Origin of the sequence: Pseudomonas sp. WS 5532 (assembly GCF_012985445.1) — a bacterium.
GTDB lineage: Bacteria > Pseudomonadota > Gammaproteobacteria > Pseudomonadales > Pseudomonadaceae > Aquipseudomonas > Aquipseudomonas edaphica.
This window is the reverse complement of sequence record NZ_JAAQWK010000034.1, coordinates 1-47,222: the sequence shown is the minus strand read 5'-3', so window position 1 is coordinate 47,222 and position 47,222 is coordinate 1. Positions and strand designations below refer to the sequence as shown.

45 protein-coding genes and 1 pseudogene are annotated in these 47,222 nt (G+C 51.5%); 37 read left to right on the top strand and 9 right to left on the bottom strand.

Annotated elements, in window-relative coordinates; translation table 11 throughout:
- Positions 1–84: 84 nt before the first annotated feature.
- Together HBO23_RS32130 and HBO23_RS32125 are read right to left on the bottom strand one after the other, a co-directional pair.
- Positions 85–402, bottom strand: coding sequence for a hypothetical protein (locus HBO23_RS32130; protein WP_170040852.1), 318 nt, complete (start codon positions 400–402; stop codon positions 85–87).
- Positions 389–898, bottom strand: coding sequence for a DotD/TraH family lipoprotein (locus HBO23_RS32125; protein ID WP_170040851.1), 510 nt, complete (start codon positions 896–898; stop codon positions 389–391). Before HBO23_RS32125 ends, HBO23_RS32130 begins: the two co-directional genes overlap by 14 nt.
- Before the next feature lie 549 nt (positions 899–1,447).
- On the opposite strand from HBO23_RS32125, the gene HBO23_RS32120 reads away from it, so the two are divergent.
- Positions 1,448–2,422 (top strand): site-specific integrase, encoded by a 975-nt coding sequence (locus HBO23_RS32120; RefSeq protein WP_170040850.1) that lies wholly within the window; start codon positions 1,448–1,450, stop codon positions 2,420–2,422.
- 199 nt (positions 2,423–2,621) lie between these two features.
- Here HBO23_RS32120 and HBO23_RS32115 read toward each other — a convergent pair whose 3' ends face one another.
- The 4 genes from HBO23_RS32115 to HBO23_RS32100 form a co-directional block, all read right to left on the bottom strand.
- Positions 2,622–3,641 carry a hypothetical protein gene (locus tag HBO23_RS32115; protein ID WP_170040849.1) on the bottom strand — a complete coding sequence of 340 codons (1,020 nt, stop codon included), beginning with the start codon at positions 3,639–3,641 and terminating at the stop codon, positions 2,622–2,624.
- A 30-nt stretch (positions 3,642–3,671) separates the two neighbouring features.
- On the bottom strand, positions 3,672–4,160 hold the full coding sequence (locus HBO23_RS32110) for a hypothetical protein (protein WP_170040848.1): 489 nt from the start codon (positions 4,158–4,160) through the stop codon (positions 3,672–3,674).
- Positions 4,161–4,259: 99 nt separating this feature from the next.
- Positions 4,260–5,207 carry a hypothetical protein gene (locus tag HBO23_RS32105; protein WP_178131766.1) on the bottom strand — a complete coding sequence of 316 codons (948 nt, stop codon included), beginning with the start codon at positions 5,205–5,207 and terminating at the stop codon, positions 4,260–4,262.
- A gap of 23 nt (positions 5,208–5,230) precedes the next feature.
- Positions 5,231–5,485, bottom strand: a complete 255-nt coding sequence (locus HBO23_RS32100) for a hypothetical protein (RefSeq protein WP_170040847.1) — start codon at positions 5,483–5,485, stop codon at positions 5,231–5,233.
- A 304-nt stretch (positions 5,486–5,789) separates the two neighbouring features.
- Between HBO23_RS32100 and HBO23_RS32095 the strand changes: the two genes are divergently transcribed.
- Both HBO23_RS32095 and HBO23_RS32090 read left to right on the top strand, forming a co-directional pair.
- Positions 5,790–6,914: a ParA family protein gene (locus HBO23_RS32095; protein WP_170040846.1), complete on the top strand. Its 1,125-nt coding sequence runs from the start codon at positions 5,790–5,792 to the stop codon at positions 6,912–6,914.
- A complete protein-coding gene (locus HBO23_RS32090; RefSeq protein ID WP_170040845.1) occupies positions 6,911–7,984 on the top strand; it encodes a ParB/RepB/Spo0J family partition protein in 1,074 nt (357 codons plus the stop codon). The genes HBO23_RS32095 and HBO23_RS32090 overlap by 4 nt, the downstream gene beginning before the upstream one ends.
- A gap of 369 nt (positions 7,985–8,353) precedes the next feature.
- On the opposite strand, the gene HBO23_RS32085 is transcribed toward HBO23_RS32090, so the two are convergent.
- Positions 8,354–9,679 carry a replication initiation protein gene (locus HBO23_RS32085; RefSeq protein ID WP_170040844.1) on the bottom strand — a complete coding sequence of 442 codons (1,326 nt, stop codon included), beginning with the start codon at positions 9,677–9,679 and terminating at the stop codon, positions 8,354–8,356.
- Between the two features lie 1,312 nt (positions 9,680–10,991).
- Here HBO23_RS32085 and HBO23_RS32080 point away from each other — a divergent pair.
- The 11 genes from HBO23_RS32080 to HBO23_RS32030 all read left to right on the top strand — a co-directional run bounded on the left by HBO23_RS32080 (position 10,992) and on the right by HBO23_RS32030 (position 21,634).
- The gene (locus tag HBO23_RS32080) at positions 10,992–11,513 is read left to right on the top strand and encodes a hypothetical protein (protein WP_170040843.1); all 522 of its coding nucleotides are present in this window, start codon (positions 10,992–10,994) and stop codon (positions 11,511–11,513) included.
- Positions 11,514–11,629: 116 nt separating this feature from the next.
- Complete coding sequence (locus tag HBO23_RS32075) at positions 11,630–12,280, top strand: DotI/IcmL/TraM family protein (RefSeq protein ID WP_170040842.1); 651 nt, start codon at positions 11,630–11,632, stop codon at positions 12,278–12,280.
- Positions 12,280–13,218 carry a DotH/IcmK family type IV secretion protein gene (locus HBO23_RS32070; RefSeq protein WP_262378260.1) on the top strand — a complete coding sequence of 313 codons (939 nt, stop codon included), beginning with the start codon at positions 12,280–12,282 and terminating at the stop codon, positions 13,216–13,218. The genes HBO23_RS32075 and HBO23_RS32070 overlap by 1 nt, the downstream gene beginning before the upstream one ends.
- 2 nt (positions 13,219–13,220) lie before the next feature.
- Positions 13,221–14,462 (top strand): DotG/IcmE/VirB10 family protein, encoded by a 1,242-nt coding sequence (locus HBO23_RS32065; RefSeq protein WP_170040840.1) that lies wholly within the window; start codon positions 13,221–13,223, stop codon positions 14,460–14,462.
- A complete protein-coding gene (locus HBO23_RS32060) occupies positions 14,459–15,397 on the top strand; it encodes a hypothetical protein (RefSeq protein ID WP_170040839.1) in 939 nt (312 codons plus the stop codon). Before HBO23_RS32065 ends, HBO23_RS32060 begins: the two co-directional genes overlap by 4 nt.
- A 39-nt stretch (positions 15,398–15,436) precedes the next feature.
- Positions 15,437–15,958 carry a hypothetical protein gene (locus HBO23_RS32055; protein WP_170040838.1) on the top strand — a complete coding sequence of 174 codons (522 nt, stop codon included), beginning with the start codon at positions 15,437–15,439 and terminating at the stop codon, positions 15,956–15,958.
- Between the two features lie 15 nt (positions 15,959–15,973).
- Positions 15,974–16,381 carry a hypothetical protein gene (locus HBO23_RS32050; RefSeq protein ID WP_170040837.1) on the top strand — a complete coding sequence of 136 codons (408 nt, stop codon included), beginning with the start codon at positions 15,974–15,976 and terminating at the stop codon, positions 16,379–16,381.
- A 22-nt stretch (positions 16,382–16,403) separates the two neighbouring features.
- Positions 16,404–17,111 (top strand): HNH endonuclease signature motif containing protein, encoded by a 708-nt coding sequence (locus HBO23_RS32045; protein WP_170040836.1) that lies wholly within the window; start codon positions 16,404–16,406, stop codon positions 17,109–17,111.
- Positions 17,084–18,346, top strand: coding sequence for a hypothetical protein (locus HBO23_RS32040; RefSeq protein WP_262378258.1), 1,263 nt, complete (start codon positions 17,084–17,086; stop codon positions 18,344–18,346). The genes HBO23_RS32045 and HBO23_RS32040 overlap by 28 nt, the downstream gene beginning before the upstream one ends.
- Positions 18,339–18,605, top strand: coding sequence for a hypothetical protein (locus tag HBO23_RS32035; RefSeq protein ID WP_170040835.1), 267 nt, complete (start codon positions 18,339–18,341; stop codon positions 18,603–18,605). The genes HBO23_RS32040 and HBO23_RS32035 overlap by 8 nt, the downstream gene beginning before the upstream one ends.
- A gap of 2 nt (positions 18,606–18,607) precedes the next feature.
- Positions 18,608–21,634: a type IV secretion protein IcmB gene (locus HBO23_RS32030; RefSeq protein ID WP_170040834.1), complete on the top strand. Its 3,027-nt coding sequence runs from the start codon at positions 18,608–18,610 to the stop codon at positions 21,632–21,634.
- Between the two features lie 425 nt (positions 21,635–22,059).
- On the opposite strand, the gene HBO23_RS34030 is transcribed toward HBO23_RS32030, so the two are convergent.
- On the bottom strand, positions 22,060–22,542 hold the full coding sequence (locus tag HBO23_RS34030; protein ID WP_178131765.1) for an HNH endonuclease: 483 nt from the start codon (positions 22,540–22,542) through the stop codon (positions 22,060–22,062).
- An 87-nt stretch (positions 22,543–22,629) separates the two neighbouring features.
- Between HBO23_RS34030 and HBO23_RS32020 the strand changes: the two genes are divergently transcribed.
- The 10 genes and pseudogenes from HBO23_RS32020 to HBO23_RS31975 all read left to right on the top strand — a co-directional run bounded on the left by HBO23_RS32020 (position 22,630) and on the right by HBO23_RS31975 (position 35,020).
- Positions 22,630–23,196: a hypothetical protein gene (locus HBO23_RS32020; protein WP_170040833.1), complete on the top strand. Its 567-nt coding sequence runs from the start codon at positions 22,630–22,632 to the stop codon at positions 23,194–23,196.
- 235 nt (positions 23,197–23,431) lie between these two features.
- Positions 23,432–24,202: a hypothetical protein gene (locus HBO23_RS32015; RefSeq protein ID WP_262378257.1), complete on the top strand. Its 771-nt coding sequence runs from the start codon at positions 23,432–23,434 to the stop codon at positions 24,200–24,202.
- A gap of 66 nt (positions 24,203–24,268) precedes the next feature.
- Positions 24,269–24,493, top strand: coding sequence for a hypothetical protein (locus HBO23_RS32010; protein ID WP_170040832.1), 225 nt, complete (start codon positions 24,269–24,271; stop codon positions 24,491–24,493).
- Between the two features lie 50 nt (positions 24,494–24,543).
- A pseudogene (locus HBO23_RS32005) lies at positions 24,544–24,711 on the top strand (Arc family DNA-binding protein); the annotation flags it as partial.
- Positions 24,712–24,996: 285 nt separating this feature from the next.
- On the top strand, positions 24,997–26,007 hold the full coding sequence (yejK, locus tag HBO23_RS32000) for a nucleoid-associated protein YejK (protein ID WP_170040831.1): 1,011 nt from the start codon (positions 24,997–24,999) through the stop codon (positions 26,005–26,007).
- 86 nt (positions 26,008–26,093) lie between these two features.
- Positions 26,094–26,405 (top strand): hypothetical protein, encoded by a 312-nt coding sequence (locus HBO23_RS31995; RefSeq protein WP_170040830.1) that lies wholly within the window; start codon positions 26,094–26,096, stop codon positions 26,403–26,405.
- A 78-nt stretch (positions 26,406–26,483) separates the two neighbouring features.
- The gene (locus HBO23_RS31990) at positions 26,484–28,043 is read left to right on the top strand and encodes a UvrD-helicase domain-containing protein (RefSeq protein ID WP_262378259.1); all 1,560 of its coding nucleotides are present in this window, start codon (positions 26,484–26,486) and stop codon (positions 28,041–28,043) included.
- A 34-nt stretch (positions 28,044–28,077) separates the two neighbouring features.
- Positions 28,078–29,382: a hypothetical protein gene (locus tag HBO23_RS31985; protein ID WP_170040828.1), complete on the top strand. Its 1,305-nt coding sequence runs from the start codon at positions 28,078–28,080 to the stop codon at positions 29,380–29,382.
- A gap of 84 nt (positions 29,383–29,466) precedes the next feature.
- Entirely contained in the window at positions 29,467–34,659 is a 5,193-nt protein-coding gene (locus tag HBO23_RS31980) for a strawberry notch C-terminal domain-containing protein (RefSeq protein ID WP_170040827.1), read from the top strand.
- Between the two features lie 10 nt (positions 34,660–34,669).
- Complete coding sequence (locus HBO23_RS31975) at positions 34,670–35,020, top strand: hypothetical protein (RefSeq protein ID WP_170040826.1); 351 nt, start codon at positions 34,670–34,672, stop codon at positions 35,018–35,020.
- A 20-nt stretch (positions 35,021–35,040) separates the two neighbouring features.
- On the opposite strand, the gene HBO23_RS31970 is transcribed toward HBO23_RS31975, so the two are convergent.
- Entirely contained in the window at positions 35,041–35,319 is a 279-nt protein-coding gene (locus tag HBO23_RS31970) for a hypothetical protein (protein ID WP_170040825.1), read from the bottom strand.
- Between the two features lie 98 nt (positions 35,320–35,417).
- Between HBO23_RS31970 and HBO23_RS31965 the strand changes: the two genes are divergently transcribed.
- The 13 genes from HBO23_RS31965 (at position 35,418) to HBO23_RS31905 (ending at position 47,111) form a co-directional block, all read left to right on the top strand.
- Positions 35,418–37,550, top strand: a complete 2,133-nt coding sequence (locus HBO23_RS31965; RefSeq protein WP_170040824.1) for a DNA topoisomerase — start codon at positions 35,418–35,420, stop codon at positions 37,548–37,550.
- A gap of 11 nt (positions 37,551–37,561) precedes the next feature.
- The gene (locus tag HBO23_RS31960) at positions 37,562–38,245 is read left to right on the top strand and encodes a hypothetical protein (RefSeq protein WP_170040823.1); all 684 of its coding nucleotides are present in this window, start codon (positions 37,562–37,564) and stop codon (positions 38,243–38,245) included.
- 43 nt (positions 38,246–38,288) lie between these two features.
- Positions 38,289–38,804, top strand: coding sequence for a hypothetical protein (locus HBO23_RS31955; protein WP_186354822.1), 516 nt, complete (start codon positions 38,289–38,291; stop codon positions 38,802–38,804).
- Between the two features lie 43 nt (positions 38,805–38,847).
- On the top strand, positions 38,848–39,561 hold the full coding sequence (locus HBO23_RS31950; RefSeq protein ID WP_170040822.1) for an EAL domain-containing protein: 714 nt from the start codon (positions 38,848–38,850) through the stop codon (positions 39,559–39,561).
- 290 nt (positions 39,562–39,851) lie between these two features.
- Positions 39,852–40,373, top strand: a complete 522-nt coding sequence (locus tag HBO23_RS31945; RefSeq protein WP_170040821.1) for a hypothetical protein — start codon at positions 39,852–39,854, stop codon at positions 40,371–40,373.
- A 76-nt stretch (positions 40,374–40,449) separates the two neighbouring features.
- Entirely contained in the window at positions 40,450–41,037 is a 588-nt protein-coding gene (locus HBO23_RS31940) for a hypothetical protein (protein WP_170040820.1), read from the top strand.
- Between the two features lie 251 nt (positions 41,038–41,288).
- Positions 41,289–41,642 (top strand): hypothetical protein, encoded by a 354-nt coding sequence (locus HBO23_RS31935; protein WP_170040819.1) that lies wholly within the window; start codon positions 41,289–41,291, stop codon positions 41,640–41,642.
- A gap of 441 nt (positions 41,643–42,083) precedes the next feature.
- Positions 42,084–44,066: a DEAD/DEAH box helicase gene (locus tag HBO23_RS31930; protein ID WP_170040818.1), complete on the top strand. Its 1,983-nt coding sequence runs from the start codon at positions 42,084–42,086 to the stop codon at positions 44,064–44,066.
- Positions 44,067–44,089: 23 nt separating this feature from the next.
- The gene (locus HBO23_RS31925; RefSeq protein ID WP_262378256.1) at positions 44,090–44,812 is read left to right on the top strand and encodes a hypothetical protein; all 723 of its coding nucleotides are present in this window, start codon (positions 44,090–44,092) and stop codon (positions 44,810–44,812) included.
- A 105-nt stretch (positions 44,813–44,917) separates the two neighbouring features.
- Positions 44,918–45,241 (top strand): hypothetical protein, encoded by a 324-nt coding sequence (locus HBO23_RS31920; RefSeq protein ID WP_170040817.1) that lies wholly within the window; start codon positions 44,918–44,920, stop codon positions 45,239–45,241.
- Positions 45,242–45,396: 155 nt separating this feature from the next.
- A complete protein-coding gene (locus tag HBO23_RS31915; protein ID WP_170040814.1) occupies positions 45,397–45,897 on the top strand; it encodes a hypothetical protein in 501 nt (166 codons plus the stop codon).
- A gap of 3 nt (positions 45,898–45,900) precedes the next feature.
- Positions 45,901–46,332 carry a hypothetical protein gene (locus tag HBO23_RS31910; RefSeq protein WP_170040816.1) on the top strand — a complete coding sequence of 144 codons (432 nt, stop codon included), beginning with the start codon at positions 45,901–45,903 and terminating at the stop codon, positions 46,330–46,332.
- Positions 46,329–47,111, top strand: coding sequence for an SNF2-related protein (locus tag HBO23_RS31905; RefSeq protein WP_170040815.1), 783 nt, complete (start codon positions 46,329–46,331; stop codon positions 47,109–47,111). The genes HBO23_RS31910 and HBO23_RS31905 overlap by 4 nt, the downstream gene beginning before the upstream one ends.
- Positions 47,112–47,222: the final 111 nt, after the last annotated feature.

Here is a 47,222-nt window from a genome sequence, read left to right as displayed (position 1 = left end):
ACCACCTGTTTCGGAACAGGCGGAGAATCGGTCACGTTGCTACCGAAATGAGCGGTCACGCGTTAGCGAAATGAGCGGTCACGATCAACCGAAACGGCCGGTCACGGTGTTCCGAAATCCGCAGTCAAGCAAGTCAGCACTACCATTCAACATCATGCTTATTTCATAAGAGCGATGCGCAAGGCCGCTACGAACTCCATAGCCGAGTGCAGATTCCTTAAGTGACGCCAGCCGAATCGGCGCGATTTCACTTTCGGCGCTGGAATCGTTTGCCGCCCGACTACTGCCATCCAGCACCCCACTCAAGTCTGGGGGGGCAACTGGCTCGGCGAAAGCTGACACTGTGCCAACAGAACTGAGCAGCACCAGAGCGAGCGAAAATGAGGCTTTAAATTGCTCCATCGGTGTACCTCACTTCTACAATCCGCAGAGTCGGGTTAACCACGATGTCGGCCCTGGTACCGGCTTGAATGCCCAGATTTCGCAGGTGGTCGGAGATGCTCGCAGGCGACTCTGTAATTTGAACCACGATTGGAACAACGGGTGGCTTGCCCATGAATTTGGGTTCAAACCCTGAGAATGAAGCCAGCTTCACAACGGCCTGCTCCATCGTTCCATGCCATGGCATCGTCACGACCTGCTCCATACCCCGGATCTGTGCATAGATACGCGGTTGTGACGGCCTGTTTTTCATCTTGTCGTACTGCTCAGCCTCCGCGAGCTGAGCAAGGGATTTCTGAATGCGCTGAGCGGTTTCCTGCAGCTTTTGGTAGGCCGGATCATCGGAGTAGCTTTTCGGCGCCCCGCTGCGTTGACCGGCGCATCCAGAAAGAATGAATGCGAGCAACACAGATCCACATATCAAATTTTTCTTCATCGTTTTCGCTCGATAAGTCATGTCATTTCTTTGCGCCTAGGTAGCGTTGGTAAAGCATACGGCACGTTTCACCACTAAGCATAAACAAACGAAAGTCGGGCGAATTTACAAACAAAAGCCGCGTCTGTAAAGCAACGATGGTCATAGGTGACCTACCTTTCATCCCCTCACATCACCAGCACGGCCATAAAAGGGCAGATGTGACCTAAAAAAGTGTCTTCGGCACTCAATAGGTCACTGACGGCGTATTTTTTAAATGAACCCACATGACACCTAATCACTGTCGCCTAATCCAAAACAGGTTTTAGGTCACTCATCGCTTTTTGCCTGCCCCACCCCTGGCATGCGCGAACAGCTGCTCATTTGAGGTCCCGAAATTAGGTCACTCATCGCAGCGTTGAAAAATGCTGAAGGGAGCAGATGTGTAAATCGATGACGATCGAGGAGTTCAGTTTTCGGATAGGTCACTACGGGTATCGGAGATAGGAATGTGGCGACAATAGTCTGCATCTGATACGTTACTTGGAGACGGTTACGGTTCCGAGTAACGGGGGGAGCCAAAGAAAAGTTATGATTCCGAGTAGACTTGAGAAAACGAATGAACAGTACGTCATCAAAGCCTTGTCCGTATGCTCCCGGGCAGCCCAATCCTATGGGATCGACTCCCCACATTCGGTACCACCACTCACGGTTATCGAGCACCTCATAGCCCGTAAGCCCTCGATTGCCCGTAACACCTGGAAGCAGTACAAGAATGCCCTCCGGCATCACTTCACCCTCCTCCTGGCGGCAAGTACCGAGAAAGTCCTCCAGGAAGAGCTTCAGGCAGCCTTGACATTGCTTGATACGGTCACCTCAGAGGGGACTCTGCGATTCGGCACCCAAACGTCCTCTTTGAAACAGAAAGGCTTTAAGCGACCAGACTTTATCCGCTTGTTGGCATACCTCGATCAGAACGAGGGCAAACATCGATATGCGCGCCCTTTAAAGACTTGGCTTAAGGCAACCTATTTAGTCGGCCTTCGGCCCGGTGAATGGCATTCTGCCGGCGTCACAGAAATTCAGGGACGCCTGGTACTGATCGTTGAGAACGCAAAGGCCACTAACGGCCGCGGGAATGGTGAGCACAGATCCCTCGATCTGGGAGATTTGACCCCAGACGAGATGAGTGACATCCACGAGATGATCGCCATGCTTGAGGGCTATGCCGGCGAGATTGATTTCGACGTCCTGCAAACCAGGATTGGCGACTATATGAAGTATGCGACCAGGCACTGTTTCGGTAAGCGTGCCAAGTACCCCACTCTCTATTCAATGCGACATCAGTTCTCAGCTAACGCGAAACTTGCTGGCAATAGCAAGGCTGAAGTTGCGGCATTGATGGGACATGGCAGTGATGAGACTGCCGGAGAACATTACGCGAGAAAGGTATCTGGTGATTCTGCTGGCAAAGTTAAGCCGCTTTTGTCAGATGTCAAAAATGTTAGGGCGAAGGCAAAACAGTTTAAGCCGAAGTCTAAATTGAGCAGGGGACGCGGGGACTAATCTGTCAAATGAATTTCTGCAAACGCATAAGTAATTGGTCATTTGACACCAATTCAAAGAACATTTAGCGTCATGTTCACGTTGTGAGGACAAATATCCTTTGCAGCTAATTAGTAAAAAAGCCGCCCTATGAATTTCGCAGCTATGCTACCTAGCGCGGTACAAATTCATTTTGGAGCAGCTTTGTGTTAGCAAAAAATCATGCCTCAGATGCCGCCCTTATAACTCTTGCAAGCTCATCATCGGAAATTGTTTCAAGCTGATTAATAACGTTAGCGTACTCAGTTTTGAACCGCCCCATGAAATGACCCAGTTCTTTACCCGACAAGCCGGTGATGGCGGTTACCACCCTTCCGTTGAAGCGCTCTTTCAAAGCCTGACTCTTTGTCAACTCGTGAACACTCGCTTCGTAGGCGCCTTTGGATGCTGGAAATGACCTGAATACATCACTCAGATAAAACGACTTATCACTGCGCCACTCGAAAACCTTAAGATCTTGACGCTCCCCTAGCCATGACAGAAAGCCCATGTAAACCGGCCGTTTTCGGTCACGAACTCTAGCTATATGGTTTCGATTTTCAAGCGGATACAGTTCAGGACTGAAACGACTGCCGTTGGCCACAAAGGAATAAATTTGTTCAAGAGAATCAAAGCCAGATTCCCAGATGTTTGCATCGAAACCTAAAAAATGCAGCGCTGCCTTAAAGTCTCTGGTGATCAGGATTTCATCGAAGAGATGTGTTCCGTCCCGCATGGGTAGCCAGAGCCCATCATGACCAAACTTAAGCCCCATTTTGTGTGCCACTCTACCGACCAGGTTGCCAAGGTCATTCCAAGAAAAATACCCGGCCGAAAAATCAAATGACTCACATGGTGTGCTGATCAAGTCAGCTTGCAGGCACCCACCACCTTCAAGGGGCAGTCCTATGCTTAAAACAGGGCCGCTTTTCACCCACGGCATACTGCCTTGGTAGGTAGACGCCAATTTAGCGACGAGCTGCTCTGACGTCAGCTCCTTGAAGAGTTTGTTTTCTACCAGTAGATCCAGATCGCCGAAATCAGGCTTCATCCTGTAGGACTGGATAGGCTGCAAACGGAAAACCAAGCCAATCTCTGCTGACAGTGACGCCAGGCGCTCCAGCAGACCTTGAAGCATTAAACCTGCCACCTCCTTTGATACACGCTTGGCGCCATACGAGGCCAGTGCATTACCTCCCATGGGTGCCCTCCTTGACCTTTTGATGATATTTCATAGCTGTTCCTTCTCGGCAGTAATTATCACAGTGCTTCCATCAGAGAGCTTGAATTCAGATGGTACCCCCCAGCGGTAAGTATCAATTGAACTTGCCCCAATAGTACTCGTGCCTCCAATCGGAAGCTGACAGCCTTTGTTGATCTCTGCCATTTTTTGTACGTCCGAGGATTGTTTGTTAACCGTAACATAGGCCTTCAAGCCGCTCACAGTTCGTTCAAGAGGCAGGACCATTGCAGTTGTACCGTAACTACCATCAACGCTATACGTCGTCTGAACCGGCGTCCCTGCGAGATCACGAGTAAACCGGCATGTCGTCGAGATCTCTTGGCGATTTAGCTGTAATGGGGTTGGGGACCCCATAACCACAGTGAAGGTGGTATTTGCACCCTCGACTTTGAAATTTAGCTTGGCAGTGGTGGCTTCAGCCTGGGCAGTACCTACAAACAGTGCGCAGCTAAGGGCAATGAGCATTTTATGTTGCATGTTTACGCCTTCGTTCACGGACACGGAAATGATGCGACAGTCTCTCTGCACTCTGTTTTCACCGTGAAAACAGATGGCAGGAAATGACCCTCGTCACTATCAAGCTACGAGCTCCGCTTGGTCGTTTTGGTTACTTTGGTTACGTTCAGCCGGTGCTGGTTGAGAGGCTAAATCTTTTTCTGCTTTATCCAACTCCTTAAGGACCTCATCCAAAAGCATCCGTGTCTTGACGTTCAAGGAGACAAACCCCGGATCTTGGCGGATGGTTTTAGCGGCCTGGTACAAAGTTTCAGAATGCTTTTTCACCGCCTTTTTGATGCCTGCACCAGGCGCGTGAATAGCGGTAGCCCTCCCCTTCCCTTCCTGCTGGGCGCGCTCAAGCATTTTTTCCAGGACAGCTACTGCTTTATTGCCGTGCTTTTTGAGTAGCTTCACCGCTTCGGTAGCAGAAATCTTTTCTGCGATAACCGTGTCCCGTATAAATTTCGGACCTCCCACCAATGTCAGCAGACCTTCAACATACCCAACCCCCAAATCCAACCGGGTCGCCACGTTCTCAGGTTCCCAACCATTGCGGACCAATCGCTTGCACACTAGCCCTGTTTCGTATGGCGTTAAATTGAGCCCAGTATTACTTTGGAAGAGCTTGACCGTGAGGTCCTCGATCGAAACCCCACGCTCTTCGAGCACGACCGGCACAGTCAGGATCTCAGCACCTTCCTGTATAGCCAGTTGAACCGCTTCCGTTCGGCAGTGACCGTCGGTCACATAGAGGACCTCAACATCTCCCTCCTGAGCGACGAAGACAGCGATGGGCTTGTCCATGTAGTAGCCCTCTTCCTTCATGGAGTTGGCCAACTTCCGGATGTGTGCAGTCAAACCTGGACGCGGTACCCGCCGATTGAAACTAGGCATGAATTTCAGGCGATCCGGCGCGACCTGCCAAAGGTCGCGGCTCTTAACCCCGGACATCGCAGATTTTACTCGGCCGTGTACCAGGTCCTGATCAAAGGTATCGAGAGCAAGGTCTTGTTGGGTATCAGTCATCATTTTCACCTCTAAATTTGGGCTCATTCGAGAGAACCACTGTCGGCTTGTTGATGGTTACTGCCACGGGTAAGCCGGGCAACGGCATGCCTCAAAATTGAATCTGGGCAGGTACGGCGTCGCTTGCTATCAGCTGCTGACAAATAAGCCTTCCAGGTGCTTACAGCGATCGGCTTAACCAGTCCTTGATTCAATTCGTTCAGCGCCTGCAACTGCGTGACTCCTGCGGCATCAATGAGCGCCCGGAGGGTATCTGCTGGTGTTTTTCCTGAGGTCATTCAGGGTCTCCGTGGTGCACTTGTGCACCTATATTACACAATAATGCTCCATCATCAACAAACGAAAGTCGCTTGTGACCTATTTTCTTCACGCGAACCGTCTTAGGTCACCTGCGGCCAAATTACGCCGAATAGAACCCAGCTCGGCGCCCGTCCTCCAGCCGGCAAAGGCAGGTTAGAACAACTGATTTTGGGTAATTGATCATTTTTTTTGTAAAAACCCTATAACGTTCTACTATTTCTGTTGAATCCTTATAGGGTTAAGCCTAGTATTTCGACACCAAACATCAAAAACGGGTGCCAAATGGAAAACGCTGAATTCGGATTGGAGCAATACCCTTACACGAACTTCGACGAATTGCGGCTTGCGCCTAAATTTGCCGCAGAGTGTCTTGGGGTGAGCCAACAGACCCTGGTGCTATTAGAAAAAGAACACGATCTTCAAATTGACCGAGTCCTGCGTGGCACGGTGCCAGTTCGAGGCTACTCGCTGGATGACATTTTCCGGATAGCTGCCATTCGACGTGATAGCGGTCACATCAAAGGGTTCCCCCGGCCTATCACCATTTCTACCTATGTACAGAAAGGTGGCACGGCCAAGACAACCTCCTCTTGCAATCTCGGGATCATGTTCAGCCTTGCAGGCTTCAAAACTTTAATTATCGACAACGATCAGCAAGCAGACGTATCAAGCATGATGGGCTACGACCCAGACCTTACTGCTGAGGAACTCGTTGATTTGGGAATTCCTGGCGATCGTGCTGTCACCGGCCATATCGGCAACCTTATGCGCGTAGGGAACATGTACCAGCCGATGGAGTTGTCCGAAGTCATCCGCAAGCCCTTTGGTGAGTTTGGTCCTCATCTGATCCCTGCAGAGGACTCACTGGACGACATGGATATCGTGCTGCGCAACGCAAATGGATCAGACTTCAGGTACTCGATTTTCTTCGAGCAAGCTCGCAGCGGAAAGCTCCCCCACTGTGATTTCTCGAAGTACGACGTAATCATCATGGACAACGCGCCGTCTGGCTCAATGTTGTCACGCAATTCGATGGTTGCAGCTGACTTCCTGATTTGCCCTATTCGCATGGACAAGTTTTCTTTCCGTGCCCTCTCCCGCCTTGCTTACAAGCTCGGCGAGTTCGCCAAAGACTTTGATCGCTCACCGGAGATCATCGCAGTGCCTACGATGTATATCCGTAATCGGCCCCGAATTCAGGCCAACCTCGATCGTTTGAAAAACCTTTTCCCTGGTAAGGTCACAGAAAGCCCTCTTTACCTGTCCGAGGATTACTCCAAAAGCTTGGAGGACGGACTACCATTGGCACTTTGGCGAGCGGGCGGTGAAAACTCCCTCGGCGCTATGCGTAATGTCTTTGGCGAGGTTGTTACTCGCATCCGTGAATTGTTGGAGCCTTCCAAATGAAAGCATCTCGACCACTCGGTAGCGCACCGCCAGTTGAAACGGTTAAGACGACTCATATCCAAGGAATAAGCGTGAATGCCGCTCCGCCGGCTAAATTAGATGTTTCAATGGAAGAGGTTTTGCGGCGGCAAGGGTTGCTGGATGAACCCGTACAACCAGCAATTTTTCACGGTGAAAAGTCATCTGAAGCTGGTTTTCACGGTGAAAACGTCGGTGACGTGGCTAACGATCGTGTGCCTGTAACCAGCCAGGTCAAGGAAGGGGAGTACCTTCCAGCCAAAGAAGGCGTTGAATCTATACCGGTCACGTTTATTGATCCAAGTCCTTTCCAACCGCGAAGGATTTTTGATCAGGCCAAGCTACTCCTGCTGGCTGACTCTATTCAAGACAATGGAGGTCTCAACAATCCAATTGTTGTCCGTAGGGTCGGCGATCGCTTTGAACTCGTTGCAGGTGAAAGGCGGTGGCGATCCATTGGGGAGATTCTTCGTTGGAACTCGATTGAAGCGTATGTACGCGATCTCAGTGATGAAGACGCAGCGGTCCTGGCAGTTACCGACAACGATGCTCATGAGTCATTAACTGATTTCGAGAGGGGGTTGAGCTACAAACGCTTACTCGATGAAAAACGAGTAAAAAACCAGATGATCCTATCTCGACGTGTTGGACGAAGCATGGCCACGATCAGTCGATGCCTTGCGTATTTCAAGCTACCCAGTGAGGTGCTCAAGATGCTTGAAGAAGAGCCAGCGCTGATTGGTACGAAGTACGTTGCCGAGCTCGCCGCATTTGTCGATGCCGGGCACAAAGACCTGGTCGTAGAGGCTGCTCAGCTTGTCTTCGATACAAAGCTCTCACAGGAAGGGGCCGTCAATTGGATAAAACAATCAATCAAAAAGGGCGCGCATGCCCCACAAAAGCCGCAGATCGTGACACTCAGATCGAGAGGGCAAGCTGTAGCGGATGTAAAGATACAGGGGCAGAAGGTCGTTTTTGCGTGCCCTAAAGGCACTGATCCAGCAGATTTACTTGCTCAGATCCAGAAGCTTTTTGAAGAGCCGGCCGATTAAAGTCGAACCTGTGGGCTCAGGGGCATCAACAGATGCCCCTTTTTTTTGGCTCATTTTTTGTGTTACGAGCTGCCTTCGCTGAGTAGCAGTGTAGTTCGGGGGTATTAAATTTTCACGGTGAAAACCAATTGACCGTGTCTACTGAGGATTATATGTCCAAAAATCTATAGGGCTCGCGGTAGAAACAAACGTGGTTTTCACGGTGAAAACCTTTGACGTGATCGATCTTGAGAGCGGATATGGAAGAGTATGGAAGAGGGGAGGGGGAGAAAATTACGCGGAGCTCAGAAGTCCAAGTTTTCACGGTGAAAACTTGGAGGTCATGAGTGCGTTAGAGAGTGACCAGGTAAGGGTTAATCAACCCTAATTTCAATCGGACGCGTCTGTAGGGGGGACAGAGATGAAAAGCTGAAGGCCATCTTCATAAGGCGGTAGATACTTGTCAGCGACGAAGGTATAAAAATTATTGACTACCATTGCGCTGCCGGTGCCATCAACCAGGTACTCACTCCACTTTTTCATCAGTAAGCGATTGCTTCTGATAGTCTGCGCGAAGTTGTGATGAAGCTCATCACGATCGTTTTCACTTAGGCCGCTCAGAATTTCGTCTACTTGAGAGCGCCGGAAGATATTGAACTCTCGGCGAGCAGTCGCATCATCCTGTAGCAGATCGCCCTGCATCTGAGGTTCACGCTTTTTCTTCTCAGGTGCGACAAGCTTGTCCAGGGCAGTCTTGGCAACCTTGATGTCACCATCTCTCAACACTTTCAGGAAATAAGGCGCGAGACCTTTGACGCCATTTTTGATTTTCCCTTCAAGGTAGCGGGTCTGGACATAGTCCATGACGGCATCGATTCGGTCTTCAGAGTGAAGCGCTAACGCTTCCTTAGCCTGCGCTTCAGTCAGGCTAAAGTTAGCCTGGAGCTTGGTTAACAATTCGTGGTTGAAGCTAGAAGGGGAGTCGATCGCGAGCGCACCTTGGGTGTTTTCGTGAATGAGGAACTTTACCCCTACGACTTTTCGCTTCTCGCGATGCAGTTCAACCTCAACGTGTAGATCTGAAATTGAATTAATCTCTTTCATCGCAGGTTGAATTACAGCGCGGTTTAGAATTTTGAACTCGTCATAGCTGGCTGTCGACTCGACACCCAGTAACTCACGGAACAAGGACAACGGTAGAACAGGAGACTGCCGGATTGCTCGGTACCGGGCACAATTTTCATAAAGTGCTAGGGCATGCCCAGAGCTAAAACGACTTATGATAAGAAGGTCAATACGCGCATATAATTCGGGGTTGTACAGTTTGCTTTTGAGTTGTGGGCTGTATGCGTAACTGCAGACACCGTCTTTGATCGAAGCACCGGCAAGCGCCGTGGTAACACCCCAGTCACTCTTGCCCTTGTGATCAATGATGTCCCATTTGATGGGGGTTGTTACCATATCCTCAAGTGCATCCTTGAGGTATTTAACATTCTTGCTGTCAAAGCCTGCGAGATCCATTAGATCTCGCACAGTGATTGTATGCAGCTGAACGTTCGAATCAGGGAACTCATCGTAGGCATTATGCAGAAGTACATTCCACGCCTTTCGTTGAAGGCATGAAATGTCGTTTTTGATGTGAATGGCACCAGCGTGTTTTCGCACTGTGGGTGCAAGTACACCTTGGCTGGTCCCACTGACCTGCAGATTGCCCATGGATTCCCCCTGATTCCTCCGATGCACAGGATAGTATGACCAAAGTCAAGAATGATCAAGAAAATAGCAAAAAAAAACAAACAAACAAATCGCTTTTCCGGGCCTTACAGCCGGACCGTTTCAAACTTCTGTAACTGGTGGTCTTTTTCAACGATGACCCATGGTATTTCAGTCGTAAGTTGTTTGTCTGTTTTTTTTCTAGAGCAACACAGCACAAGCATTTAGGAGACTGCAAAGCCTTGATTTACAAGGGCTGCAGGGGTGGTCAGGTGAACGTTTATGGGGTGAGGGTGAACGTTTATGGGGCCCGGGGTGAATAGTTATGGGGAGGCAATTTTTTACAGGTGAAAGGCTATGGGGAGCATGGGTGAAAGCCTATGGGGTCAGAGGTGAAAAGCTATGGGGATCGTAAAGTGAACGTTTATGGGGGCCTTCGAAGCAGCACGGTGACTTATTTTTTGTCGATCTGCTTTCAAAGGTGAACAGATATGGGGCCGTACAGAGCTGAGATGGAGGCTTCCTAACCCTGAGATCTGTTTTTCGGACTGAAATCTTCGTTTTGAAGCCTGGTGATGTACGCAATAGCTGCCTTCTTTTCCTTAGGTGAAAGGATATGGGGCCGCAAAAAAGTCCCGTAATCCCTAGAAAACAGGACCGTTAACCCGATAGCCGGGCCAAAGGTGAAAGGATATGGGTCACATTTGACCTAGGATTCAAACAAGCCAATGCGGGTCAAAAAACGCTAACAAATTACCCAAAGGTGAAAGGTTATGGGGAAATGGTTTCAGCATAGGTTTAACCCAATGAATCCGGGGGGTTAACGAAGGAATTTCACCTGAAAGGTGAAGTTTTATGGGCAGTATCCTTTGGGCCGCACAATCGTGCCCAACCCACACCGTCAAAGTCAGGCGGTTGCTGAAAAATGGTTAGGTGTGACCTAAACAAAAGAGGGTGACCCGGTGTGTAAGGTGAACATATATGGGCAAGGTGTAGGGGAGACAAGATCGCGCTGCATGGGCCGATTGATTGAAAGGTGAACGTTTATGGGGCTCCCTAGAAGCGCTATTATTTTTACTTTCGTTGATTTATCCTTGCGGCTCATCGGAAGTAAATGCTTCCGCACCGTCTGTCCCGTGAGGTACATATGCAATCTCAACTCCCCACCTACGACGTTCCTAAAGACTCCAGTTCAGTAAGCCGCGGAGTTTTCGCGGTGGCAGCAGCTGCCCGCGTCTCTAACCGTCTCGATCTGGCAGATCTGCCAAACCCGCCGAAGAATGATGCGTTTCGTCCGCGATAGGGGAGGGCGGTAATGTCTTCTTTCGTCTACCCCGAGAACCAGGTATTCAGTTTCTGCGGGCATATCGAAGATCGACCGTCGTCAGAAGTGAAGAGCGGTTATGTGGTAGCTGACACCGCTGAATTGGCGATTGCCTCGATGCGCGATTATGGCTTTGTCGTTTCTGCTATCACCTCGCTGTCGGAGGTGAAGCAAACAGTGAGCATCTTGGAACTCATTGCTCAGCAGCATCCTGCTGTTGAGCCTTCTGAGTTTGTAGATGTTTACCCGGCACAGATCCGCCCCTACCCGGAAGAAAGCGTTTTCTGCTTCACAGGGCATGTCGTCGATAAATATGGCGCACTGAAAGCTGGTTTTATAGTGGCCAGCGATGTCGAGTTCGTAATCAATTATCTGCAGGGGCTCGGCTTCATCGTCGAATCGGCTACCTCGCTGGGCGATTTACGCCAGGTGATGGCAGACATGCTGAAAATCGCGGCAGACGATCATTCGTTCGACCATTCCTGCGTCGTTAACGTCAAAGCGGCCGCTTAATCGCGGCCGACACCATTTAGCTCATCCCCCCCCACACGACATTCGTTGACACTAAAGGTATTTTTGCGTATTTTCCGCCTGTATCGTATAACGAAAGTCAGCGGAGATATCTGGCTATGCCAGCTTCAAATCAACGTGATGAAGAGTATGTGCTCGATCTGAGCAAGCTCAGCTTCTACAAAAAATATTTCGGGAAGCTGCTAAACGCACTGCTCGTGTCATGCGTGTTGAATATTGGTTTCCTTGCCGCATTCGTGGTCACGAAAAATCAAAAGGTCGAGCGCGAATATTTTGGCATGGACTTTAAGACCGGTCGGCAGATGCCAATGGTTCCGCTGGGAAATCCATACGTATCACAGCAAAAACTCCTCGACTTCACAGTCGAGTGTGTGGGCCAAGCCAACACGTTCGATTTTGCGAATACGACAACCCAGCTGCAGCGGAATTCTCGCTGCTTTACACCAGACGGCTGGTCAACATTCATGGAGGCGCTGGACAAATCTGGGAACGTCGAGCTCGTCAAGAAGCAAAAGTTGGTTACAACCGCGGTGCCAATCGCAGCGCCGGTCATCACACGTCAAGGCAACAAGAAGGGTATCTACACTTGGGAGATTGAAGTTCCCTTTTTGGTCAGCTACCAGGGTGGCCAGTCGGGGCGTACTGTCGCGACCCAGAAAATGTTGGTGACCTTGCTTATCAGCCGGGTAAGCAATTACGAAAGTGAAGACGGTCTCGGGATTGCTCAATACATCGGGAGCGACCTGTGATGGTAAGACTCCCAAGCTGGCACGCCGGTATCGTCTGCGGATTGTCTCTGTCCATATCACTTGCATGCTCAGCTGCAGAAGTTCCAGCAGCGGCATCGCAACCCGCCGGATCTGCAACGGCCGGCAGCCCTGGTCAACCGATTCCGGAATTACCGCCGTTACCAGATATCAATCAGACGGCGTACAAGGAAGTTGTGCAAGAAGCTGCACCTTTGTCACCTGAGCAAATCAAGGGGCTTCGTAAAATTGTTGATGACGCCGAAAGAGCGGCATCGGCACAGCCGCGGTTTTTTCCGAAAATTGTAACCAACTCTGTTCAGGTTTCATTATCACCAGGCCAAACTCCACAAGTAGTTCGTTTGTACAGCGGTTTTGTAACAACTCTGCTTATTGTTGATCAGGTAGGGAATCCGCTGATCGTAAAAGACGTGACAGTAGGAAATGAAGACAAAAACTTTACCGTGACTTGGAGTAAGGAGGCCGAGACCGTTGGCTCAAATTATGTGAAGTTGTCTCCCAAAACAACTTATGCCTACGGCAACGTATCAATTAATCTCGCTGGGATAAACGTTCCGGTTTCTTTGACGCTCGTAAGTGGTCAACGAGAAGTTGATGATCGAGTAGATGTAAGGGTCCAGGGTGTAGGAAACATTGTCCAAAACACATTACCTAAAGGTGTGGAGCCAGTCGTATTGGATATGCTCGCAGGTTTTGGGCCGAAGGATTCGACCACGCTAAAAACTTCAAATCCGGATGTTAAGGCATGGGAGTACAACGATAAATTTTATGTTCGTACAAACTTCGCTTTGTTGTCTCCAGCCTACCTCTCAATGCAAAAGTCGGCCGATGGTGCTGCAGTTTATGAGATTCCGCGCACCCCAGTGTTGATTGCACTCAGCAATGGCGCTGCAGTAACCATCAATTTGAGCGGGTATTAATGATGTCGGAAAGTATTAAAGCTAGTCGCATACAAAATTTGAAGGACGCATTCAGCGATGGTCCTACCAGATTGATATACATTGGTTCGATCGTCCTGATCCTAGTTTGTGTGGGGGTTGGGTACTGGGTGTTTGTGCACAATAAAGGTAAAGCTTCGGATCCAAGTAGAGTTACTTCATTCAATGGAGTTGCAGGGGCACCCTCACCGGTAGGCCAGAACGGTTTACCTAAGGCTACTCCCCAATACGACGGTTTTGTTGCGGACGAAAATGCCGCTAATGCAAACCGGGCGCTTGAAACTGGCACAAGCGCAATACCAACGGTCAGAACCGGTGTGCAGGAATCAGTTGTTGAGCCTGAAAAAAAATCAGTTGAAGTTGCACAACCGACACCTACGCCCGAAGAGATGCGACGAGATGCAGAACGGTACGCGGCAGAACAGATTGCCGCACAAACACGTTATGACGCCGAGCGGACAAAAAATGACGAGGCAATTAAGGCTCGCAAAGATGCAATGAAGAGTCAGGTCAACTTGTTGGTTACAAGCTGGCAACCAGGTGCTGCGAAGACCTACGAAATATATGCCAGCAAAGAAGGTGTGGGTAGTGCACCTGGCGCGGGTTCACAAAACCCCGATAGTGGGCAGAATGGTCCGGCATCTCCTCCATTGGCAAAGGCCGGCGATCTGCAATGCGGCCAAGTAGATACCGCTGTCAATACCGATGAGCCCGGGCCAGTGCTGGCGACAATTTGGCAGGAAGGGAAACTGAAAAAGACCAAGCTGCTTGGTAAAGCGGAAAATGGTCAAAACGGCGGCAAACCAACACTGCATTTTACAACGGCCAACATTCCGGGTGTATCTGGTGCACAAACCGTAGACGCTTACGCGGTAGACCCTTTTACATCGAGAACTGCACTGGCTACAGCTGTTGACAATCATTATATCGAGCGCTACGGAACTTTCCTGGCTTCAGCCTTTGTTGAAGGTTATGGGAGCGCTGTTATCCAAGGTGGCCAAAATCAACAATTGGTAGCAAGCCCGAGTGGCACCGTTGTTCAAACGGATGCGCTAAACAATAAACAGATCATTTCCGCTGCATTTGGCAATGTGGGCAAGAAGGTTGGGGACAACATGGCTAACTCAATCAATAGGCCTGCAACTTACACAGTGGATTCCGGCACAGCGGTCTGTATTCTTTTTATGAACGACGTGCAAGTTAAGAATAATGGGGGTCGAGGATGAGTGAGTTAGATCAAGAGGACGTATTGGGCGCAAATGAATTTGACGATGAGCCCTCGGTCGTTACTAAGCCTAAGAAAAAAAGTCCTATTGCACTTATCGGGGGTGTGGCCGCAGTTGTAGCTATCGTAGGGCTGGGTCTTTTCAAAATTTACGGCCCCTTGATCATGGGACAGAGTGACGCGAGCGCTGGTTATATTCCCGTTGAAGGCGCATATGGTCAGACCGCACCTGCAGGTGGTGGATACGCGGACCCCTATGCTGGACAAGCGCAGCAACCAACTCCTCAGGCAACTGGGTTTGGCCAGCAGCAGAGTGTTGGTCAACCACAGGGAAATCAGTTTTCGCAACCCGGTATGTCCCAACCTGTTACGCAGCAGGTTCATGACTATCAGCAACAAGCGATCGAGTCGCCTCCAGCACCGGCTCAGGTCCAATCTGCACAGGCCTCATTACAAAATTTGTCACCAGAACCGCATCGTTCTGAGGCGCAAGCACCTCAAGATGTTGGTGTCGGACTCAGCGCACCTCAACTGCAGCAGGTATTGAGCTACGACATCCAGTTAAAGATGATCCAGGAGCAAATGCAGGTGATGAGCCTGCAGTTAAACGAGATCAACAAGAAACTTGATTCCGGAAAGGCAAATCCACCGGTTGCTAAAACAGTTCCAGCGTCGGCTCCCGCAAAACAAGTCAGTCACGCTGCAAAGCAACCCCCCAAGGCCACATCACCGTCTAAGGAGCCTGCCGCTGCAAAAGAAAGCCCGGCAAGTATTACTTTAAAAGCGGTGTTAGACGGTCGCGCTTGGTTTCTCACTAAGAGCGGCGAAAGCCTAAGTGTGTCTGAAGGCGACAATATCGCTGGTGTCGGAAAAGTCAGCAAAATCGACGTCGACCGCGGCGAAGTTTATATGTCCAATGGCCTGGTCTACCGTTAAGAGGCAAACACTGTGGGTGGAATGATAGATGCGTCAACAATGCTCTCGACTTTTGCCCAATCAATTCCCGGGTTTGAAGCGTTATTAAACTCGTTTGTGGCACTTGCCGGTGTTGTACTCACCGGCATGGCAATCTTTAAAGCCATTGAGGTCGATAAAGCAGGAGGTGCCTCCCAAGGAATGAGTTGGTCGACTCCCGTTCTGTATCTGCTCTGCGGGGCTGCGTTGTTCAACTTTGCCTCAAGTGTTGATATGGCTCTTGAGACACTGTGGGGAGGCTCGACTTCTGTTAAGAACTTAATGAGTTACAAAGGTTCGGGCGCCATGCCCGCACAGACATCTGAAATGATTGGTGTACTTGTTCTCGTGCTAAGGCTCTACGGCTACATAACTTATGCCAGAGGTTGGCTGAGTCTTCGAAAATTAGGGCACGGGCAGAACGGGAATGATGAAAATTTTAAAAAGTCGATGATTAGACTTGTAGCAGGCGTTGGACTAATCAACCTGGTAGGAACTGCGAATTTGATTTCCTCAACCTTCGGGTTTGGGGATGTACTTTAAATAGGAGATGCAATGATGGCTATTAAAATCCGGCAAGTTAAGACTAACGTAGCGAAGGGTGAGCGTAAGCTCAAAAGCTTTGTTACCTTTTTGGGCGGCGTTGTTTGCTTTGCTATCTCGCATGCAGCTTTCGCTATTAGCGCAGGGGATGCTGCAAAGAATGTTAACGGAAGCTTTGACGGTATTTCATTGGCCGTCCAAGGCTTCTTTGCACTTGCCGGCTTGTGCATGTGCGGGCTATCGATCTTCACGTTTTACAAACACAACAAGACCGACGGGCAGCAAGGTAAGCTGTCGACGGCAGCAATTCTCCTTATCGGCGGTGGGGCACTGTTTTACATTGCCAGCGTAATTACTACCTCGGGTGATACCGTCTGGGGAACTGGTGGTGGTGACAAAACTCGCGTAACTATCCAGCGTTAATAAGGCAGATCAGAGAATGTCAATGATTGAGCTGTCTGTTTGTCGTGATCTTAGAAAAGTGCCTTTGATCAATCACGGATCAAAACATGATAAGAGCGCGCAAGAGCAACGAGCCGCTGTTATTGCCCAAGGTCGATTCGGGCGTCGGTGTGTTTGTTGTGATTTCGCATTTGGCACAACAGACAGTTTCGATCTTCATCATATCGACGGTGATCATACAAACAATTCCAATGAGAATGTTGCGCCTGTATGTGAGTTGTGCCACTCAGCGTTTCATATTGATCTTGTCTCAAAAAAGTGGCCTTCCAACACCGGAAAAATAATTTTCTTGCCTGAGTTGTCTCAGGCTCAGTTGAACAATTTGCTTCAAGCGGTTTTTTTCGCCATGGCCATGCAGGTGAGCTCGACAGAAAAAACACCGGTCGCCGATGTGCATCAATTTCACCCGCACACCGTTTACCGAAGGTTGATGGAGCGTGCTCACCAGGTGGAAATGAACGAACAAGGCGAAACAGTGCGTAAGGGCTTCTCGGATCCGGTGGTATTTAGCCGCGTTCTCCTTGATATGTCCGATGAAGAATACGCCAACCGGAATATGTTGATTGCTGGATGCCGCTTCGTGCCCGGCGCGGATTATTTCATCCAGCAAGCTGGTAACTGGGCCGCCAATGGTGCGTCGTTCAGTCGCTTGGATCTGGCTGCTTGGCCGGGCGTAGCGGGGCTTATCTAATGGGTGTTATGCGATTTGGTTGTGTCCGGTTTGATGCTGATGATCCCAACATGGGTGGGTGGGCTTCTGTTGACGGCCAAGAAAGCTACCGGATTTCTTCGGTGGGGAATCTCGACAACGAAACCTTGTGGTGGACCAACTTATCCTTCTCTGCCATCTATGGAGCCAATCTGCATAAGACACCTTACATTAAGCGGACTACATATCTGAACTCATGGTTGCAAGAGGGCCAAAATGACATTTGTAATGGTTGGGGTTTTTTAAGGCGGTCTTATACTGAGGATACAATCACGCAAGCTTTGTCGGGTATATTCCATCGCGTAATGGTATTTGCTACGAAAACCTATGGTCTTAAACCACAAAGTTCAGTACCTATGCACGACAACCTTGCAGATGAACTTCGGTGCAAGATTCTACCAGATAAAGACCAGCATATTGGCCCGGAAGTAGACGGTGCTTTGTCCGCTGCTCATCAATATTATACGTACTGTTTGACACCTCATTACAATCGTGAAGAAATGGTTGTAGTGCGATTCTCCGTCCCGGCGGTGAAGTATTCGCAGGAAATGCTAGGGCTCATTATCCCTAGTGAGCAAGTCGAGTTTGTTGCTGCTGAACAAATTGCTTCGCTGTCTGACCGCATTGGGTGGGTGGTTAATAACCCAAGCCCTGTTCTTGCGCGTGTTACAGTTTCAAACATTAACCCTGATTATGTGAATGTCATTGCCTTCGCAAATGGCGCAAAATCAGGCAGCAATCGTTCATGGGTTTCGCAGCCAGAATTGCTTCTTCTTTCTCAATACGCAAAGGTCGAAGTCATATCTGCTTTTGTTTTCAGTGGATACGAGTCCCTGGACAAGGCCTGTTCGTTGCCGCCCTTCTCACAATTGCAGTCCATGGCTCCTACAGCCGAACTTATCTCTATGAATCACTGGATTGGATTGACCAGAGAAAATTGCTATCGGTTGGAGCCAAAAAGCACTGAGTATCGTGCCATATCTCCGCGAGCTGCGTGGATGACCGCTATCGATCGATTCATGATGTTCACTTACGCTCTGCAATTGCATCGTGCAGGGATTATTATTCGAAAATATGGCGCAGGCGGCGTTACTTGTTTGATTCCTAAGCATAATTTCAAAGACGCATATGAGATTGCAGCGTCAATTGGTTTGATTTCGCCTCCTAATATTTCCTCAGATATTGAGGTTCAAGAAGAGCTTCAAGGCCATGTCTAACGCTGAAGATGCGCTGCTTATTGAAGTAGCCTTACGTGATTCCAGGCACGTAGGAGTAATCATGGCTTTAGACCGGATGATGCTATTGCCTGTAAATGAAGAACAGTTACAGGTGGCGATGCGCGATCTAGAGTTGGTTAAAACATTCATCAATACCAATTTACCAAGCGGATTGCGTGAGTCTGCCAGAGCCATGTTTGTTGAACATGGCAGGTTAGTCGCTAATCACTATCGCACACACTTGGCGTCAGAGGTTTAAATATGAGTTTTGCAACGTCAGTGGTTGAGACAGTAGAAGGCCTGCTTGCTTACTTTGGTGGAAAGCTCAAGCAGAACCTGGCGGACTATATTGATATTGAGTCAGTCGATGATGAGAGCACGCTGACCCTGAAAGATGGAACGCTGCTCACCGTCATACAGTTGCATGGTTCCTTTCGTATGATCGGGGAGCAGGAATTCTCTGATTGTGACAGCCTAATCAGCAAAAGTTTGAAGGCCTATCTTAATAATGGTGGGCATGCGATCCACGTTTACTTCAGTGGGGACCCTGATAACGCCGCTAGCGATATCGAGAAAGCTATCGAGCCATCGCGTGCTACTGCACGTCGGCTAGGGTTGGCCCTGGACGATCTCTTTGAAGAGGACGTCAAGCATCTCTCGAAATTCTGTACCAAAGAGAAGGGCTATCTGACGCTTCTGACCCGCCCGTCCGCGGTAACTTCCGCCGAGCAGAAGCGCGACATCAAAGCCAAGATGGAATTGTTCGAAGCCCATCCGCTGCCGCGAATGCGGGATGTACCCAACGTTTTTGCCGCCTTGCAGTCCTTGAGGACTCGGCACAAATCGTTTGTTGACGCGATGATCAGCGACCTTAAGGAGGTATTCATCTCTGCGGAAGTTTTGGACGTGCACGCTGCAGGACGAGAGATGCGCTCAAGCGTCGATCCCGATTTCACTGCGGACGAATGGCGCCCTGTGTTGCCTGGCGACAAAATTCCGGTCCGCGCTGTTCGTCGAGATCCTAAAGACATGTCGGGTGCGTATTGGCCGCGGCTCGATCGGCAGTTGAGCCCCCGCGATGCCAAAAAACTCGGTAGAAAATATCTGACTGTAGGCGATCGAATTTATGCGCCGATGTATATCCATTTGCATCCCTCCGAGATCAAACCATTTCAGCAGTTGTTTCTGCGAGTAGGTGAAAGTCGGTTGCCGTGGAGGATCAGTTTTCTGATCGAGTCAGGTGGCCTGGCCATGGTCGGGTTCAAGAACATGATTGCCGCTATCGTCGGCTTTACAAATCCTGACAATAGGTTGTTCCGTGATGCTGTGCAGGCCGTTCGCGACATGGTCAAGCATCAAGACGCTTTGGACGTGCGCCTGCGTGTCGACTTTGCAACATGGGCGCCGGCAGGCGAAGAAAAGCTTCTTGCAACCCGGGCATCACGCCTTGCACGGGCCGTTCAAGGGTGGGGTGGTGCTGATGTGCGAGAAGTCTCAGGTGATCAGTTCCAAGGCTTTATATCAACTGCTCTATGCCTGAGCCTCAACAGTGTTGCAACGCCGGCTTGCGCGATCTTGGGGGACGTTACCAACATGCTGCCGTTCTACCGGCCGGCATCACCTTGGGCGGACGGCGGAGCGGTTCTCTATCGAACGCCTGACGGCAAAATCTGGCCCTATCAACCCAACTCCCCTGTTCAGTCGAGCTGGATCACATGTGCCGTTGCAGAGCCACGTTCAGGTAAAACGGTAAACGGCAACCTGGTAAACCTCGCGCTGTGCCTATCCCCGGGGATTACCCGAATACCAATGATCGGTATCGTCGACGTGGGTAAAGGCAGTGCTGGCCTCATTTCGCTGCTGCAACACGCATTACCCGAAGGATCACGGCATTTAGCGGTATCTATTCGATTGCGAATGACCCCTGAGTTCGCAATTAACCCCTTGGATACCCAGCCCGGGTCGCGCTTTTTGCTGCCGAGCGAATTTGCTTTTGTGACCAACTTTCTTTCGCTGCTGGTCACTCCTATGGGGGCAAGTGCTCCTGCGGATGGCATGGTCGGGTTAGTCAAGTTTACCATTCAAGAGGCATACCGTTTTTATTCTGGGGACGGAAACAACTCCCGAGCAAAACCATACACCCGTAACACCAGCGGCGCCGAGCTTGTGGATGCAGCAATTGATCGATATGGCATCACGGTCGATCGCAGGACCACCTGGTGGGAGATCGTCGATTCGCTGTTTGATATGGGAGATCTGCATGCGTCTGTTTTGGCACAACGGCAGGCCGTTCCCACACTTGCGGATATTGCTGCTGTAAGCCGTGAACAGCAGTTTGTTGATCTTTATGGCAACAAAAAAACCGAAGATGGCGAGCCCCTCTTGGATGCCTTTTCACGGATGATGTCTGAATCTATCCGGAGCTATCCGATTCTTGCTTTGCCTACGGCATTTGATCTTGGCGAGGCCAGGGTAGTTTCTCTCGATCTCGCGGAGGTCGCCAAGAGTGGTTCGGCTGCTGCTGATCATCAAACCGCGATGTGCTACATGCTTGCTCGTTACGTTGTTGCCAGAAATTTCTATCTGACCGAAGAAGATGTTGGTTTCTTTGATAAGCGGTACCGCCCTTATCACGAAAAGCGAATCAGCGAGATCCGGCAGGACAAAAAGCACCTGCAGTGGGATGAATTACACCGGACCAAAAAAATCAGGCCCGTTCGTGATCAGGTGATTGGGGATATGCGCGAAGGAGGCAAAGAAGGGATCATGGTTACGGTTATTTCACAAGACGTGGATGACTTTGATGACGAAATGCTCTCTTTTGCTACCTGCAAAATTATTCTGTCGAAACAAAATGAAGTTAAAGCGACCAAAATGCGCAAAATGTTCAGTCTTACCCCAACAGCAGAATATGCAGTTCGACATCTTATCCGACCTCCGAGTGCAAAAGGATCAACTTTTGTTGGCATGTTTACAACTCGTGAAGGCGATGCGGTTCACCTTTTGAACAATACGATGGGTGGCATCAAACTCTGGGCATTCTCCACAACGCAGGAAGATGCGTATGTTCGCGATACGTTGTACAAACAGATCGGTCCCGTAGAAACGCGCCGGTTGTTATCGAAACTTTATCCTGGTGGAAGCATTACACGGGAGGTTGAGTCCCGTAAGAAGAGGGTTGAACTTTCTGGTCTCATCGGCGCGGATAAAGACGATGGGGTCATCGATGGATTAGTGGCAGAGATCCTCCAGACTTATCATGAAACCCAAAAGGCAGCGCTTCGATGAACTTAATAAACAGGCATGTCCTTGTTGTTTTGTTTTTCTGTCCTCCGATGGTCTACGCCGGTGGAATATTTAATATTTCACCAGCTGAGAATGTGGAGTCCGGGCGAACAGCCCAGCCCCAAAGTCGGGTCATAGCGATTCAGCAGAGGAACCTGCAGCGTGGGCAGCAAGTGCAAGATCCGCCAGTGCAAGTTCAGCCCCAACCTAGGCAGCCTCTGTATCAGCCTTATCGGCCGCCGGCAGCGTCAGTAATCCCAGGCCCGCTACCGGACGACAACAAAATCGGACAGTACGATCGTTTTGTAAACGAAAGTGATGAGGCCTACATCGTCCGGATGAAAGGGGTGTACCGGCAATCCGCGGTAGAAATGGAGAGAGTAGGTGCTGCGCATCTGCAGCAGATGCAGGCCCTTGCCCCTCACTAGCTAGCGGGGGTAGTTGATTCCTTGTTCTCGACAATCAGAGCCAAGTTTCACCTGGTATCCATTTCTCAGAACCTCGATGTCCAATGTCCAACTGAAGGCCGAACGAATTTGATGAACCGCAAAGGCGTGCTTGACCAGAGATAGAGCTTGCTCAGGCGTTATTTCATTGATTTGGCATAGCCAAGTGAGCACCTGTTGGGCTTTTCCGTTCCGAAGGGCCAGTCCGATGTGTTTCACCTCATGGCATTTTGGACATAGAGCTATGAGTCGTTCGAGGCGCTGTATTTTGCGGTGATCGTCATATTGCCAGATCTCGTGGCATTCGACTGGGTGGTTGCGTCCTCTGCCGCCGCAGATTTCGCATCGGTACAAGGCCTTTTGAAAGCAGATTGTTTGTAAACGGTCCCAGGTTTCAGGCGAGACATTCGATCGGACGTTGCTGTACCAGCAGGTCTTAGGGACGAGTTCGAGGGCTAGCTTCATGGTCTGACGTCATCCTGCCGCGTATGATTGCGTATCATCGGTTATTTTTTTACTATCAACACTGTATTGACATGGTATTATAAATCAATGAAAGTCAGCCAAGCGGAACGTGACGCCAGCGCCGAAATGGCGGATTGGCTCGGTTTTTTGAGAAAGGCCAAGCGGGTCACTTTGCAGAGTATTGCGGAAGCTCACGCAACTCAGCGAAGCAATCTGTCTGCATTCATCACTTCCCGGGGTACTACCCGGAATATCTCGATGGAGAAGGTGCGAGGCGTGCTTTTTGATCTCGGCCTGCTGGATGGCGGCATGCTTGCTCCTGGATTGCATCGATGGGACGTCGATAGCGAAATGGTCGATGCGTTTTGCGAGCTGCTGGTGAAAAGCGATGTCGAAAAAGGATTTGTTTTAAAGCTCGGTAGTGGGTACCGAGTTTTCATGGTGGTTGAGGTCTGCGAGACGATCGTGGTTTTCGCAAGCTTGCCAGGTGATGTAGCCGAACAGCTCAATGATCGGCTGTCTCAGATTGTTGAGCGTCTGACAGAGATCGATTTGGATCGTGCAGGGGACTCCCGGATCCAGGCTCTCTGGCAGACTCCAGATGATCAGGCAGTATTGGGAAACTTGAAGGCGCTTTGGGCTCATGGAACCTGATCTGGCTTTCTGAGGCGGGTCTGTAGTCATAGGCTCATCTGGTTTCTGGATTGTTTTGCGAATACATCAACCATCGTTAAGCGGTCACCGGTTTCTGGTCATCGATACTCTTTTCGGGAGTCTTGGTTATCAGGATCTGGTGTCAGGTTTCAGGTCTAGATGACTGAAGCTTTTTTTGGCCCAGCTTGCTGGCGTGATGATGTTGAGTGTTGCGGCAAAAATCTAAGGAACAGCTATGGCTACCCAGAAACGAATGAAAGCAAACGAGCTGGTCCTGTTGCTCGCTAAGTTGGTTGATATGGACGTCGAGATGATGGCCAGGATCGCCAATCTTCCAGTGCGAAATCTTCGCTCCTGGCTGGCCGGAAAGCGTGAAAATCTCCGGCTGCAGTCGGTCATGAATTTGATGTCTGTAATGGGTCTCAAGGCCGATGGCGGCTTACGGCTTGACGATTCCAGAGTCCATTACTGGTACATCGAAGACACGATATTCAGCCAAAAAAAACGTGTTTACGCCTCGATCACGCAGCTGTCGAAACTACTGACGGGGTGCTCAATCACGGCGGTCGCTCCCACAACGCTCAAATTGAAAGAGCGCCTCGGCTATTCCTTCTACCTAGTGGCAAGCGCCAAGGTTCGCCTTGTTATCTGCGTCAAGCGCAGTCTCTTTCGTAGACCTGATATCTCTCCTGAGGTGATCAAAGGTGCCTCGTGGAGGGATGACAGCGATGATCATTCGATCACTGCCAATTCTCGTTTGTGGACTCACCTGGTCGAGCGAGATCTGACCACCTTTGAGTTCGACCGTATGTTCAATCTGGTTGACGAATCCACCAGTTGGGCAGACGTATCGCTCATGGCTCGCGAGTTCGGTGTAACTGCAGCTGACGTTGCGCAGTGGATTCTTGAGCGTAGTGGTGAGGCCCCTGTGGCCTCCCACCCTGCAGATGATGACGGCGGCATTGATATTGAGGACGGCGCCCGACTGTATCTGGTTGCTGGTTAAATCGTTTTCATCTCTCCACCGTAAATTCCAACACGCATGTTTATCCGCGAAAGAGGGCTGTGCCCAATGAGCAAGTTCGTTACCTATGTCATTCGGATGCCTGAATCGAATGAGTTGAAATCTGCGATCAACGGCTCGATCCGTGCTGCGGTCGAAGCTAACGGTGGCGATATCACCGGTCAGTCGGCAGAAGACGAAATGACCTTGGCAGAATTGTTTGAAAGCCGACTGGATGAATGGGAGGTCGACGAGGCCAGAAAGGAACTTGTTGCGATTGCTGAAGCGAATTGACCCGCGAATACAAAAGCGAAATTCATTTTACTTAAAGATAGGGAATCGACATGAGTCAAAGCCAAACCACCTTACACACCCTCTATTCTTCGCGAACGGCTGATAAGTTTGTTGTGCGACTTCCGGACGGTATGCGCGAGCGAATCGCCGATGTTGCTCGCGATAATCATCGAAGCATGAACTCCGAGATCATCAGTCGTCTGGAGGCAAGCTTGGTCGCTGGTGATCAAGTCGTTGCGGGTCCTGACGTCGAGACCGATGCGGTTATGTCGACAGAAAGCCAGATCGCCGCCGAAATCATCAATGCCCTGGCGCACAAAAACCGGATTGCAGAAAAACTCTTCAGGGCCATGCCGGCGGCAGGTGATGAAGTTTCGATGCGTGCATGGCGTTCCAGCCTAGAGCAGTTGTTTGCACCATCCGTTGAAAGTGTTCTTGCGGTTGGCACTGCCGTTAGGCGGTAACTGAACAGGGCCGTATCCCGGACGGCTCGGAGGATTGACATGCCCATCCGCCATATCATTGTGCACCACATCGATAAGAAGCCTGATGGTTCGCCGGCCATCTTGGAAACACGATCCTCTGAGCTCGACGAATCGCAGGCCAATGAAAATATGCTCTCGGATCTGAACGAGAGCTATAACGCAAAACAGGGTAAGGCTTGGGGCTTCTTTCATGCGGAGTCTGGATGCCATCCACTCAGGGGGTGGCTGCAGCTATATCTCGATGGCGATATGACTTTCGTGCAATTCAGCCAGACAGCTGTTGAGCACCTGCAGTATTTGATGGAAGAGTCGAACTTGACGGTCGGCGGACACGTATTGTTCGCCCATTACCAGCAGGGTATGACCGATTATCTCAGCATCGCATTGCTCCACCATAGTGAGGGTGTTGCTGTGAATACCGAGCTCGAAGTAACTACCTCAAAGCACCTGGATCTGGGGCAGCTTAACCTCGCTGCACGCATCAACATTTCCGAGTGGCAGAACAACACCAATTCTAAGCAGTACATTTCGTTTATTAAGGGTAAAAGCGGGAAGCGGGTTACCGAATATTTTCGTGACTTTGTTGGCTGTCAGGAGGGGATCGACGGTCCTGGTGAAACTCGCGTTTTACTCAAAGCGTTCAGCGACTTTGTTGAAAGTGAAGACCTGCCCGAAGACAGCAGTCGTGAGAAGGCCAAAACGTTGGTGGACTACGCCAGTAGCCAATCCAAGCTAGGGGAAGCTATGGGCTTGGAAGAATTGTCCGAGCTGATCGATGAGGACCGTCCCAAGGCGTTTTATGACCATATCCGCAATAAGGACTATGGCCTCTCACCCGAAATTCCGGCTGACAAACGAACACTCAACCAATTCCTTCGATTCACCGGCCGGGCCGAAGGCTTGTCTATCAGTTTTGAATCGCACCTGCTGGGCTCCAAGGTTGTTTACGACGAGGAGGCGGGGACGCTCACAATCAAGGGGTTGCCTACCCAGTTGACCGATCAATTGAAGCGTAGGGCTGTTCAATGATTCAGTCACGTTGGTCAGAGTCATCGGTTGTAGGGACCGTCGTGTCCACCTTGCCGGGGGGGTACCTGGTCGATGGAGCGGGAACCATGACCTCTAATCCTGAGCGAGTTGACTTCACCGTGCAGGTCCGAGCCGGTGATGAAGAACTGTTCCTTGAATGGTTTGAAGTTGCTCATGGCTACCCATTCGTGTCTTACAGCCGAGAGCCTAGCGCTGTGTTGGAGTTTTCCGATCTTGGCTCCACCGATCGGCCAATTTCAGTCGGTGTAGTTATAGAGGTGACTTTCTCGCAGTTCTTTGAAGCGTGGTTGGATCTGAGGGCTGCTTACGAGCGCAACGAATTGCGGATTCAGTGTAATGACGCGCTGTCGCAGCTTGGGTTGCCTATCGCTGATTAAAAAGGGCCCTCGCTTCCTAAATGAGTAAGAGGCCACGGGGTCTTTTTTTTCGCTTTGCATTACGACTTTCGTTTGACTATGATTGGTCATTATCAAGCGATGAGGGTTTTTGCAATGGATGGACTCCGACTGACAGAGGAGCAAGCAGCTCCCTGTGCAAGCAATGCCGATGTCATAAAAGTCGAGGCCGGTGCGGGCACCGGTAAGACCACCATGCTGCGGGGTATCGCGCAAAGCAAAAGCTCTCTTCGACACCTGTATGTGGCGTTTAACAAGTCCATCCAGCTGGAAGCAGCCTCGAAGTTTCCCGGGAACGTAACGTGTAAAACCGCGCACTCTCTGGCATATGGCGCGGTCGGCCGGGACTACGGCAATGTTCCAAACAAGCTTCAGGGTGACATCAAACCGTTCCACGTCACCCGGCAGTTACAACGATCGTTACAGCCCCTCCCTCAGAGTGCCCACAACCTCTACGGAGGGCGTGTGATTGAGACGTTGAAAAACTATCTGGTGTCGGGTGACGGCCAGATGGTCCCTAAGCACATCAGTATCGGCGATGCACCGGTGGAACGGTCGCATTTTGAACCTCGGCAAATCCTGCATGATGCTATGCAGATCTGGACGGAAATGCAGGATTTGCGCTCCGAAGTGCCGATGCTGCATGACGGCTATCTGAAGCTTTACCAGGTCGCTAACCGCCGCCTTCCCTACGACTCCATCTTGTTCGACGAGGCTCAAGACACTAATCCAGTGACTCAGGCGATCGTCGACCAGCAGCAGGCAAAAAAAACCTATGTGGGAGATCGCAACCAGGCGATCTACGGCTTCCGTGGCGCCAGTAATGCGATGGAGCAAATCCCTGCTGACGAAACGTTCTACCTCACTGGCTCATTCCGCTTCGGCGAGGAAGTTGCCGATGTGGCGAACAAGATCCTTGACCTGAAAGGGGACGTGGTCCACCTGCGGGGGTTGGGTGCACCGAGTAAAATCCGGGCCCTCGGCGCCGGTGAAGGACACGCTTTTCTGAGTCGTGGCAACTCGGCGCTGTTTGATCGTGCGGTGAACGCGCTTTTGAAGAACGAGCCGTTTTCCTTTGTTGGTGACATCAAAGGCTATCGCTTCGATCAAATCCTCGACGTCTATAACCTGTCGATCAAGGGGCAGGTCAAGGATCCATTCATCCGTTCCTTCAGCAGTTTTGATGAGCTGCTCGAATACGCCGAAATGATCAATGACCGTGAGGTCAAATCACGCTGCAAAGTTGTCACTGCCTATGGCCGCGACATCCCGAGCTTGATCGAGCGGATCGAGCGCGCAGCCTTATCTCCCATAGTGAGTGGGAGCGGTTTGGTCGTCCCGGATAACCGCATTGTGCTAACGACCGTGCATAAGTCGAAAGGGCTTGAGTTCCCGAATGTTCGCCTCGCCGGCGACTTCATGGAATTCATCGATTCCGACACCAATCAGCTGCTCGACATGGCGAAAGCCGACAACTCCATTATCGAGGAAATCAACCTCGCATATGTCGCTGTAACCCGTGTTCAACAATCGCTGCACCTCAACGACCAGTTGGAAGCTTACTTGGAGTACATCGCCGAGCTGGCTGCCAACCGTTCCTCACGCCCGTCCATGGCGTAAGCCCTGATCTTTCCCGACAAGGAGCAACACAGCAATGTCTCTTCTCAAGCGTATCCAAGATGTCAACAGCGGTAGCACTGCGAGAAAATTCGACGCATTCGGCTCGGTTTTCGAGGTGGCCACCGCCACCCAGGTCAACGGTGTGGTCAAACTGACGGGGAAACTGCTCAATGAGAGCAATCCCAAGATCATCGCCGGTGAAGAAATCGTCGTTAATTTCCGTGGTGATGCGGCACCCAAATCCGTTGCCAATTTCCTGAAGGGCAATGGCAAAAAGTCGCTGGACACCCCGGAGGCATCGAAAGGTACCTTTCTGACCCTCGAAGGCTGCTTCTTTACTGAAGAACTCGAAAACGACAAGCGTGTTCTGAGCTCCCGCTGGTTGAACACGCTGGCCTCCAACAACGACTCCGATCACGAGAACCGTTCCTTCATCGAGAACATCCTCGCGACCGCGCCTCGCATTTCTTTCAAGAATCCGAACATTCTGCCTGGCGAGCCTGAGCGCATTACGCTGGCTGTCAACGCTCGAACCGTCGACACGCGGGTCAAAACAGACCACGGCACTTTCGCCAAAGAGTTTCCTGCCGAATGGGCAGTGCAGAAACTGGCGGCCCTGGGCCCGAACGACAAACCGACCGTGCATATCGATACCATCGAACCCTCGGAAGCGAAGAGCATCTCCGATCGTGAAGGGCTCAAAGCTACGCTGACCGAGCAGCTCGGCCGCGGGACCAAGGCGTTGGCAATGCTCCGAGTGACCGATGGTGATGAGATCCTGACTCGTGCGGTCTACGTCGCCTTCAAAAAGGATGGCGATGATTATGTCCCTGACACCGAAAAAACCATCGACGAGCTTTTCAAGAATAACATTTTCAAGGGCATTCCCAACGATGACCTGTTCGCGGCCTTGGCCGAGGGTGAAGCTCGCATCGAAAGTGTGCCCGGCTACCGCATGAACTACTCCGGCGATCCAACCAAGGACAACAATGCGGCCTACAAGCTGATCAGTGATGTCAAAGAAGGCAAAACTCAGCGTTATGAAATGATTTTCGGTGAAAAAGCGAACCTGTTCAGCAAGGTCATCTTGCCGGGCATTGCGCGCACCGATTCCATCTCCGGTTTCTCTCCTTTCAACATCCTGGCCGATGAGCCTGGCACGTTTCAGGCCAACGAGTTCCGTACACCGCTGATCAATCCAAATGCGGCGCCGCAGCCACCTAAGCTGCCGGCAGAAGAAGCCCCTCAGGCAGCGCCTGATTTCCAGTCTCTGGAAAGTGAGTTTGACAGCGCGTTGAAGGCCGACGGCGATGACTCACCCTCCGGCCCTCGCCCGTAACACGTCCCTCTGCGTTATCGCCTGCAGTTAAACAGCCGCCTTGTGCGGCTGTTTTTTTGACGACACTTTGGAAATAAGAGCGCTATGAACCAGCCCTCCACAGCAGCTGCCCAGTCAAAAAACCTCGTCAACTGGATTCAGTTGAATACCGATGACCCAGACACTCGATTGGTTGCGGTCAAGTTTCCGTCTGGCACCAAACGGCTTGTTTTGGTCGCGAGCGAAGCGCTTTCGAATGCGCAATTAAAAGTGCTCGGCGACGTGGGCTTTTATCGAAGCCGATCAGGCTTCCTGGTGCGTGATGATCTGAGGTTCAGCCTGCAACAAATCCAGAAGGTGTTTCCTAACGCACAGCCGGTAAAAGTCCCCATGAACTGGGTGACCAGAATCATGCCCGAGCGGTCTTTGCCTCCCTCGGTCGTCATTCCCAACTTTCCCAAGGAGCCTGCACCGTTTGTGCCGCACCCGATTGGCGGTGGCGAGAGCAATGTGGAGGAGGGGCTTCCGGTCGCGGTTGTTGTGAATAACGCGGTGATGGCCGCGAGGCCGCTGGGTATCAACTACCGCGGACAAACAGTGTTTCTGGGCGAGGATGGCCGTTTTATTCATGGCCCAGCGCAGCAGGTTATTCGTGAGGCTGATTCTCGCGGCGCTGCATTTCTCTACGGTCACAGCCCAGAAGAGTTGGCGCTTTGTGCTGATGGCTTCGTCCAAGAGATCGCCGGCGGTCGCGTGCTGCGATTTGATGACCTCAAACGTTTTGCAAGCATCGTCACAGAGCTCAGTGTTGACGACGTAGTCAGCTCCCCGAAGGCCAGAGAGGTCCAGGAAGCAGTTGAGGCTGCTTTGGTGCGATATTTGAGGAGGCAGTCGGGGATTACGGCCAAAGCGGCCTATGCGCTTGCTATCCGCCTTCACGAAGGGCAGCCGCCACTGGCTGCGCGAACTTCTGAATCCATTTCTCTGCAGCAGTATTCGACACCGTTACCCTTAAGTGTGGCGGTTCAACAGATTTTTGGTCGGGTCGAAGGCAAATCGATTCTGGAGCCAACGATAGGCAACGGTTCCTTGATCTCCAATCTTGAAGGCGCATTCATCGCCGGTGTCGAATTAGACGCGCGACGCCTGGAGAATGTTCGACGTGATCGATCCGACGTGAAATTACTGCAGGGTGACGCTACCGCAGTCGATTTCAAAAGTCTTAACGGCGGTGAGGCTTTCGACATCGTGATCAGCAATCCACCTTTTGGTGGCTTGCAACCACCACGGGTGCTGTCTGGTTTGAAAGTCACCCGTTTAGACCACCTCATCCTCGTCCGGTCATTGCTGACACGTAAGGACGAAGGGTTGGGCGTGTTCATCGTTGGTGCAGATAGCTATTTGGATACCCAGTCAGGCGTAGTTACAGGGGGTTCACGGTACCTGTTCAACTGGTTAGCTGATCGGTACCAGGTTGACGTCGTCGAGGTAGACGGACGGGTCTACGCCAAGCAAGGGGCATCGTTCCCCATCAGGATTGTCGTCGTAGGCCGCAAAGGATTGGGTAACGAACAGATTCCCGATCGTCTTCCAGTGCTGATCGATTATGACGAAGTTCTTGAGTGGTCGGGGGCAATGTTCGAGAAGTACGGGGCAGCACCGCTGAGCTCGTCGGATTACCGCCTTGGTGCAATCGAAGGATCATCACCGGATATCAAACTGGATGGTGATGCACCAACGGCCCCTTCGGAGGTTGAGCTCGCTGAGCCTGGGTCTACTGTTGCAGAGACGTTGACCTCGGCCCCGGCGGATCGAGGTGACCAGGAGGAAAACTCCTACCAATCACCTTATTCAGCTTTCAGCCGGGCAGGCGAAAGCACGGCCATGATACCGAGAAACCTAGCAACTCCGACTCGCTTGGCGTTGGGTGAGGTCGTCAAAACTGAGGGTGATGTCGACGTTTTTGTTGCAACGGAGTTGGGATGGTCAGTTGACGAAATGGGCGGATATTTGTCTCCAGAGCAAGTCGACGCTGTTGCTTTGGCAATCAACGCGCTGCGCAAGGAAAGAGGGTTTCTGGAGGCGGATCAAACGGGCCTCGGGAAGGGCCGAGTAATGGCTGCTATGGCGAGATTTGCGGCGCTGCAGGGCAAGACTGTGGTCTTTCTTACTGAAACCCCGACGCTGTTTACGGACTTCTGGCGAGATATACGCGATATCGGTTCTGAGTCGCTGTTCACGCCGATGATCATCAACGATGGTGTTTCTGTCTATGACCCGATTTCCGGGAGCAGGCTGATTCCAGCAACGCCAAAAAGCGTTATCAATGCGGCTTTGGATTCTGGCTCCGTCGACGGAACCTACAACTTGGTGCTGGGCACCTATTCACAGTTCAATCGTGATCGAAGTAAGTCGGCCAAGGCTCGTTGGATCGGTGATGTTGCAGTCGGCAAGGCATTGTTGCTGGATGAGGCTCATAACGCGGCCGGGGAGTCCAATACCGGGCAGAACATCGGAATGGCGATAGATGCCGCTGACTTCGTCGTTTACTCATCGGCCACCGCCATGAAGGCCGGCAAGAATGTGCTGCTGTATTCCGAACTGTTCCCTAACACCGTTGATATGGGCGCACTGCCGGCGACGTTAGCTACGGGAGGCGAAGTACTGCAGGAGGTGCTGTCCGGCATGCTGGCTAGAGACGGTGTATTCGTTCGTCGGGAGCACGACTTAAGCAATCTGTCATTCCGAACTGTTACGGACATCGCCCGTGAGGCGAGGAACCGTGAGCTTTCGGACAAGCTCGCCGAGATCCTGGAGCTGATGAATTATCTCTCGGGCGACATCAACCAGCTGGTCAACAAGCGCAACAAAGAGATCAAGAAGCTGCTCGAAGAGATCCCCGAGGTGGAGCGCAAAGGAAATCGTATGGGGGCCGTCAGCACGAATTTTGGATCGAGGCTATATGCGATCTACCGTCAATTCATGATGGCCATCAAAACTGACCTGGCTGCTGATCGTGCCGTCCTTGCGTTAGAAGAAGGTAAGAAACCGGTCATTGTGCTTGAAAACACAATGGAGTCGTTGCTCACCGATATCGTTCATGAGCTACAACCGGGCATCGAGGAGTCAGACGCTGAAGAGTTTGGTTCCTCGCTGATGGGTGAAGTTGAACTTGATGGCTATCTCACTTACCGGGATGTGCTGAACCGGATGTTGCATCGACTCACTTACTACCTTGAGTCTTCTCGTTACGGTGAGGTGACAAAAGTACCTGTTACGTCTGCCGAGTTTCTTGAAGTGGTGGCCACGGTTGACCGGCTAATTGGTGAGTTTCCAGATCTGCCAGTCTCGCCTCTTGATGAAATCAGGTCGCGCATCACTGCTGCCGGCTTTATATGTGACGAGCTTTCAGGTCGCAAACTTCAGATTCAGAAAAAAGGCGGTAATTTCTTCGCGTCCCCCATTCCAGAGCGGCCAAAAGCGCAGATTGTTAAGGACTTTGTCACTGGTACCACCGATGCTTTGTTGCTAACTCGTGCCGGCAGTACCGGCATCAGCCTGCATTCCGGCGAGAAATTCCCTGATCAGCGTCAACGGGTGATGATTGAGCTGCAATCTGCAGCAGATGTGAACGTGCGTGTTCAGTTTTTTGGCCGGGTGAACCGTAAAGGTCAGACCTCGTCGCCTGAAATTGAAACGCTGTCCTCTGGGCTAATTGGGGAGGCGCGGCCCATTGCTATGCAGAATTCGAAGCTGCGCAAGTTATCTGCCAACACCACGGCGAACCAGGACAACGCAGCGCTTGATCGCTCAGTTCCTGATTTCATCAACACCATCGGTGATGAGGTGGCTTTTCGATACCTGGAAGCAAATCCCAAAATTGCTCATCGACTCGATATCGATCTTGAAAATGAAGATGATCGGGAGGAGTCCTACTTCATCAATAAGCTCACCAGCCGGCTAGTGATGCTGCGTGTGGCAGAGCAGGAACAGATCTACGAGGCGTTGACCAGCGAGTACGTGCGGGTAATCAAAGAGCTCGATGCAAAGGGTGTAAATCCTCTCAAATCTCGTGAGCTGGATGTCAAAGCGAGAGAGGTCAGCAGGGAGATCTACGAAACTGGGAATCCTCACTCAGATAGCGCTTTCAATCAGCCGGTGTTCGCCAAAACGATTGAGTACGATGTCACTATTGATCCGCTGCGAACGACAGACCTCAAGAAGTTGGTTGATCAGGGGGCCGCGGCAGTTGGCGCATTTCGCATCAACCATGAGAAGCGCAGCAATCAGGATTTCTTCCTCGCGCTGAAAGCATTTCTTGCGGTTAATAGACAGCGGTTTTTGGAGACTGTACTCGCAAAAGATTGCAAATCGGTGGACGAAGCGCTGTCGTCGAAGCGAGCCAATGCGGTTCAAAAGATGCTGCAGCGGCTCAAGGTGCTGGACACCGTCCTCGACGGCCTGCAGGTCGGAGGTGTTGCACGGTTCACAAATAACGAAGGTGAAACCACCTTCGGGGTGATCACCAGCGTAGTCGTGCCCGATAACCCCAAGCATATCCATCTACTGGGTGGCTATGAGTTGTCCTTCGCAGTGCCGGGCCGACAGTCGCTTATCGACAGAAGCCTTTACAGTCTGCAAGACGATGTTCAGTTCCGGATTATGCCAAAAGGTAGCCTTTTGGCTGAGCTGATGCAGCAGTTCGACACCGCACAAGCTGGTGTTGTGACTTATCAGCGACTTCTCCTGGACGGGAACCTGTTTAAAGCCGCGCAGATCGCCGCGGCTGGCTCGATCGGCAGCAGCATTATCTACACCGATGAGAAAGGATCGCGCCACCGGGGGGTTTTGCTGAGTCGTGGTGTCGACCTGAAGCACCTCAAGAGCCTGCCTGTTCGAGTGGAGACCGCGCTGATGTGTGGTGAGGTGCTCAACCATTTTCCCAACATCATCCTCTCAACGTCGCCCGGGCTCGGCGAAGAAACCGATACCGACATGTCGCTCTTTTTGCAGGACGGGCAGGCAGTTATGGAGGTCCCCGGGAGCAAGACTTGGGGCGGTCGCTATTTCGCAAATGAGGAACTCGTGAAGGTAACTGGGCCGTTCGCGGGCACTCGTAAGTCGATGAAAGCCAGTTTTCCCATCGAAAGTGTTCAGAAAGCCATGTCGATTTTGTATCGACAAGGTGTCTCTTTGTACGCCGAATCCTCATTGAGGGAAGGTATTAACAAACTTAACGCCGTCGTATACTCTAACGAAAGTGAAAGCGAAGAACGCACAGCCGCGTACAGAGCATAGGAGACGTTCCATGGCGCCCTGGGAGATTTTCAGGCAGCAAGTAGGGGTACCCGCCGAATTCGGCGCGGAGCAGCCGTATGCGCGCTTTGCGTTCGTTGGACCAGGTGCGGAGTCAGGAGCAGACGCCGATGTCGAGTTCATCGAAGGCGACGACGAGACTGACGATTGTGTGCGGGTTCATTTGAGTCATTGGAGTGGGACTGGCACCGGCTTCTTCCGTGAGCCGGTTCTGGAGGCGGTGGTCTTTTCGCTGCCCACAGGGTTTGTGGTTAACGCTACTGAGGAAACCGCTGAGTTGATGGAGCGGCTGCTGATCGCCGCCAAGGGTTTGGCTTACGTGCCGGAGAGGGATGCCCTTTGATACTTAGCACTGACGATTCTTCAGTCCTGACCGACCGTTGGGGGTTTTCCGTTGCCTGCGGGCGGGTAATTGAAGCTGTCTTTCAAGTACCTGCGCAGGCTCTGAATACCAATTTTCATACCGGTTTCACGTTGGATGAACTCCTGAATGTCGAGTGGAGCAAGACGTTCAGTGGTCAGCACGGCCAGTGCCGGTTTGATCTCGTCGAGCTTGGTGCGTATTCGATTCGACAATCCTCCGTTTTTTTCTCGTGCAAAGCTGCTGGCTTTTTTCACGAGGTCTTTCAGTTGCTTGTCCATTGGACGGGCCTCCTATTCAAAGCGCCTTCTCATGATACCAAAGCTTGCATTCCCAGCTTGGGAACCGACGTAAAAATGGCTGTTTGGAGCGGTCGAAAATGAAAGTTTACATTGCGGAAAAGCCGAAGCTTGGCCGGGCGATTGTGGCTGTATTGTCGAAGAGCTCTCCGGTGCTGAAAAAAAGTGGCGCTTACTGGGAGGGTAAAGACTGGGCAGTTTGCTGCGCTGTCGGACACATCCTCAGTCAGAAAGAGCCAGACTTCTACATCGGGGCCAAATTTCCCGATGCGAAAAAAGGGAGCAAAGGCCGTATCACCTGGGATTTTGCACATCTGCCTCTTTTTCCGGGGCATGAAGGTCTTCCTGGTTGGACGCTGGAAGTGGATCGCGATAAAGCAGATTTGTTCAAGACGATCAAAAGCTGTTTATCGAAAGCCACTGTCATCGTGAATGCGGGAGACCCCGATCGCGAAGGCCAGCTTTTGATCGATGAAATACTACTTTTTCTTAAAAACACGAAGCCCGTGCGTCGGGTACATATTTCTGCATTCGATGAGACGACTGTTGCCAACGGACTGAAGGCGGAAAAAAACAACGCTGACTTCGTCGGTACGAGTGACGCGGCACTTTCACGGTCGCGTGCGGACTGGCTTTGTGGGATGAATCTCAGTCGAGTCATAACGCTGCATGCCAAAGAGCACGGGTTTGGCGGCTCTCATATTGCCTACGGCAGGGTGATGACTACGTTGCTCGGTTTGATCGTGCAGCGTGACCTATTGATTCAAAACTTCATTCCAGTGGACTACTTCTTCCTGACGGCCAGGTTCGCGGTAACGAATGGCGAATTTAAAGCGCGCTGGAAGCCGCATCCAGGCCAATCTGGCCTCGATGACGAGGGTCGGTTGATCGATCGGCGCGTTGCGGACCAGCTGAACGCCGCCGTTAAAGATCAGAATGGGCGAATCGCCGAGTATGTCGACCAGGACAAGAGTGAGGGGCCGCCGCTCCCATTTTCAGTCGACAAGCTCCAAGTTCTGGCTTCCAAAAAGTATGGCTACAAGTCGGATGCCATCCTCAAGGCGTTGCAGAGCTTGTATGAACAGCATGAACTCACCACATATCCGCGTTCTGACTGCCAATTTCTGCCTGAGAGCCAGCTGTCTGAAGCTCCTGCGGTGTTCGCGGCGGTAACTAACAATCTGTCTTTTGATGATGAGGTGCTAAAGCAGACCGATCTGCATCGTAAATCGCGGGCTTGGAACACTGATAAGGCACCGGTACACCACGCGATTATTCCAACTGATCGTAAGGCTGACATCTCTGTTCTTAGCAAAATCGAACGTGATCTGTACGACGAGATCTGCAGGCGTTATCTGGCGCAATTCCAACCGAACTACCGCTTCCGTGAGGTTCAGGTAATCGCCGAGGTATCGGGCCAGCGGTTTTCGACATCGGGCACTACCCCTCTCTTTTCCGGGTGGAAGGTGCTTTACCCGGGCATGAACAAGGCAAAGGACGGGGCGGAGGACAACACCGTGCTACCCCCGATGGCCGTTGGTGATTCCGCACTGTGTAAAGGGCTGGATATCCAGGCGAAGAAAACGACGCCTCCTGATCATTTCACAGATGGCACTCTGCTGGACGCCATGATCAACGTTCACAAATTTGTGACTGACGAAAAAATTCAGGCCATTTTCAAGCAAATGCTCGCTGACCGTAAATCCGGTGATGAGGACTCTGCCGCAGGTCTTGGCACTTCAGCGACTCGGCACACCTTTGTGCCGAAACTCGTTGACCTCGGCCAAGCTGAGTGGATCAAGCCGGAAAAAGGGAGCAAAAAGAAAGAGGATTTCATTGTGTCGACTGCAGCGGGGAGGGCAATTATTCAGGCCCTCCCTCCTGCACTGGCTAAGCCCGATATGACTGCCATGTGGGAAATGGCAATGCGTGAGATTGAGGCCGGGCGCAGCAGCGTCGAGCGCTTCGAATCAATGCAAAGGGCTTGGATTACCAAGGTCATTGCAGAAATTCGCTCCAAGCCCCTGCTTATTCCCCACGCCGGCGGCCCCGCGGTTGGTGGTCCCAAAAAAGAGCGTGTGCCAGCTGAGCCAACAGGGAAAAACTGCCCTAAATGCAACAAACAGCTCATGAAACGCCCAGGACCGAAAGGGTTCTTCATCGGTTGCTCCGGGTACCCCGGGTGCAAGCACACTGAACAAGTCGCCGCATAAGGGGCCAGAGCATGATTGGTGTAAGAGATTTGGTCATCGACGACCTTCGTTACCTCGCGGCTGTACCGAACGGCCTGGACCGACAGGTGCTGATGAGGATTCAGGACACGATAGCAACAGACGTGGTGTACCTCTATCGGAATCAGTTGGACGAGCTGATGGGGCGGCAGCAACTCAATGGGGTTCCTGCGGGGCTTGCAAGAGAGGAGCGTCAGCAGTTTTTTGCAGAGCACTTGAACGCGGAATATCGCAGCCGCGCCGCCAATGGTGCCGGTTTCAGTCTTCCTCTGTATGTCGAAGCCGCAAAAAATTTCTACCACTTGGAAATCCGACGTCACCTGCAGCAGGTTCAAGATTACCTCGCTCACGGCCGGGCGCTATCAGAGGTTCACCCCGCCGTCGATAACGTCCGGGAGTTGCGTGCAGGAGATCCAAAGTTGAATGCGCTCGCTCAAAAGGTGGCTGCCGGACTCAATTTAATAAACGACACGCTTGAGCGTTTGTCTCGGGTCCAAGCGGGTGCCGCGCAGCGGGTGAGCCGAGATCTGCATGCGGAAATGCGTAGCGGGCTTACCGATCTGAAAACCGACGAGTTCACCGCCTCACTTCTCTCTGAGGCTCAAATGCTAGCAGATGTTCGTCGGGTAGAAGAAAAGTTGAACGATGCCGAACCAAGCGCTTTGAAGGTTCGCTAACACGCGACGGTTGATCGCTTTCCAGATGCAAAGGATGTTGAAGATGACTGTTTCACTCAGCAGCAAACACTCTTTTCCGGCGGCCGTAGTTGCACGGGCGGTGTCCTTTCCGGCGGGACATTACGTCGAGGTGGACGACCTGGCGCATTCGATCAACGGACTGGGTAGGAAGATCGTCCAATCACATGTGGTGGAGGCCGGAGGGCGTTTCATCTCTCTCGGTTACCTGAATGTCGATGAAACAGGGTATTGCCCCATTCAAACTGATTTGAATCCAGTCGGGCTTGGTGCTTACGACACCATTATTCGTGACCAGGCAAAACTTTTCAGCGCACTTCATGACGTCTTCGGCGGTACCGCAGACAGTTACACCCACCTCGAAATGGTTTGGGCGCTACGCAAGGCTGCAGAGCACGGAACCGCGTCTTTAAACGATGTTGAGCTTCGTTCCATTGCCGCATTGGCTCAACAAATGGCTAAGCGCTCAACCTGGGTGCACTTGAATGTGCTTGAGGCCATAGAAGACGCGCCAGTGATTTGGACCAGCAAGGGTCTTTAGTCTTCAGGTGCACATGTCGATCAGAGATCGGCCGGGGGTAAGAATGCGTAACGTGGTCAAACCTGTTTTCCAGCCCATCGTGGATGCGCGGTCCGGTGCTGTATCGCATTACGAAGCCCTAGCCAGAACCAATGATGGTGGCAATGGCCATGTGCAGCTGCTGCAGCTCGGCGAACAGTACGGTTTTATCCATCTTATTGATCTGACAGTGATCGGGAAAGTCATTCGGTTGCTACGCGATAGGCCGGGTGTGCGCGTTGCCGTAAATGTTTCCGTTCTCACGATTGAGAACGCGGATAACGAGTTACTTGCTTTGGTGTTCCAGAATATGGACATCGCGTCGCAACTGATTTTTGAGATAACTGAGACTGCAGAGATCCGGACCATGGAGCGCATTCATCGGTTTGTGAGCGCAGTTCGTCTGCTGGGGGCTAAGGTTGCGATCGATGATTTCGGTGATGGATTTTTTACTGTCGCCCAGGTTCGAGAAATTCAGCCGGACTATCTCAAGCTATGCGGTGATCTTGTAGCTCGGCTTTGCAAGAGTGGTGAGATCCTACCCCTGAGAGAGCTCGCCAGATCTTTTGGCGGTGAACTCATTGCTGAGCATGTTGATAGCGAAGAAAAGCTTTGCAGACTTAGAGATTTAAGCGTTGGCCTGGTGCAGGGTTTTCATGTTGGCCGAATCCTAACTGGTTTACCAAGTGCAGTTGTTGGTGGCGATTACAAGATTTTGTCCCCGTTGATCGCAAGTTAGTTACCAAGTACCGAGATGCGCTTTCGTAAGGGGTAGCAGAAGGTCTTGTGTTTGTCATTTGTTGAATGTGAATAGCGCAGAAACTACGTCATCAAAATTAATTTGGTGCGATGAATGTTGTTGTTGAATGTTTTGGCAAAAATCTAAGAGCCCAATTTGGGCGCCATAGTAAATTCTAGTGCCTTAAGTGGTGACTAGTCACCAAAGTACTTTGGGCCACATTCTATTTTTTGGCGCGCATATTTACTTTCGATGACTTCCGCTGATTATTGGCCGTTAGAGGTGAAGAAGTGGAACAGAAGCGATTTGAAATTGTTACAAATGCAATTTGGTTAGCTGATGGCGATATTCCTGTAGCCGCGAAGATCCTTAAGATCTCTGAGGAAGAGCTACTGGATTTGACTGATGATCAGGCCGCTTTTGCTTTCACAGGCAGGCCCGCACACTGGAGCCCAGCTGATTCGCTATCAGGCAGTATCCCCAGAGCTCCGGGCTCGTCATGGGCGAACGTGGTAATCCTTTCCGACGATGGATGTGCGGGGAGTTTTAAGGTTTTGTTCGAAGGAAATGCAGAGCCTGAAGAAACGGCGATTGTTTGGTCTCCGCATGGAGCAAGTTTGCCTACAAACAAGGTTGGTGTGGTTCCGATACTGAATGGGGAGATTGGTATCGGACATGTCATTCAAGGCGACGCCTGGCGGGACTTGGAAGAAAATGAGTTATTGCCGTCATTATGGAAGTTGATTGCCGACGGCCATCCCGTTGAAGATGCCGTCTATTTAGCTTCTTTGGATAACAAACCTAATCCTTAGAAGCACTTTTATTGTGTGGCTTCTATGTGTTGTGTTTTTTTTAGTGAAGTTCGTGCTACATTTCAAGGAGCGTGTAATGAACGATAACCAAGAGATTGATTTTGATCAGCTCTTTTCACAGTCTGAGCCGCTAACGAAAGTAACAACTCTAGATGGCGTTTATTCATCTGTAGATGAGCTGTCTTTTCAGGTGTCAGCAGAAGGAAAAAATCTTCAGATTTCAACAATGGGCTATTATTGCGAAATTGTTCTATATCCTTCTTATTCCGGATTTACAACATTCACAGTAGGTCTGGCAGATACCTATGAGCGCTCACGATTGGGGAATAGCAGCTGGGTCCCACGAGACGACGTTTTCACCGTGAAAAGCTCCAGTGGAGGGGCCTTTATTTTCTTCTCCAGCCGAGATGCTGCTGACTCCCTAGTGCAAATGATCACTGACCTCATGCAAGGGCGAAAGGCTACGCTCGATGGGAAATTAGTCGAGTACAGCCCGAAAATGGGTTGGGCTGAAAAATACCCATGGCTGAAAAAAACCTTCAGATCGATCATCGATTGTACCGTTGGGGCCGCAATCGCCCTGGGTATATCGGTGATTTTTGGGCTTGGAGCAAGAATTGGTTGGATGGTGATAGGTGAAAAGATTATGGAGTTCATCGGCTGACAAACCCCATATCCGTTCACCTTTGGGCTTAAAGCGCACGCTCCGCACCAAAATACCTGCTGATTCCCTTCAATATGGTCCCTGTGGCCCCATATCCTTTCACCTTTAGGGGGCGGCGTTTCGTCGTTCCCCATAAATGTTCACCTTTGTGAATTAGGTTACCGCAGCCACGGTGCATTTGACTGGCCAATTGACATACTGCTGAAGCAAGTAATAACGTTGTTGTCACACAATCAGGTAGGGGACGGTCTATGGCCGAGGCGGAAAAGGATATGTACAGCTGCGGGCTGTGCCATTTTGAATTTGCATCTGATGTAAAGATTTGCCAGGGCTGTCACGGTTTTGTGGTTTTTGGCGCAACAGAGGCGGAAAAAGCCGAAGGCGCCAAAACCGGTGCGGTAGTCTGGGGCGGGAGTCTTCTGGCTGCGGTCTACATACTTCCCTCAATTCTGCAGCAGGTCTTTGGTTGGCATATCCCTATTGGCTGGGGGATGGGTTTGTATGGATTGATCTTTCCGGCTGTCGGATCACTCATCGGTAACTTCCGGGGCAGGGCGGCAGTTGAAGCCAAGCATGCTGGAACATGCCGAACCATTGCGAGGTAGCGCAGTGGCACTCATTTCTGTACCTGAAACACAGGCGCTTGGGGGGCGTAAGGTGCCTCGCCGGTTACTCACGGCCTCGTCGCTACCAGGTGTTGCCATTGACTCATCGGTATCGGGAGTTGGAACGTGCGAGTTGAGCTATTTATTGGCCGGCGAAAGGGTCCGATTCGTTTTTGCTTCGACTGCAGATGCGATGAGTGCGGCAGGATTTGCGTCGACCCCCGTTTCAGGGATGAGTGAAGTCAGGGTCGATGCTTGCTCACACAATCAGATCGATTTCCGTACTTCTCAAGATTGGTGCTTAGCCGTCTTCGAAAGAGCTCATTTGGCGAAGGTGCTGCAGTGGTGGGCTGCAGATGAACGAGAGGGATAGACAGCTCTATCCTTTTTGACTTTCGTTAGTCTATAGTGTGTGGGTTATCGCAAAAAGCGCTCCCACACATGAAGCTGTCAGATTACAAAAAACCGCCGAAAGACTTTATCCAGGGTGTCAGGACCGACGGGTTTCGCCTCGGCATTTCAACAGTTTTTGCACCCTGGATTAGCTCTTTCTTCCGCGATCGTGAAGCTGTTTGGTTCGGTCAAGGCCGTATGTGGACCTTCGACCGCGCACGGATCAATGGTGAGTTCGCGGCATCTTTAGCAGAGAACCTTCCAACAGGTTCTCTGTACGACGTTTCTGCTTTTGCGCAGAAGGTCAAATCTGCTCTTGCATCTCCTGACCCCGACTTATTCGCCCCATTTTTGGATATTCAGATCTTCCCGGTAGTCGGGGGCGACCTGGTATGTCTTTTTCGTTTCGATCAACTCCTGCTGCGCACGATGCAGCGGTTGAACGGCAATTTCCTGCGCAACAAAAACGCATGGCGCCTTAAGGTAACTCAGGAACACCTTCTGGAAGCCTTGCGCGTGCATGCCGGCGTCGGTCGAGAGCACGTTTTCGTAAGCGATACCGAAATCGTTCTTGAGCAGCACGCCACGTTAAGCGACGGCGACCGCCCGGGCGTCCAGGTCGGTGGAATGGTTCCAGAGCGTGGCGCTGCGCAAAACGGCGACTCTGAAGGTGAGAACTCGATGCTCACCGTTCTTGCGACGCCGATGAAACGTCTCTGGATCAACGAGGAGCGATTGGCCGAGGCGGTTCAACTGCACGGCCTCCATAGTGGATATGCGTACCAGGAAGCCGGGGTTCGCCATCTGCTTAGTTATTCCAGCTGTCTATTAGCTGATGACATGGGCCTGGGCAAGTCCCGTCAGGCCGTGGTCGCCGCGACCCTCGTGACAGGTGAGGGCTGCGTACTGGTTGTTTGCCCGGCAAGCCTGCGTATCAATTGGGAGCGTGAAATTCACATGATCCAACCGCAAGCGCGGGTGGTGATCAGTGGTGACAACCAAGACTGGGCTGGAGCTGATTGGCTGATTGTGAACTACGAGCGCCTCGGCACTGTTGTGCAAGCCGTGAATGATGGCGTGGTGCGTTTTCGCGTAATGCTGTGTGACGAAGCGCAATTCCTTAAGGAACCAGACTCGACGCGGACTCGCAATGCGTTTCTGCTTTCAAAAAACATCGATCGGCGGTTCCTTCTCACTGCCACGCCAGTTTTGAATCGCGAGAGTGAACTTCATACGCTCCTGCGTCTCTCTGGCCATCCGATCGGCAACATTCCACTAGCTGACTTCCTTTCCGACTTCGCGGGGTCTCCAGAGCTGCGTAAAGGGCTCAGTGAGCGAGTCTCGGAATGGATGTTGAGGCGGCGTAAGGACGTTCTGACCTCCCTTAAAGGCAAGAGTCGTGAAGTCCAGTATGTCGACCTGGCACAGGATGAACGCGACCAGTATCGCCTGGCTGCTACAGATGACTCTCTGCCCGCCATCGTCAAAATTGGGAAGCTTCGGCAACTACTTGAGCGTTTGAAGGCTAACTGGTTGATCCAGACCATCAACGCTTTGGAAGAGGCTGATAAAGCAATCATCTTCTGCGAGTACACCGAGACCGTTGGTTACCTGGCTGATGAGTTCGCAAAAGTTGGCATCGACGTCGTCACTTTTACCGGTTCCGACTCCGGGACAAAAAAACAAAAAGCAGTCGACAAATTCATGGGCAACCCGGCGGCGCGTGTGTTCATCGGCACGACAGGAGCTGCGGGCGTCGGCCTCACCCTGACAGCCGCCAATTATGTCTTTTTCGCATCCCTTCCATGGACCGACGCAGCCAAGCGTCAGGCTGAGGATCGCGCCTATCGCAACGGCCAGACGCGGCATGTCTCGGTGATTGTGCCGGTGATTGCCGGGACGATCGATGAGCAAGTAGTGCTCCTTCTTGAACATAAGGAAGGCATTGAAAAGGACTTGTTCGGCAAGGCCGGTGAGGACCCTGCACACGTCGAGAAATTGATGGCCACGAAATTGTTACAGACCGCCTGAAACACGGAGAAGGAGAACCGCAAATGACCATGCCTCTTATGCTGCTGCGCTATGTCGTCAAAGCCGACGCCAAAATGAATTTCGTGCTCGTTGATACGATTGGTAATCAGACGCTCGACGTGACTTACCGCAATGTCGAGTCTGCGTTCAAACGCTGTGACTCTTTGAACCAAGTTCCGATCGGGACAACTGCGAAGTATCAGCAGGCAAAAGGAACTGGTGTAGGGACTCAGCCTGCGACGCGGCTCCTGAATGTCTATTCCCAGATCCACAACCTCTACAGCGCCATCTGTACATCGCCGGATGGGCTGGCTTTTTTACGAGAAAAACGCACTGAATATGAGGCGTTGCTGAGTGACTATGTCTCCCTGTCGGCGACTCAGTTTCTGAACAAGCTGTCCTCGGACACCTACCTCGGCAAAGATCCATTCACGATCCAGGGTGAAGGCTACCGACTGCTGGTTTCAGGAAAAAGTGGTGAGGTTCTGGAAGCGAATTTAGAAGGAATCACGAAGCCTGGTGTCCAGGAAATGTTGCGTTCAATCGAACGATTCGACATTCGGGAAATGGCTGAATGGTTCAGTTCATTCTCAAACGGTGACTTCGCGCTGAAGGGGCAGACCTTGGATGCACGGGCCATAGGTTACTGGCCGAAAGAGGATGCGCCGTATGTTCCTGCCGATGAGGGGTTCCGTGAAGACGCCTTAGAGCGGCGTGCCGCGCATCAGATGCGCAGGCCGGGTTAAGTTGACACACAAATGCGCCAAGTAATAACATTGTTATAACTTGGCGCTCTGCGCTATTTCCTGAGGATTCGCGCTGTGTCTTCCAGATCCCTAAAACCATTTTCCATGATGATCCCCCTCACGAGCCATGACCGCCGTGGCATCACTATGCGTGAGGTTAAAGTGATCCGGGCATTTGATTTTCCGATCGCCGGGAAGCTTTATCGGTTCGCGATTCATCCTCCTGCGGAGCCCATCGACTCCGTCAGCTTTATCATTTCCGAATTCAAAACTGGCAGGCAGTGCGGAGTACTCCAGGAGAGGTCACTTCGAAGGCTGCGCCCTGCTGCCGAGAAACATCTTGCCCAGTTTGTTGAAAGCAAAGGTGCTGGCTTCATCGCATCTGTTATTGAACAAGGCCAGGCCGTGGGGACTTTGAATGACTTCTAAGTCGGGGTTTTCATTGGAATGGAAACAGGGGTTCGCTGCTTTTGCTGCAGGCAAAACACTTGAGGACAACCCGTTTCCCTCCGGTTCAGCCAAAGCGGTGGAATGGGCAGACGGATTCCAAGCGGCCTGCGATGCAGAGCTGAGGGGATAGGGAGATGAGCATGCTGGCAAAGTGTATTGGGTGTGGCTGTGACGATCGGCATGCTTGTGTGAAAAACGGCCTTGCCTGCCATTGGCTGGCCGTGGATTACCAGGCAGGAGAGGGGGTCTGCAGCGAGTGCTCTGCATCAATGAACCGGTGGACTCGGGACATCGGCGAGAACATTGATCAGATGATGGAGGCACTGATGCTCGGTATGGACGGAATCTCTTCGCCAGAAGCCATTGTTGCAGCCTTGGTAAGACAGCGATCGCTTATCGAACAACTTGCGGCGCTGTGTGAAGCAACCAAATTATTTGCAATGAGTGCCAATCAGTTTGCTGAGTCCCGTGCCCATATCGAAGCCACGTACACAGCTGGTGATCGCCTGTGCTGGTCATGGGTCTGGGTTATGAGTCGTATCGTTGAAGCCCCTACCACCTTTCATATGAGGGCCGCAGTGAGGCTCTGTGTGCCACTGGTGGCGTTTTACCTGCAAACCCACACGGAGAGCTGATCAATGTCTGTAAAGCTGAATCATGAGGCCATACAGCTCTTTGCTGATACCGAGCCTCAGGAACATTCTGTGTGCGTCTTGGATGTGATGGCAGCACTCAGGAAAGTGCGTATCACCGAGGCAGGGCTTGAAGAATACGAAATACATGATCTGTTGTCCGGTGCGTTGCTGAGCGCGGGCATCTTTCACAGCCGGGAACGATCTTTTGCCCCACGCTGCCGGGCAGATCTCTGGGTTGACGGTATTGTGATTGAAGTCAAAAAAATGAGACCTCCCCGGGCAGCGCTTTTTGACCAGGTAACCCGTTACGCATCTCAAGAGTGTGTGCGGGCAGTGATTGTGGTCCTGGAAAGAAGTATTTCGCTACCGGCCACAATCTGCGGCAAACCTGTCTCGGTTTTGAGCCTCAATGCGCTATGGGGGATCGCCGTATGAGTCTGCCATTGCCCCAGTATTTGGCTATGCCGCATGAGGCAACAGAAACGTTTGGAACCTTACGGCGGGATGACGCTGCTCGTGGCAATTTCTGGGTGATCGATGGTGATCCACAAGTAGCAGTTATGGCCAAACGCATCTTCCCGGGTTCACAGGGGCGAGGTGCTGGGGTCGCCAAATTCAGCGCGAATCGACGAACCTTTGCTGACCTGGTGTGGTTCCTTCATCGGTGGCCGCTGAAGATCGAAAGCCGTTCAGAGTTCGACGCAGCGTATCGTGAAACGGTTGAATATGTTCAGCAGCGTCAGGCGGCTAATGCCAGTCCAGTTTGCATGAAGCCGGACGTCGTCTTCAAAGGTGTGCTACGTCCATTCCAAGAGGAGGGACTCAGCTGGTCTTTGACTAATCGGCGTACCCTTATCGCGGACGAAATGGGATTAGGCAAAACCGTGCAGGGAATAGCCTTCCTTGCAACGGACCAATCTTGGCCAGCCTTGGTCGTGGCTCCCCCCCATCTTATATTGCACTGGAAGAACAAGCTTTCTGAGTTTCTTGAGACAACGGAGGACTCAGCTGGACCATTGTTTGCGGACGAAAATGGTCTGAAGGTTTGCTTGATTAGCTGTACCCCTCGGGTAATGAAGGCACCGCTTCCGAAAGCTCATATCTATGTCATCCACTACCTGTTGTTGAAGTCGTGGCGGGAACACCTCAAGGAATTGAATATCCAGCGCATCGTGTTCGATGAGATTCAAGAGTTGAGGTGCGGATTTCGGTGAACGTGACCGAGCGTTTCGCTAATACGTGACCGGTGCTTCCACCCCGGTTGCGCGGGTTCTGGATTGTAATCGCATCGGTCACGATGCGGCTTGTTCCTCGGCTTTTTTTCG

Coding starts and splice junctions, on each gene's coding strand:
- HBO23_RS32130 (WP_170040852.1), bottom strand. CDS start 402: ATGGAGCAATTTAAAGCCTCATTTTCGCTCGCTCTGGTGCTGCTCAGT.
- HBO23_RS32125 (WP_170040851.1), bottom strand. CDS start 898: ATGACTTATCGAGCGAAAACGATGAAGAAAAATTTGATATGTGGATCT.
- HBO23_RS32120 (WP_170040850.1), top strand. CDS start 1,448: ATGATTCCGAGTAGACTTGAGAAAACGAATGAACAGTACGTCATCAAA.
- HBO23_RS32115 (WP_170040849.1), bottom strand. CDS start 3,641: ATGGGAGGTAATGCACTGGCCTCGTATGGCGCCAAGCGTGTATCAAAG.
- HBO23_RS32110 (WP_170040848.1), bottom strand. CDS start 4,160: ATGCAACATAAAATGCTCATTGCCCTTAGCTGCGCACTGTTTGTAGGT.
- HBO23_RS32105 (WP_178131766.1), bottom strand. CDS start 5,207: ATGACTGATACCCAACAAGACCTTGCTCTCGATACCTTTGATCAGGAC.
- HBO23_RS32100 (WP_170040847.1), bottom strand. CDS start 5,485: ATGACCTCAGGAAAAACACCAGCAGATACCCTCCGGGCGCTCATTGAT.
- HBO23_RS32095 (WP_170040846.1), top strand. CDS start 5,790: ATGGAAAACGCTGAATTCGGATTGGAGCAATACCCTTACACGAACTTC.
- HBO23_RS32090 (WP_170040845.1), top strand. CDS start 6,911: ATGAAAGCATCTCGACCACTCGGTAGCGCACCGCCAGTTGAAACGGTT.
- HBO23_RS32085 (WP_170040844.1), bottom strand. CDS start 9,679: ATGGGCAATCTGCAGGTCAGTGGGACCAGCCAAGGTGTACTTGCACCC.
- HBO23_RS32080 (WP_170040843.1), top strand. CDS start 10,992: ATGTCTTCTTTCGTCTACCCCGAGAACCAGGTATTCAGTTTCTGCGGG.
- HBO23_RS32075 (WP_170040842.1), top strand. CDS start 11,630: ATGCCAGCTTCAAATCAACGTGATGAAGAGTATGTGCTCGATCTGAGC.
- HBO23_RS32070 (WP_262378260.1), top strand. CDS start 12,280: ATGGTAAGACTCCCAAGCTGGCACGCCGGTATCGTCTGCGGATTGTCT.
- HBO23_RS32065 (WP_170040840.1), top strand. CDS start 13,221: ATGTCGGAAAGTATTAAAGCTAGTCGCATACAAAATTTGAAGGACGCA.
- HBO23_RS32060 (WP_170040839.1), top strand. CDS start 14,459: ATGAGTGAGTTAGATCAAGAGGACGTATTGGGCGCAAATGAATTTGAC.
- HBO23_RS32055 (WP_170040838.1), top strand. CDS start 15,437: ATGCTCTCGACTTTTGCCCAATCAATTCCCGGGTTTGAAGCGTTATTA.
- HBO23_RS32050 (WP_170040837.1), top strand. CDS start 15,974: ATGGCTATTAAAATCCGGCAAGTTAAGACTAACGTAGCGAAGGGTGAG.
- HBO23_RS32045 (WP_170040836.1), top strand. CDS start 16,404: ATGATTGAGCTGTCTGTTTGTCGTGATCTTAGAAAAGTGCCTTTGATC.
- HBO23_RS32035 (WP_170040835.1), top strand. CDS start 18,339: ATGTCTAACGCTGAAGATGCGCTGCTTATTGAAGTAGCCTTACGTGAT.
- HBO23_RS32030 (WP_170040834.1), top strand. CDS start 18,608: ATGAGTTTTGCAACGTCAGTGGTTGAGACAGTAGAAGGCCTGCTTGCT.
- HBO23_RS34030 (WP_178131765.1), bottom strand. CDS start 22,542: ATGAAGCTAGCCCTCGAACTCGTCCCTAAGACCTGCTGGTACAGCAAC.
- HBO23_RS32020 (WP_170040833.1), top strand. CDS start 22,630: ATGAAAGTCAGCCAAGCGGAACGTGACGCCAGCGCCGAAATGGCGGAT.
- HBO23_RS32015 (WP_262378257.1), top strand. CDS start 23,432: ATGGCTACCCAGAAACGAATGAAAGCAAACGAGCTGGTCCTGTTGCTC.
- HBO23_RS32010 (WP_170040832.1), top strand. CDS start 24,269: ATGAGCAAGTTCGTTACCTATGTCATTCGGATGCCTGAATCGAATGAG.
- yejK (WP_170040831.1), top strand. CDS start 24,997: ATGCCCATCCGCCATATCATTGTGCACCACATCGATAAGAAGCCTGAT.
- HBO23_RS31995 (WP_170040830.1), top strand. CDS start 26,094: ATGACCTCTAATCCTGAGCGAGTTGACTTCACCGTGCAGGTCCGAGCC.
- HBO23_RS31990 (WP_262378259.1), top strand. CDS start 26,484: ATGATTGGTCATTATCAAGCGATGAGGGTTTTTGCAATGGATGGACTC.
- HBO23_RS31985 (WP_170040828.1), top strand. CDS start 28,078: ATGTCTCTTCTCAAGCGTATCCAAGATGTCAACAGCGGTAGCACTGCG.
- HBO23_RS31980 (WP_170040827.1), top strand. CDS start 29,467: ATGAACCAGCCCTCCACAGCAGCTGCCCAGTCAAAAAACCTCGTCAAC.
- HBO23_RS31975 (WP_170040826.1), top strand. CDS start 34,670: ATGGCGCCCTGGGAGATTTTCAGGCAGCAAGTAGGGGTACCCGCCGAA.
- HBO23_RS31970 (WP_170040825.1), bottom strand. CDS start 35,319: ATGGACAAGCAACTGAAAGACCTCGTGAAAAAAGCCAGCAGCTTTGCA.
- HBO23_RS31965 (WP_170040824.1), top strand. CDS start 35,418: ATGAAAGTTTACATTGCGGAAAAGCCGAAGCTTGGCCGGGCGATTGTG.
- HBO23_RS31960 (WP_170040823.1), top strand. CDS start 37,562: ATGATTGGTGTAAGAGATTTGGTCATCGACGACCTTCGTTACCTCGCG.
- HBO23_RS31955 (WP_186354822.1), top strand. CDS start 38,289: ATGACTGTTTCACTCAGCAGCAAACACTCTTTTCCGGCGGCCGTAGTT.
- HBO23_RS31950 (WP_170040822.1), top strand. CDS start 38,848: ATGCGTAACGTGGTCAAACCTGTTTTCCAGCCCATCGTGGATGCGCGG.
- HBO23_RS31940 (WP_170040820.1), top strand. CDS start 40,450: ATGAACGATAACCAAGAGATTGATTTTGATCAGCTCTTTTCACAGTCT.
- HBO23_RS31935 (WP_170040819.1), top strand. CDS start 41,289: ATGGCCGAGGCGGAAAAGGATATGTACAGCTGCGGGCTGTGCCATTTT.
- HBO23_RS31930 (WP_170040818.1), top strand. CDS start 42,084: ATGAAGCTGTCAGATTACAAAAAACCGCCGAAAGACTTTATCCAGGGT.
- HBO23_RS31925 (WP_262378256.1), top strand. CDS start 44,090: ATGACCATGCCTCTTATGCTGCTGCGCTATGTCGTCAAAGCCGACGCC.
- HBO23_RS31920 (WP_170040817.1), top strand. CDS start 44,918: ATGATGATCCCCCTCACGAGCCATGACCGCCGTGGCATCACTATGCGT.
- HBO23_RS31915 (WP_170040814.1), top strand. CDS start 45,397: ATGAGCATGCTGGCAAAGTGTATTGGGTGTGGCTGTGACGATCGGCAT.
- HBO23_RS31910 (WP_170040816.1), top strand. CDS start 45,901: ATGTCTGTAAAGCTGAATCATGAGGCCATACAGCTCTTTGCTGATACC.
- HBO23_RS31905 (WP_170040815.1), top strand. CDS start 46,329: ATGAGTCTGCCATTGCCCCAGTATTTGGCTATGCCGCATGAGGCAACA.